At 43.2% G+C, this 54,296-nt stretch carries 71 protein-coding genes and 2 pseudogenes (2 of these 73 running past the window's edge); 28 read left to right on the top strand and 45 right to left on the bottom strand.

Going from position 1 to position 54,296, the window contains the following annotated elements; translation table 11 throughout:
• The 28 genes from AND4_RS02505 to AND4_RS02370 all read right to left on the bottom strand — a co-directional run.
• Positions 1-121, bottom strand: the 5' end (the start) of a protein-coding gene (locus tag AND4_RS02505) for a hypothetical protein (RefSeq protein WP_009841320.1). It extends 443 nt beyond the left edge of the window; only the first 121 of its 564 coding nucleotides appear in the window; its start codon is at positions 119-121; its stop codon lies off the left edge, out of view.
• A gap of 60 nt (positions 122-181) precedes the next feature.
• Complete coding sequence (locus AND4_RS02500) at positions 182-670, bottom strand: phage major tail tube protein (protein ID WP_009841319.1); 489 nt, start codon at positions 668-670, stop codon at positions 182-184.
• Positions 663-1,832 (bottom strand): tail protein, encoded by a 1,170-nt coding sequence (locus AND4_RS02495; RefSeq protein ID WP_009841318.1) that lies wholly within the window; start codon positions 1,830-1,832, stop codon positions 663-665. The genes AND4_RS02500 and AND4_RS02495 overlap by 8 nt, the downstream gene beginning before the upstream one ends.
• Positions 1,832-2,035, bottom strand: coding sequence for a hypothetical protein (locus AND4_RS02490; protein WP_009841317.1), 204 nt, complete (start codon positions 2,033-2,035; stop codon positions 1,832-1,834). Before AND4_RS02490 ends, AND4_RS02495 begins: the two co-directional genes overlap by 1 nt.
• A gap of 55 nt (positions 2,036-2,090) precedes the next feature.
• A complete protein-coding gene (locus tag AND4_RS02485; RefSeq protein WP_009841316.1) occupies positions 2,091-2,417 on the bottom strand; it encodes a phage tail assembly chaperone in 327 nt (108 codons plus the stop codon).
• Positions 2,418-2,424: 7 nt separating this feature from the next.
• Positions 2,425-3,222, bottom strand: coding sequence for a hypothetical protein (locus AND4_RS02480; protein ID WP_009841315.1), 798 nt, complete (start codon positions 3,220-3,222; stop codon positions 2,425-2,427).
• Positions 3,222-3,758, bottom strand: coding sequence for a phage tail protein (locus AND4_RS02475; protein ID WP_009841314.1), 537 nt, complete (start codon positions 3,756-3,758; stop codon positions 3,222-3,224). The genes AND4_RS02480 and AND4_RS02475 overlap by 1 nt, the downstream gene beginning before the upstream one ends.
• Complete coding sequence (locus tag AND4_RS02470) at positions 3,755-4,405, bottom strand: phage tail protein I (RefSeq protein ID WP_009841313.1); 651 nt, start codon at positions 4,403-4,405, stop codon at positions 3,755-3,757. The genes AND4_RS02475 and AND4_RS02470 overlap by 4 nt, the downstream gene beginning before the upstream one ends.
• Entirely contained in the window at positions 4,389-5,369 is a 981-nt protein-coding gene (locus AND4_RS02465) for a baseplate J/gp47 family protein (protein ID WP_009841312.1), read from the bottom strand. The genes AND4_RS02470 and AND4_RS02465 overlap by 17 nt, the downstream gene beginning before the upstream one ends.
• Before the next feature lie 10 nt (positions 5,370-5,379).
• On the bottom strand, positions 5,380-5,712 hold the full coding sequence (locus AND4_RS02460; RefSeq protein ID WP_009841311.1) for a hypothetical protein: 333 nt from the start codon (positions 5,710-5,712) through the stop codon (positions 5,380-5,382).
• Entirely contained in the window at positions 5,709-6,269 is a 561-nt protein-coding gene (locus AND4_RS02455) for a phage baseplate assembly protein V (protein ID WP_043991429.1), read from the bottom strand. The genes AND4_RS02460 and AND4_RS02455 overlap by 4 nt, the downstream gene beginning before the upstream one ends.
• A gap of 4 nt (positions 6,270-6,273) precedes the next feature.
• On the bottom strand, positions 6,274-6,726 hold the full coding sequence (locus tag AND4_RS02450; RefSeq protein ID WP_043991428.1) for a hypothetical protein: 453 nt from the start codon (positions 6,724-6,726) through the stop codon (positions 6,274-6,276).
• A 10-nt stretch (positions 6,727-6,736) separates the two neighbouring features.
• Complete coding sequence (locus AND4_RS02445; RefSeq protein ID WP_009841308.1) at positions 6,737-7,261, bottom strand: hypothetical protein; 525 nt, start codon at positions 7,259-7,261, stop codon at positions 6,737-6,739.
• Positions 7,233-7,568: a hypothetical protein gene (locus tag AND4_RS02440; RefSeq protein WP_009841307.1), complete on the bottom strand. Its 336-nt coding sequence runs from the start codon at positions 7,566-7,568 to the stop codon at positions 7,233-7,235. Before AND4_RS02440 ends, AND4_RS02445 begins: the two co-directional genes overlap by 29 nt.
• Positions 7,561-7,896, bottom strand: coding sequence for a DUF2190 family protein (locus AND4_RS02435; protein WP_009841306.1), 336 nt, complete (start codon positions 7,894-7,896; stop codon positions 7,561-7,563). The genes AND4_RS02440 and AND4_RS02435 overlap by 8 nt, the downstream gene beginning before the upstream one ends.
• Positions 7,897-7,956: 60 nt before the next feature.
• Complete coding sequence (locus AND4_RS02430; protein ID WP_009841305.1) at positions 7,957-9,969, bottom strand: ClpP-like prohead protease/major capsid protein fusion protein; 2,013 nt, start codon at positions 9,967-9,969, stop codon at positions 7,957-7,959.
• Positions 9,953-11,443, bottom strand: coding sequence for a phage portal protein (locus AND4_RS02425; protein ID WP_009841304.1), 1,491 nt, complete (start codon positions 11,441-11,443; stop codon positions 9,953-9,955). The genes AND4_RS02430 and AND4_RS02425 overlap by 17 nt, the downstream gene beginning before the upstream one ends.
• Positions 11,436-11,657, bottom strand: coding sequence for a hypothetical protein (locus tag AND4_RS02420; RefSeq protein WP_009841303.1), 222 nt, complete (start codon positions 11,655-11,657; stop codon positions 11,436-11,438). Before AND4_RS02420 ends, AND4_RS02425 begins: the two co-directional genes overlap by 8 nt.
• On the bottom strand, positions 11,654-13,750 hold the full coding sequence (locus AND4_RS02415) for a terminase gpA endonuclease subunit (protein WP_009841302.1): 2,097 nt from the start codon (positions 13,748-13,750) through the stop codon (positions 11,654-11,656). The genes AND4_RS02420 and AND4_RS02415 overlap by 4 nt, the downstream gene beginning before the upstream one ends.
• Positions 13,731-14,201 (bottom strand): hypothetical protein, encoded by a 471-nt coding sequence (locus AND4_RS02410; protein WP_009841301.1) that lies wholly within the window; start codon positions 14,199-14,201, stop codon positions 13,731-13,733. Before AND4_RS02410 ends, AND4_RS02415 begins: the two co-directional genes overlap by 20 nt.
• Positions 14,202-14,471: 270 nt before the next feature.
• Positions 14,472-14,681, bottom strand: coding sequence for a hypothetical protein (locus AND4_RS02405; protein ID WP_241210229.1), 210 nt, complete (start codon positions 14,679-14,681; stop codon positions 14,472-14,474).
• 4 nt (positions 14,682-14,685) lie between these two features.
• Positions 14,686-15,042 carry a hypothetical protein gene (locus tag AND4_RS02400; RefSeq protein WP_009841299.1) on the bottom strand — a complete coding sequence of 119 codons (357 nt, stop codon included), beginning with the start codon at positions 15,040-15,042 and terminating at the stop codon, positions 14,686-14,688.
• Positions 15,043-15,052: 10 nt separating this feature from the next.
• Positions 15,053-15,580 carry a lysozyme gene (locus AND4_RS02395; RefSeq protein WP_009841298.1) on the bottom strand — a complete coding sequence of 176 codons (528 nt, stop codon included), beginning with the start codon at positions 15,578-15,580 and terminating at the stop codon, positions 15,053-15,055.
• Entirely contained in the window at positions 15,561-15,773 is a 213-nt protein-coding gene (locus tag AND4_RS02390) for an HP1 family phage holin (RefSeq protein WP_009841297.1), read from the bottom strand. The genes AND4_RS02395 and AND4_RS02390 overlap by 20 nt, the downstream gene beginning before the upstream one ends.
• A gap of 339 nt (positions 15,774-16,112) precedes the next feature.
• On the bottom strand, positions 16,113-16,613 hold the full coding sequence (locus AND4_RS02385) for a hypothetical protein (RefSeq protein WP_009841296.1): 501 nt from the start codon (positions 16,611-16,613) through the stop codon (positions 16,113-16,115).
• Between the two features lies 1 nt (position 16,614).
• Positions 16,615-17,121 (bottom strand): YfbU family protein, encoded by a 507-nt coding sequence (locus AND4_RS02380; RefSeq protein WP_043991427.1) that lies wholly within the window; start codon positions 17,119-17,121, stop codon positions 16,615-16,617.
• Positions 17,122-17,167: 46 nt separating this feature from the next.
• Positions 17,168-19,081, bottom strand: a complete 1,914-nt coding sequence (locus AND4_RS02375; RefSeq protein ID WP_009841294.1) for a UvrD-helicase domain-containing protein — start codon at positions 19,079-19,081, stop codon at positions 17,168-17,170.
• The gene (locus tag AND4_RS02370) at positions 19,063-21,207 is read right to left on the bottom strand and encodes an ATP-dependent endonuclease (protein ID WP_009841293.1); all 2,145 of its coding nucleotides are present in this window, start codon (positions 21,205-21,207) and stop codon (positions 19,063-19,065) included. Before AND4_RS02370 ends, AND4_RS02375 begins: the two co-directional genes overlap by 19 nt.
• Positions 21,208-21,738: 531 nt before the next feature.
• Here AND4_RS02370 and AND4_RS20210 point away from each other — a divergent pair.
• Complete coding sequence (locus AND4_RS20210; RefSeq protein ID WP_009841292.1) at positions 21,739-21,912, top strand: hypothetical protein; 174 nt, start codon at positions 21,739-21,741, stop codon at positions 21,910-21,912.
• An 87-nt stretch (positions 21,913-21,999) separates the two neighbouring features.
• Here the strand turns inward: AND4_RS20210 and AND4_RS02365 are convergent, their stop codons facing one another.
• The 11 genes from AND4_RS02365 to AND4_RS02315 all read right to left on the bottom strand — a co-directional run bounded on the left by AND4_RS02365 (position 22,000) and on the right by AND4_RS02315 (position 29,888).
• Positions 22,000-22,863, bottom strand: a complete 864-nt coding sequence (locus AND4_RS02365) for a hypothetical protein (protein ID WP_009841291.1) — start codon at positions 22,861-22,863, stop codon at positions 22,000-22,002.
• Positions 22,864-23,682 carry a HipA family kinase gene (locus AND4_RS02360; RefSeq protein ID WP_009841290.1) on the bottom strand — a complete coding sequence of 273 codons (819 nt, stop codon included), beginning with the start codon at positions 23,680-23,682 and terminating at the stop codon, positions 22,864-22,866.
• A 222-nt stretch (positions 23,683-23,904) separates the two neighbouring features.
• Positions 23,905-24,567, bottom strand: a complete 663-nt coding sequence (locus tag AND4_RS02355; RefSeq protein ID WP_009841289.1) for an HNH endonuclease — start codon at positions 24,565-24,567, stop codon at positions 23,905-23,907.
• A complete protein-coding gene (locus AND4_RS19290; protein WP_009841288.1) occupies positions 24,560-25,924 on the bottom strand; it encodes an ATP-binding protein in 1,365 nt (454 codons plus the stop codon). Before AND4_RS19290 ends, AND4_RS02355 begins: the two co-directional genes overlap by 8 nt.
• A gap of 163 nt (positions 25,925-26,087) precedes the next feature.
• Positions 26,088-26,510 carry a hypothetical protein gene (locus tag AND4_RS02345; protein WP_009841287.1) on the bottom strand — a complete coding sequence of 141 codons (423 nt, stop codon included), beginning with the start codon at positions 26,508-26,510 and terminating at the stop codon, positions 26,088-26,090.
• Positions 26,511-26,881: 371 nt separating this feature from the next.
• Positions 26,882-27,481, bottom strand: a complete 600-nt coding sequence (locus AND4_RS02340; protein ID WP_009841286.1) for a hypothetical protein — start codon at positions 27,479-27,481, stop codon at positions 26,882-26,884.
• Positions 27,481-27,900 carry a hypothetical protein gene (locus tag AND4_RS02335; protein WP_009841285.1) on the bottom strand — a complete coding sequence of 140 codons (420 nt, stop codon included), beginning with the start codon at positions 27,898-27,900 and terminating at the stop codon, positions 27,481-27,483. Before AND4_RS02335 ends, AND4_RS02340 begins: the two co-directional genes overlap by 1 nt.
• Positions 27,887-28,780 carry a helix-turn-helix domain-containing protein gene (locus tag AND4_RS02330; RefSeq protein WP_009841284.1) on the bottom strand — a complete coding sequence of 298 codons (894 nt, stop codon included), beginning with the start codon at positions 28,778-28,780 and terminating at the stop codon, positions 27,887-27,889. Before AND4_RS02330 ends, AND4_RS02335 begins: the two co-directional genes overlap by 14 nt.
• 103 nt (positions 28,781-28,883) lie before the next feature.
• Complete coding sequence (locus tag AND4_RS02325) at positions 28,884-29,063, bottom strand: hypothetical protein (protein ID WP_009841282.1); 180 nt, start codon at positions 29,061-29,063, stop codon at positions 28,884-28,886.
• An 8-nt stretch (positions 29,064-29,071) separates the two neighbouring features.
• A complete protein-coding gene (locus AND4_RS02320) occupies positions 29,072-29,620 on the bottom strand; it encodes a toxin YdaT family protein (protein WP_009841281.1) in 549 nt (182 codons plus the stop codon).
• Between the two features lie 73 nt (positions 29,621-29,693).
• On the bottom strand, positions 29,694-29,888 hold the full coding sequence (locus tag AND4_RS02315) for a hypothetical protein (RefSeq protein ID WP_009841280.1): 195 nt from the start codon (positions 29,886-29,888) through the stop codon (positions 29,694-29,696).
• Positions 29,889-30,004: 116 nt separating this feature from the next.
• On the opposite strand from AND4_RS02315, the gene AND4_RS02310 reads away from it, so the two are divergent.
• From AND4_RS02310 to AND4_RS02275, 8 genes are all read left to right on the top strand, one after another.
• A complete protein-coding gene (locus AND4_RS02310) occupies positions 30,005-30,667 on the top strand; it encodes a S24 family peptidase (protein WP_009841279.1) in 663 nt (220 codons plus the stop codon).
• 146 nt (positions 30,668-30,813) lie between these two features.
• Positions 30,814-31,077 carry a hypothetical protein gene (locus tag AND4_RS02305; protein WP_009841278.1) on the top strand — a complete coding sequence of 88 codons (264 nt, stop codon included), beginning with the start codon at positions 30,814-30,816 and terminating at the stop codon, positions 31,075-31,077.
• 109 nt (positions 31,078-31,186) lie between these two features.
• On the top strand, positions 31,187-31,963 hold the full coding sequence (locus AND4_RS02300; RefSeq protein ID WP_009841277.1) for a hypothetical protein: 777 nt from the start codon (positions 31,187-31,189) through the stop codon (positions 31,961-31,963).
• Positions 31,964-32,129: 166 nt separating this feature from the next.
• Positions 32,130-32,384: a hypothetical protein gene (locus tag AND4_RS02295; protein ID WP_009841276.1), complete on the top strand. Its 255-nt coding sequence runs from the start codon at positions 32,130-32,132 to the stop codon at positions 32,382-32,384.
• A complete protein-coding gene (locus tag AND4_RS02290; RefSeq protein WP_009841275.1) occupies positions 32,381-32,761 on the top strand; it encodes a hypothetical protein in 381 nt (126 codons plus the stop codon). Before AND4_RS02295 ends, AND4_RS02290 begins: the two co-directional genes overlap by 4 nt.
• 75 nt (positions 32,762-32,836) lie before the next feature.
• The gene (locus AND4_RS02285) at positions 32,837-33,022 is read left to right on the top strand and encodes a hypothetical protein (protein WP_009841273.1); all 186 of its coding nucleotides are present in this window, start codon (positions 32,837-32,839) and stop codon (positions 33,020-33,022) included.
• A 59-nt stretch (positions 33,023-33,081) separates the two neighbouring features.
• Positions 33,082-33,285 (top strand): hypothetical protein, encoded by a 204-nt coding sequence (locus AND4_RS02280; protein ID WP_009841272.1) that lies wholly within the window; start codon positions 33,082-33,084, stop codon positions 33,283-33,285.
• Positions 33,264-34,487, top strand: coding sequence for a site-specific integrase (locus AND4_RS02275; RefSeq protein WP_009841271.1), 1,224 nt, complete (start codon positions 33,264-33,266; stop codon positions 34,485-34,487). Before AND4_RS02280 ends, AND4_RS02275 begins: the two co-directional genes overlap by 22 nt.
• A gap of 106 nt (positions 34,488-34,593) precedes the next feature.
• Here the strand turns inward: AND4_RS02275 and AND4_RS19285 are convergent, their stop codons facing one another.
• Complete coding sequence (locus AND4_RS19285; protein ID WP_009841270.1) at positions 34,594-35,022, bottom strand: META domain-containing protein; 429 nt, start codon at positions 35,020-35,022, stop codon at positions 34,594-34,596.
• A 462-nt stretch (positions 35,023-35,484) separates the two neighbouring features.
• On the opposite strand from AND4_RS19285, the pseudogene AND4_RS02265 reads away from it, so the two are divergent.
• The 17 genes and pseudogenes from AND4_RS02265 to AND4_RS02175 all read left to right on the top strand — a co-directional run.
• Positions 35,485-35,766 (top strand): annotated as a pseudogene (locus AND4_RS02265) (alkylphosphonate utilization protein); the annotation flags it as partial.
• Positions 35,767-36,320: 554 nt separating this feature from the next.
• Positions 36,321-36,674 (top strand): annotated as a pseudogene (locus AND4_RS02260) (DUF6404 family protein).
• 145 nt (positions 36,675-36,819) lie between these two features.
• Entirely contained in the window at positions 36,820-37,329 is a 510-nt protein-coding gene (locus AND4_RS02255; RefSeq protein WP_144017025.1) for a hypothetical protein, read from the top strand.
• A gap of 319 nt (positions 37,330-37,648) precedes the next feature.
• Complete coding sequence (locus AND4_RS02250; protein ID WP_009841264.1) at positions 37,649-38,185, top strand: cytochrome c oxidase assembly factor Coa1 family protein; 537 nt, start codon at positions 37,649-37,651, stop codon at positions 38,183-38,185.
• Positions 38,186-38,361: 176 nt separating this feature from the next.
• On the top strand, positions 38,362-38,727 hold the full coding sequence (locus AND4_RS20570; protein ID WP_339367414.1) for a zinc ribbon domain-containing protein: 366 nt from the start codon (positions 38,362-38,364) through the stop codon (positions 38,725-38,727).
• 109 nt (positions 38,728-38,836) lie between these two features.
• Complete coding sequence (locus AND4_RS02240; RefSeq protein ID WP_009841262.1) at positions 38,837-39,745, top strand: Imm49 family immunity protein; 909 nt, start codon at positions 38,837-38,839, stop codon at positions 39,743-39,745.
• Between the two features lie 415 nt (positions 39,746-40,160).
• Positions 40,161-40,967 carry an Imm49 family immunity protein gene (locus tag AND4_RS02235; protein ID WP_241210228.1) on the top strand — a complete coding sequence of 269 codons (807 nt, stop codon included), beginning with the start codon at positions 40,161-40,163 and terminating at the stop codon, positions 40,965-40,967.
• Between the two features lie 226 nt (positions 40,968-41,193).
• Positions 41,194-41,559, top strand: coding sequence for a hypothetical protein (locus tag AND4_RS02230; protein ID WP_009841260.1), 366 nt, complete (start codon positions 41,194-41,196; stop codon positions 41,557-41,559).
• Between the two features lie 1,049 nt (positions 41,560-42,608).
• Positions 42,609-42,836 carry a hypothetical protein gene (locus tag AND4_RS02225; RefSeq protein ID WP_009841259.1) on the top strand — a complete coding sequence of 76 codons (228 nt, stop codon included), beginning with the start codon at positions 42,609-42,611 and terminating at the stop codon, positions 42,834-42,836.
• Between the two features lie 67 nt (positions 42,837-42,903).
• A complete protein-coding gene (locus tag AND4_RS02220; protein ID WP_009841258.1) occupies positions 42,904-43,224 on the top strand; it encodes a hypothetical protein in 321 nt (106 codons plus the stop codon).
• 933 nt (positions 43,225-44,157) lie between these two features.
• The gene (locus AND4_RS02210; RefSeq protein WP_241210227.1) at positions 44,158-44,838 is read left to right on the top strand and encodes an Imm49 family immunity protein; all 681 of its coding nucleotides are present in this window, start codon (positions 44,158-44,160) and stop codon (positions 44,836-44,838) included.
• A 66-nt stretch (positions 44,839-44,904) separates the two neighbouring features.
• A complete protein-coding gene (locus AND4_RS02205) occupies positions 44,905-45,240 on the top strand; it encodes a hypothetical protein (protein WP_009841255.1) in 336 nt (111 codons plus the stop codon).
• Between the two features lie 347 nt (positions 45,241-45,587).
• Entirely contained in the window at positions 45,588-46,277 is a 690-nt protein-coding gene (locus tag AND4_RS02200) for a hypothetical protein (protein WP_144017021.1), read from the top strand.
• Between the two features lie 19 nt (positions 46,278-46,296).
• Positions 46,297-46,641: a hypothetical protein gene (locus tag AND4_RS02190; RefSeq protein WP_009841253.1), complete on the top strand. Its 345-nt coding sequence runs from the start codon at positions 46,297-46,299 to the stop codon at positions 46,639-46,641.
• 14 nt (positions 46,642-46,655) lie between these two features.
• A complete protein-coding gene (locus AND4_RS20395) occupies positions 46,656-47,378 on the top strand; it encodes a YcxB family protein (RefSeq protein WP_241210226.1) in 723 nt (240 codons plus the stop codon).
• 36 nt (positions 47,379-47,414) lie between these two features.
• On the top strand, positions 47,415-47,816 hold the full coding sequence (locus AND4_RS02180) for a GFA family protein (protein ID WP_009841251.1): 402 nt from the start codon (positions 47,415-47,417) through the stop codon (positions 47,814-47,816).
• 29 nt (positions 47,817-47,845) lie between these two features.
• Positions 47,846-48,331 carry a rod shape-determining protein gene (locus AND4_RS02175; RefSeq protein WP_009841250.1) on the top strand — a complete coding sequence of 162 codons (486 nt, stop codon included), beginning with the start codon at positions 47,846-47,848 and terminating at the stop codon, positions 48,329-48,331.
• A gap of 133 nt (positions 48,332-48,464) precedes the next feature.
• On the opposite strand, the gene AND4_RS02170 is transcribed toward AND4_RS02175, so the two are convergent.
• The 3 genes from AND4_RS02170 to AND4_RS02160 form a co-directional block, all read right to left on the bottom strand.
• On the bottom strand, positions 48,465-48,836 hold the full coding sequence (locus tag AND4_RS02170; protein WP_009841249.1) for a hypothetical protein: 372 nt from the start codon (positions 48,834-48,836) through the stop codon (positions 48,465-48,467).
• 206 nt (positions 48,837-49,042) lie between these two features.
• Positions 49,043-50,104 carry an acyltransferase family protein gene (locus AND4_RS02165; RefSeq protein ID WP_009841248.1) on the bottom strand — a complete coding sequence of 354 codons (1,062 nt, stop codon included), beginning with the start codon at positions 50,102-50,104 and terminating at the stop codon, positions 49,043-49,045.
• A gap of 179 nt (positions 50,105-50,283) precedes the next feature.
• Positions 50,284-51,270, bottom strand: coding sequence for a hypothetical protein (locus AND4_RS02160; protein WP_186004041.1), 987 nt, complete (start codon positions 51,268-51,270; stop codon positions 50,284-50,286).
• Positions 51,271-51,589: 319 nt separating this feature from the next.
• Between AND4_RS02160 and AND4_RS02155 the strand changes: the two genes are divergently transcribed.
• Positions 51,590-52,501, top strand: coding sequence for a class I SAM-dependent methyltransferase (locus AND4_RS02155; protein ID WP_009841246.1), 912 nt, complete (start codon positions 51,590-51,592; stop codon positions 52,499-52,501).
• Between the two features lie 82 nt (positions 52,502-52,583).
• Positions 52,584-53,504: a homocysteine S-methyltransferase family protein gene (locus AND4_RS02150; RefSeq protein ID WP_043991418.1), complete on the top strand. Its 921-nt coding sequence runs from the start codon at positions 52,584-52,586 to the stop codon at positions 53,502-53,504.
• 100 nt (positions 53,505-53,604) lie between these two features.
• Here the strand turns inward: AND4_RS02150 and AND4_RS02145 are convergent, their stop codons facing one another.
• Together AND4_RS02145 and AND4_RS02140 are read right to left on the bottom strand one after the other, a co-directional pair.
• Entirely contained in the window at positions 53,605-53,796 is a 192-nt protein-coding gene (locus AND4_RS02145) for a hypothetical protein (protein WP_009841244.1), read from the bottom strand.
• Positions 53,797-54,073: 277 nt separating this feature from the next.
• A protein-coding gene (locus AND4_RS02140; protein ID WP_009841242.1) for a TerC/Alx family metal homeostasis membrane protein crosses the window boundary here: on the bottom strand, positions 54,074-54,296 show its final stretch. 797 nt of this gene lie beyond the right edge of the window; 223 of the gene's 1,020 nt are visible here — the last part of the coding sequence; the start codon falls outside the window, past its right edge; it ends in the stop codon at positions 54,074-54,076.

Below are 54,296 nucleotides of genomic sequence, written 5' to 3'. Positions count from 1 at the left end.
GCTTAGGTGTCAGCTCTTGCTCGGCTTCGATGTGCGGAAGTTTTCGAAACTCGGTGACGGTGATGGTATTAAGAGCCACGCTTTCACGGGCGAAGAACGTCAGTTTACTTAGGTTTTTCATGAATTTTTTCCAAAAAAATGCCCCCATGATTGGAGGCAAAATACGGATTGAGTTAATGGGTTAACGTATGCCCGCCATTCCCATAAGGTCGGTACCACCAATAATGGTTTTCCCTGTATCGACATTGATGTCGTGCACGACCGCGCCAGTGTCGGTCAGCTTATACGCTTTGCAGGTGCCCTCGATGGTAACGGTCGGTTTCTCGCCCATTTTCACTGCGTCTTTCTTGATATTGGTGATCGGCCCATACATGGAATACACCTCCACGTACTGAACCTGATCTGTGTCTTTTCCCTTCTCCGTGACGTTCACCTGAGCGTTATCCATAAAGAAACGGCCCAGCGAGTTTTGGATTTTTTTATGGTCGCCACGCACTTTCAGCGTCCACTTAAGCGGCTCGAGCCCCACGACATCCTCAGACTGAACAAAAGCGCCCTCGTTCGATACCGTCTTGGTCTTAATATCCACCGGAGTGAACTCGACGATTTCGTTCATCATTGGCACAGATTCAACCTGCGCCGCGATCCGCATGCGAATACGATCAGCCATTAATCACCTCTTCTAACCAGGTTTCGATAAGGCCGTTATCCACGCTCATTTCATACACCATGTGTTCATTCGGTGCATAGCGGCCATAATTGACACACAAGTACCAACGCCCAGAGGTATAGTTCTCTAGATTGTTTTTACTTGGGTGTAGGAATGCTTTAAAGACGGGTATCACGCCTTGGGCGACGAGGTTTTGGCCCCAGTTCGTCAGGCGATCGACAACTTGGCCCATAAACTCCTCGGTAAGCTGTTTGCCCATCAGTGGTTGGCTGGTTTCCTCTAACTTACGCGCCATCAAATCTTCCAACCCAACATGAGAAAGAAAGCGGCCCGTGTTTGAGCGGTTACCAATGATAGATACGCCCCCCATTCGAGTACGCGCTATCGTCACCACGCCATGCTTATTGAGGAAATTGGCTTGCGTGGTCTTGTCATTGATTTTGTATGACACATTGCGAGCGGTTTCATCGCAAAGCACGCCGCGATTTTGCGGGCTTTCCCACCCTTCAACTGAGGCCATGGCAGCCACCAAAGCAATGGAAGCAGGCATGAGCGATTGCACGCCGTCGTAGGTTTTCAAAAACCAAGGGTCGATGATCGCAAGCTTATCTTGCCCAGTTCCCTCTGAGCCAAATTCAGCTGCAAACTCTGCCGCCGCCATATCATTGGTATTCGGTCCATCGAGCACCGGACGGCAACGAACGTCGCGCCCGATGAGCGCAAGTTTTTGACCCACCGCTTTCGAGTTAAAGCCAGGAGCTGCAATAATGGTCGGCGTCTCTGCGCACGCTTTCACGGTTTCAAGGCCTGTGATGGCGCCCGTTGCGCTGTTCACTGTGCCAATAATGTTGGCTTCTGTTTGAGCTGCGTTGGCCGTGGCTTCCACAACCGTGACGTACACAATGCACTTTACGTACTCGAGCAAGTAGCGAACCACATTGGGTAAGGTGCCTTGTCTGGTTCCATTGCTATCAAGCGATAACATCGCATGGCTGTAATTCCATAAACGTGTCGGCTCGTTATAACTCAAGCTGGCGTTCTTGTTTGGGGCGGTACCGGTTAAATGCACCACCTGCAGCGCAAGTGGGCCCATGCTTGGTTGCGGCTCAATGGTGTTTACTTCTACCCCGTTGAGCTCAAAATCTTGGATTGGCGTGAGCATTATTTACCCTCTCGCTGCGTGGGTTTAGACGACACCTTAGCTTCAATGGTTGGTCCTATTTTCCTGTTTTGGATCAGGAAAGCGGTTTGCTGAGGAAAAAGGTGAATGGTTTTTTCACTTGGGTACACCCAACGACCATTGAGTCGAAACGCCTCGATGATCGGGTACTCCAGTGTTTTCGGTTTGGGTTTAGCGTTGTTCACCGTACTTAGCTCCAATAAATTTGAATGTAAAAAAACCGCCAGATTAAGTGGCGGTTTAGGAGGTTGGCTTTTCTGGCCAGACGACGTCATTGGGGTTAGAAAAGTTTTGAGGTAAGTCCCGCAGTGCTTGGCGGTAACTTGCGAACGCCACCTTCTTTTCTGGTGTGATCGGCGCATCGCCTACTTGGGTAAAGTCCGTTTGCGCGAGCCTTGCGTTACGAGCGGATAGGATCTGCTCCCAAAGCTCTGCGTGTTCAGCCTCAAGGCAAATTTCAGCAGCACGTTCTTGACTAAAGCCCATCTCAATCAAAGTCCCAAGCTCTGCAGGAACATTGAAAAGCGTCTCGCCATTAAAATAAGGTAACTCTTTGATATATTTCATGCCGCCCTCAGTCTTTTTTTGTATAACGTGTATCGTTATAGAGCGTGTAAGCGTGGCGAGTCTCTTCGTAGTCAGACCCAAGAAACGGGTCGTCAATATGATACGCTTTCACGTGCCAGTCAATTTCAAAGGCTTCATTCGAATATGGCCCAGTCGAAATTTCATTCTTCTCTCGGCTATACCTCAAACCGCCATCAAAACTTTTTGTGACATGGTAAGTCAGCCCACCTCTTAGGTAACAACCACCATTACGAGAATGATTCACAACCTGTCCGTCTGTATACCCTGCATACAGTGGCTTAGCGCCAGTAATTGGCCTTGCAATACATTTCATCCCAAACTGGATTGCTCGCACCGTTTTTCGATAAGTTTGTGAAAGCCGTTTGATTTCTAGGTAATTCGCATCCCCATTCCATGGGTTTCCAACGCCTTCGATTTGTAGGTTTAGTCCTGCTATGTGAACAACTCCCTCTCCGAACGGCGATCGATGGCTGTCTTCCGGATATCCTCTACAAATAGTAATTTGCGTGTTTCCTTCTTGATTACCTGGTATGGCCCACCAAACCGGAAAGAAATAGTCTGTACTTAATCCCGTTAAATCAATCACCGATTTATATGTGCCCTGCCCGTTAATGTCTTTTGCCTGAACCTCGCCACGCCAGCGTTCAAAGTCATCTTTGGCTTCAATCACTTTTTGGTCAATCTCGCCCATCTTCCCTGCCACCTCCTGCGACAAGGCTTGTGAGGCGGCGGTCTGCTCTGCCGAGGTTCTTTGTAACTCCGTGATTTTCTGTTCAATACTCATTAACCCAACTCCGTTCTTAATCGCTCACTGAGCAACAGTTGCTGATGCGCAATTTTGATTTGTGTCGTGCCTAAAGAAATCGTGGCGATGGCCGCATTCAGAACCTCTTCAGACATCAATAAATTCACGTTCTCGGTACCAACCTCGATGGTCACGCTGCCACTTGGCAGTGGCGACACGTCCAACGTGAACTTTTGTAACCAGCTCGAGTTCGCCGACTTGTAAGTCAGCAAGGTGTTTGGGGCGGAATACACCGCCAGTAAAGTGCCGGATTCTAAAAAGAACCCCACTTCACGAACCTCATACTCCTTGTCGCCTCGAAATACTGCCCCCATTCGCAATTGCGTCGGGCTGAGATCTTCCCAATCAGCGATAACCTCTCGCTGCAGTTCATTTGCAAGCGCGGTTTGGTTTGCGGTTGGCGTGTAGCTGCGATCGCCCACGGCAATGTATTTGATTGCCCCTTTGAGCCCTTGGTTACGAGCGCTGATAAGCTCGGCAAGGCCCGCGTCAGTGTATTGCACGATATAACTCATGCGATTGCTCCAAATTCAACATCAGTGGAAAAAATTAAGCGTGTTCCTGCGCCCCAATATAAGGGAGCAAAGCCAGGTGAAACATCGCGTATCGTGCCTGTCATTGACTCATCCACACATAGCACTTGATAACCGGCGCCAGAAAACGCCAACCCAGAATCAGTGCCAATTGCCATGATCAAATCAATGGTATCGCGCTCCGATTTGGTATTTTCAATCCGGCTTAAGACTCGATGTGCGGCTGATTTATCTATCGGCGTCTGTCGCTGCCGCGCGATGCACTCAATATGATACGGTGCTTGGCGTGGTTGCATTTGATGCCAGGGCGTGACTTCGACATCGCAATCAATCGCGTCCAGGGCAACCGACAAACCAAACCGCGTGCCCGCTTTCCGGTGAATTTCAAAGGCTCTGTCGACGGTTTTACGCTGGCTGTCTAACGTGTCCTTGGGCTGCCAATCTCTTACGCCGCGCTCACCAGCGAGCAAAGCCACAAAAGCTTGGTCGGTGAGTAAGGGCTGTTTGAGATTCGGATACGGACAAGAAGTCGATTGAATCAATTCAGTCCAGCCATACTCCAAGGCCTCTTCAATCAAAGACGCATTATTCGGTTGGACCGAGATAAACGCCTCACTCGGATCGGACATTCACTACCACCTCCGTGCAATAAGGTGCCTCATCCCAAGCGCACACCACATCAGCCACCGGCGCTTGCACCTTGGCCCGTTTCGCGCCGAGCTCATAAAAGATATGGGCCACCTCTTCTCGGTCAACGATACTGCCAAGCCTTTGCGCTTTCTCGGCAAACTGCCAAGCCACTGCAACTGCGGATTCATTGTCGACTTCATTGTTTGGGTCTGCCCCTGTAAAGAGCGTCACTTCAATGCGATAAGGTCGAGGCGTGACCGCTTTAACGGTGACCTCGTCTGACTCCTGCGCGATATCATCACGGTTTAAATACTGCCTTGCTCTTTCCAGCAAAGCCGGGCTAGGTACACCGTCTGCTGATATGCGGCTAAGCAGCGCGACACACACCTTGCCAGAATGTGGCTCGAGCATTCGCGCCTGCGCATCTTTAATTGGGTTGGGCAAAGCCGTTTCAGGAAACTCATAACGCATCATTAAGCCGTCTTTTTCTGAGCTGACTGTAATGGTTGGCCGTTCTTCTAACGTCATGGCATGAAAGCGGTATCCAAGCCGAGTGCCGGTGGTATGAAACTGAAAAGGCGCTAAATCAAACCGCTGCAGCAAGCTTTCATTCGACTCCATCACAGGCTGCTTGGCGGGGAATACGGAATCATCCCCCGCTTCGATAACTTGGCGCTTTAGGCTGTATTGCAGCGCGAGTAAATCCACCATTTCGGTATCGGTCACGTATTTACGAAACATCTGCATCGCTTGGTGATTTTGCTCTCGAATTTCAGCGGTGCGCTTTAAAACAAACGCCTGTGTCACCTGAGCAAGAAGCTCACCCTGATTATTAAACGCCTCGCGTAACTGTTTGGCTTTGTCTTCATCTCGCTGGGCGCAGTACTCCACCGCGTATTCAATGTATTCACTGAGCAGGGTCTCAAAGTTAGGCTCAGTGAAAGCCTGTGGTCTATCGCTCATAGCACTCCGCTCACAACACGCCGCTCAACTGCAAAGGTTCGCCGCGCCAGGTTCCCGAGACTTTGACTCTAAAGCCATTCAAATGTGGGATAGCTCGGCACTGAATACCCTGATAATCCGTTAACCCATTTAATGGATTCGATAAGGCCTCGAGCGTCAGGTTTTGAACGATCATGGCCTCGGTTGGGGTCTGCTGCTTGCCAAGGCGTGAGACGGCTCGATTGCCGACACCTCGTCGTTTGACTCGGGAGTGGATCGCCGTTGTCAGCACCTTTGCAAAGCGGCAGTTTATCGCGCTCGCACCGGACACGGCTTTGCCTGTTTGGGGATCGATACCTATCATTGCTGCTCCTCCGTTGGTTTGGTTTTCGCTGGGCCAGGTACCACGCCAGGGTGTTCGTGCTCGTTATAAATTTCTCGGTCCGCTTGCATCGAGCGGGTATGGTCGGTGATGTCACCCGTTGCTTGATAACTGCCGTCTTGCCATGTGTCACCGTAAATCTTTACGCCCCCTGGATAACGACAAACCATCGAGCCATCATCGAGGTTATAAAGCTCCGACATGCCGTTGCCATAGTCCGTCATCACCTCGTTCTCTTTGGTGGTTGGGCATGGGAAGTTAGTCGACGGTAACCCCATTAACGCGACGGCGTTGTTTAAGCTGTCACCGCTCCCAAGGTTGATAAGTAAACACTGCTCATTGACGGACGGACGTCGATACTGGCTGACTCGCCCAGAAGCCAGCACAAAAAAAGGGATACGCTTTACCAGATTATCCCCTGTCTGAATATCCACGGTGGTTTGCTCTGCGTTGGCCACAACCCCCAAGCGGATCAGGTTTGCAGAAGCGCGATTGTTCTCTTCTAGCTCTTCGTGCAGCTCAAGAACCTTCTTTTCCAACGCACTAACGTGTTTCATCAGTTTGACTAGCATGGTGACGACTCCCCTCTATGCAATGCCAGCTCTGCTCGACTGGGCCTAATCGAATTCGCTGTTTCATGGTGACGGTGCGAGCAAACACGCCGTTTTGTGGATCAAATTTACTGGGCAAATTCGACACCACCAACGCCCCTTCCAAATCACTCGATACGCCAAAGCGCTCATTCAGTAATTCACGTTCTAAACGGGTTGAAGCGTCCAGTGCTTCTAAGTCAAAACCATCCATGGATAAAGGCACCTCCACCAAGAAGCGCAATTCAATCTCATGAAGATGTCGCCCATCGTTGGCATACTCGTTGACCGGCTCTGCCTCCCCGATGTGATAACTAATGGTGGTGTTGGCCAACTCTATTGCTTGTCGCCGATACACGGTTTCTATCTTGATTGAAAGCCGTTTCTCTAAGTGGCTAACCACCAGTAACACCCACTCACGTGGCGAGTGAAAGAACCTGTTTGAATTCACGATGAAAAAACGCCTCAAATTTACGATTAATGTCTGGCAAGTAGTTCTCAATGATCGCATCTACGTCATCGGCAATATTGAGTTCTACCTTTTCAATCGACGATCTCGATTTACCGCGCCGTCGCCATACCAAAAGCTCATCGCTGTTCATCGGAGAGATAAACGCGCCGGCAAAAAAATGCTCACCGACTTGGACACCTAAGCGTTTTTGCACCGGCTTACCCATTCGGTGAACCCCAATGTCGCGCACACCAATCCACAGCTTTGAAGACTTTCCGTTTTTGTAGACGCGAAACCGTGAGCGCAGCGCTTTATTGTCGATACTTAACTCGTAGCCAAGCTCGGTCATCGATACGCCGCGTAACCAACGAGACGTCAGCGCCGCGGCTCTCAGCATCACTTTGGGGAGCTCTTTTTCAAACGCCTCATAGCGACGAATAAACTTGGTATCTAACAGCGTATTAGATCGGCTGAAACTCTGACCACCCATGCTGCGCCCCTTGAGTATCTAACACCATCACATACTCTCTCATGAGCTGGCTTGTCGAGCGGCGGCTTTTCACGGCCGCATCAAAGACCAACCGATAGCGTTTATCGCAATAAAGCAGCGTGCAGCACTCAGGCAGCTCAGAATCCGTTACCAGCAAACGCACTTGATTAACGCCCTTCTCATGGCTTCGAATGTAACCGATCACTTCAATCTGCTGCCCTTGTGGCGTCAACACCACCATGGCACGGCCAAAGCAGCGTTGGATAGATTGTCGAATAAGATCTCGAGCCGATTCAAAATTACTCATTAACGAACTCGGTGATGAGGCCGCCCGTCAGCAGCACGCCATCTTCGATGAACACGCCAACAGGTTGAGACACATCCCCAGGTTCGGTGGGTTGTGTCTTGGTAAATTCGCCGTCTTTGAAATACGCTGGCTCAGAGGTAAAGCTCACGCTATCACCCGCTTTGATTGGTCCATCAAAATGACCTTGTGTGTAACATACCGCCGTGTCGCCAGCTTTGGCGGTAAAGTTGGGTACCACTAATAAAGACCCAAGTAAACACGGCACATCCTTAATAAAACCACCCGCTGGCACGGGCGCTACAATCTTCTTTCCATCGCTTAAACGCATATTGTCACCATTAAAAAAGGGCAAGCCATGCTCACCCTGTTAGTAAAATCACACAGCCTTTTAGGCAAAGCTCGCCAGAGCAATACCACGGCGATCGAGTACCTTAGACATCAAGTCATAAGTGATGCGGAACTTAGCACCATCACTGCTCCAGCCGTCGCCCGTTTCTAGCCACGGATCTTGCTGGCCGTCTAAAAAGCCCATCACGACGGTATCGAAGTCTTTCCCCGTTAACGCCAAGGCGCCATCTATATCGCCTACACGTGCGGTTTCAATCACCTTGCCAAACTTCTTATAAGCAGGGTTAAAGACGTCGGGTTTGCTTGCCGTGTTCAACACCGCTTCAAACATCGAGGCGTGGTCTGGGCTGGCAATCAAAATCTCGCCGCGCAAGTCTAATGCATCGCCCTTGCCCGCTTTACCATCGAGCGGAATGGTGGTGGCGGTTGCAAACACCTTATGCAGCGCCATGATCATTGCCGCGTAATCGCCTTTTGGAATGCTTCTGATGAGGTTACCCCAGTCTTTGTCCTTGCCCGCTTTAAACACGTCGTCCCCATCGGCCATCTTTCCGGCGAGGATAGCGTTAAACATTAACTTATCGGACAGGCGATAACCCGACTGCATGAACTTACGTGGCACCTTGGCCACCAAGCCAATCTCATCATTAATGATAGCGTGACGAGTGAACTGGATCTCTCGGCCAAAAGTCGCAAGCTGAATACGCTCACCGCTGCCTTTTAAGACCGCCGCTTTGTATTCGCCATCTTCCGAAACTTTCATCAAGTCCGGCGCATCGTTCACCATCACCAGCTCAGTCTCACGAAAATCCGTTAGATTCTCCACGTTCGCCAGCTCTCGCCACATTGGTGCGCGTGCCTGTGCCTCATCGCGCATTACAGTGCGAATGCCCTCGGTGATGATGTCGCCAAAATCCCCCGAGTTAAACGCTCGGTTAACCAGCTCATTTTTGGTGATGGCGCTTCGGGCGTTTACATCGAGACAAGCCCGCGCCATGTTGAGCAATGACTCATGGCCAAACGAATTATCTTTTTCTAAATCGGCCACGCCACAACGTGCATTCAGGGCATTTTGCAGCTCATCTTTCACATGGTTGCCGTTGCCAACGCGCATGTGCGTGGCGGTTAAGTTTGCTTCGGGCTCTTGCTGTCCTGCTGCCGCTTGGCGACCAATGCTTTCTAAAATCTTAGTGGACGCTTGCCCCACCGAGCACGATAAGTCGGCAAGCATTTCATTGGTGAGCGTCTCACTGACTTTATGCTGAGCGCACAGCGCACGAATATCCGCTTGGCGTTGGTTCTCTGCTTTTACAGCATTTTGTATATCTTCATTTGGATTCGGCATGTCGCTTACCTGCTTGGTGTTATTGATTTGAGGATCGTTTGGCGGAGCAGAAGCTGCCAAAGGTGTTGGTTCTTCTGGTTGGCGCTTTAGTGAGTTGATAAGCTCACTTGGCGCGTGTTTAAAGTTCTTGAAATCGGACTCATCGAAGCTTTGTAACGAGTTACTCAAGTCGACCGCCTCCACCACTTCATCGACAAGTCCCCAATCTTTCGCGGCTTGCGCGGTAAACCAGGTTTCGCTTTCCATTGCGGTGAGGACATCTTCAAGCGGTTGGCCAGATTTCTCCACGTAGGCTTCAGAAATGGTTTTGGTGGCCGCTTGCAACTGCTGCAGCGCTGAGTTGATTTCCTTCTCGCCGCCCCATGCCCCAATAGATGGGTTGTGGATCATCAACATGGCGTTTTCAGGCATGCGAATGGAATCACAGGCCAGCAAGACATACGTCGCAATGCTCGCGGCCATGCCATCAACAATGCCCACCACTTTGCCTTTGTGGGCCTTTAAGGCGTTGTACATGGCTAAGCCTTGGTAGACACTGCCACCGCCACTTAACATGCGTAATTCGACTTCTTTACCATCGGCAACTTGCAGCGCGGCGATGATTTCCGTTGCATCAATGTCGTAAGCGCTGATGTCGCCATGCACCCAGACCTTGATCACGTCGGCTTCATTTTTGAGCGTGTACCAGCTCTTATTTGGCTTTGGCATGGTTGGCCTCTTCTCTTTGATTGTTGAGCTTTATCGCATGAGCAGGATCGGACGTGCTCACGATGTGCATATCGTTCATTTGTTCTCGCTCCGATTGAATTTCACGCCGAGTCGATAAAGGGTTTATGTTGCGTTCACGCTGCGCATGGCTTAACGAATACAGCCCCAAACGGGTGCCTTTTTCCACGCCAACCATCTCTTTGCCTGGATCAATCCATGGCATCACGGGCGCTTGATAAATCGCATTTAAGATGGTCGCTCGGTCAACGTCTTTCGGGATCTTGACCTCGCCGGCAAGCATCGCCATTTGTAACGCATGCCGATACTGTGGACGGGTCCAACCCAAAACGAACTTGCGCTGCAGTACCCGATAACGACTGAATGAATCGATTAATTCTTGCCGCTGCGCAGAGTAACTGCCGTTGCTGTAGTCTCGAGTGACGCTGGAGTTATTCACCCCTGCGCCCCCGCTGGCCAATCGAAGCTGTGCATTACGAAAAGGACTGCTCATGGTGTCTTTTCGGTTGTTCTCCACCACACCGGCATCTTCACCGGGTGCCAACTCAAACGAATTCCCCATACCTAGGAACAAATCACCGCCACGATCAAATGCGTCTGTTGCGTTGGAATTTAAGGTCGGGTCTCGTTTGATGTAATAGGCAAAGCGGCTCGCTATCTGGGCGCTGATGCGTTCAGACTGATCGTAATCTTCAATGTCATCGACCAAATCCAACACCGAATGCAAAAGTGAAATGCCACGGTTTTGGTGAAAGCGGCGGGTAAACTTCAAATGGCAAACAAACTGCGCATCGACATCCACAAACTCAAAGCCTCGCGCATCTCTCTGAATTAGATAACTGATGGCCTGACCCAGTTGATTGCGCTTGATCCCTTCGAACAGTCCCCCGTCGGCCTCGGTGATATGGGCTGGAATAAAATCAGGCTCAAACGGCTGCACCGCAAAAGGCGTGTCGGTTGGGTAACTCAAATCCTTGTGCCTACCCATGAACATGCGGCAAAACACCTCGCCATCACGAAACCAGGTTCGACCCGCAAGCCACTCAGTTTCTGCTCGAGAATGCTCTGCATCGATGTTCTGCTTTAACGAGAAGTTCTCCCACCACGTCATGATCGCCTGAGCGCATTCCACATGGACCTCGCCTTTATTATTTAAAGGTTGAGGCTCGACCATGATGCCGTTCGGGCCAATCACATTTGCGCAGAGTTCATCCAAAATGGCCGTCACAAACGGGTTGTTCTCATCCATGTGCCTGGCTCGCTGATACACGGCTTTCGCGCCCTTGTTCAACGCGTTGGCATCGCCTTTGGATTGCTTGTTGGTCTTCTTGGTGTGTGGGTTTCGTGGCAGTGCGGCGTTGTATTTGTTTAAAAGCCGTCGGTCGTAGGCGCGCTCTAGCCCTTTGCGGGGATTGAATACGGCGATGAGCTTGTCTAACAAGTTTGGGCTACTCAAGATAATTTCTCCGTATCATGGAACGCCGCCCACCTTGTGCCTGTGATGCGATAAGCCGCTGCAAACGCTCTATCTCTCTGCGCACCGTCGCTAAACTGGCCAAGGTCAACTCTTCCCCTTGCGCCGTTCTCACCGTTTGTTGCTGTAAGATCTTCTGCTCGGCTTGTAGGTACCACTGCAAACGGTCTTGATTGGTGGGTATGACTAAACTCATCCGAAAATACCTCTTGAGTGGTTGTAACGTTTCTTAGGCTTGCGCTCGAAGGCGGGCTGCAAATCAGCATCAACCACATTCGGGTTTATCTGCCATTCCGACGCCCAAGGTGGCGGGCTTTCCCAGTGGATATCGTCACCACCAAGAAAGTGCATGCCCGCTTCGGCATAGGCGCATAAATCAAAGCTCTCGTTGCGGGTCTTCTCAGGGCAGATCCATTGGCCTTTTTCATCAATGAATTCTGCCGTCAGTTCATCAAACCATTCTCTTTGCGCCCACGAAGGTAAATGAAAATACCGAGAACCAAACTCTTCACGGGAATAGCTGGCCACCACTCGGTTTTTAAGTCGGTTGGTGTGCAGCAGCAGTAAGGGAATTTCACCATGCGCCAGTTTGCTGCGCTTATCGGGGTACGATTCTTTGATAAGGGAATCCATGTCTTTGTTGCTGGCCCCTTTTACCAAGCGAAACAAATGGGACAGGCCTTTCGATTTAAGCCGGTTATAAAACTGGTAGGCAAAATCGGTCACTGAGGTTTTCTTACCATCTTTTTCCGCCGCCGAGCCGCCCGAGTCACACAGCGTGAGTACCGGCTTCATCACTCGTCCACTGCCATCGGCAACCGGATACGTTTTTTTGATCACCTGCTCGATAAGCAGATCCCAATCTTCGGCGTAAATCGCTGGGTTAATACGGTCGCCGTTGCGGTGCGGCGTAGTGAGGATTTCAAAGCGGTCGATGACCCAACGTTGCAGCCCTTCACCAAACACCTGAGCTTGCACCACAAAGCGAGCGTTGGACTTACCACCTTGAACGTCGATGTTCATGATCAAGAAGCGGCCACCGACAGGCACCACACTGCGCAAATATGGATTGCCTTTGGCCTTTTCCATCAGCTCATGAGCGCCAATATCTTGCCCTTGGGATTGCAGAATATAAGAGCGGCCCATTCGGGTATTGATAAAGGAGATCAACGCGTCTTCATCACCGCTGTCTTGATAAATGGCCTCCGCATTGAGATAGCGATACACCAAGTTTTGCCAACTGCTGTACGCCGCTATCACGCCCTCAAACCAAAACGTGGCCCATTTGGTGGTGCGTATCTCGGCCTCGTCTTCGACTAACTCGCCGTATTGGTCCACCGCCCCTTCACGAAACCATTGCCCGCTTAAGTTCTTGGCGTGTTTATCCACTTCATCAATGCGGTGGCCACACCTTGGGCAAGCCACATACGCCGTTTGGGAAGTCAGTAAAGGATCGTCTTTTTCCTCCCACTTTAGCGTTTCGAATTCCGGTCTAAAGTAGGCATGGCAATCGTCGCACGACCAATAAAAACGGCGTCTGTCACCTTGGTTATACAGCGAGGCAATGCCCCCACAAGGTTGCGCCTCATGAGGGAGTAGCTCTTCTTCTGGCTTAGGGTGGCGAACAATACGACCAGGCGAGCTCTCGGCCATCACCATGCCCGAAGACTTAGCGTTTTGAACCCGCATTAACATCAGTTCAAACTTGGAGCCCTCTTGCCCCACGCCATCATCGGCCCTGTCGTAATCTGTCGCGCCAGCATAACGATACGTTGAGGCCGACAAGCTGGTTTCTGTGGCCGAATCTAACTTGAGGTTCATGCCGTTCTTAAACTTCTTAGAGGTGATGTTATCGTCGGACTTTCGCCCCGTTCTGAGACGCGCAATGCCTGGCGTTGATGAAAAGCAGCGGTCGAGATCCGCCTTAGACATATCCGTTGCTTTGGTCTTAGTGCTGTAAATCAGCAGCATATCGCCTGGCGCTTGCGTGACAGTGTAATTAATCCATCCTTCGACTAACGCCTTGGTCTTTCCTGAACGAGCCGGACCAACCACAATCACGGCTTCATAAATGCGCCTTGCCAAACAGTTCATTGGCTCTTTCATATAAGGCACTAACGAAGACAAAAACTTGGTGACGTCCGTGCCATCTGATATCCACAAATCCTCATCGGCGGCTTCAATTGGCGTCTTATCGGTTGGCGCGCACAGGTAAGCCAGCTCTCGCCGTATCTTGGCCGCATCCGCGTACTGAACCCCAAGGCGCGTGTCAAAGTTGTTCAAGCCCATCCGACACCGCCTTTAAATCATAATTAAGTAAACTTTCTAGTGCTTCGAGTTGCTGCGTTGTCGCCGTCGGGATGGCCGATTCAATCCGCGTGATCACTTTGTCTTTAAAGCCCTTCACACCAGAAATACAAATGGCAATTTCATTCTCGTAATCCTCTTTAGAAATGCACTCGCTTGAGTCTTTCTGCAGCGCAAGCTTTTCCCGCTCTGATTGCACGTAGGCTCTGAGCTCTGCAGCGGTTTTAAACCCCATCAAATCAGGGGCGTCGCTCTCTTTTAATGGCGCTTTGCATAAGTACGGCGTGACCTGAACCACGTCATAAAGCGGGGTTTGCCCTTTAAATGCGACAGGCTCAATGCCGGCGGATTTAAGCTTTTTGCGGATCGTGGAACGGTGATAGTCGAACGCTTCCAACTCGGTTAAATTCCAAAGTCGTTTTTCATTGTTCATTGAAAGCCCTCATCAATAAGTCTCGTCTCTCCGAGCGTCACGCCCTTTTTCGCATTAAGCTGACGTTGCTGGTTAATGGAGTTCTCTCAAACTCTGCTTGTTCCTTTTTGACTCTGAACTTGCGCTAGCATAAAAGGAGTATCAGCAGCGAGCTGAATATGATCATGGCTAACAAGTCAGACAGCGAGGAACCGACGCTTGCACCCCCTACTTAGGAAAGGGTTACGGGCAACAACGGATAACGGTGGACGACCACCCAAGGAGTAAGTGTTATTTGCCCGTGTTGGGGAGCGCACTGTCGTAACCATAAAAGTCACGTAAGTGCTCAATTTGATCGGCGCAGTTGCGCCAAGCTTCTAACCATATTGGATCGCGCTCAACGGCTTCACCGTAGGTGTGCGGCGGCGCTGTAAAAGGTGGTTGGCAAGAAGTGAGATAAACAGCCGGAGGCAGCACCAAGCGATCGTGATACTCGGTCACCACCTCAGTGGTAGTACAGCCACTGAGTAGCATTAGGGATAGGCACATCTGCGCATTTTTCATGGTTCAGTACCTCTTTGATTTGGGTCACGGTCCGAATCGTTACCCTTTTGCGCTCTGCCTTGGCTTGCAGCAATGCATCAGCGGCCCGCTGCGCCTGCTTAACTTCATCCGTTAGGGTTTTCACCGCAATAGACAGGGATTTGTTTTTGCTCAGTGAGTCTTTGAACTGGCCTTGTAGCTCGCCGTACCGCTTGGCTTGAAGCTTAGTGAGCTCAAACAAGTAAGCTGACGCCGCTAAGCTGCCAAGCAGCAAGACAACCAACCCCACCAAAAAAGCCGTTTTGAAAGAGACGTTCATAAGCTCCCCTTTACCAGCCGTTTAAACAAACTTGCCGCTCAATTTTACGGCGTTTCACCACCCCTGAACATTGGCTATCAGGGTCATTGCAGTTTTTACCGTTAACATAGACCCAACGTGAAAGCTCGCGGCAGGCTTTCAACGGTTTGTTTTGGTTGAACAGCTTAAGCATGGTGGAGCGTTTTAAGTTGCCCGCGCCAAGGTTAAACACAAAGCTCACCAGGACATCAAACTGAGCTTGCGTCACCTCTGCGGTGAGGTAACGGTTAACGGCCTGTTCTGCGGTTTGGACATCGGCGATAAAGTTGTGGGCTATCTGCACTTCATCAACTACATCGCCCTGCTTTACGCCCGTTGTGTGGCCAAGGCCATTGGTCCAAACATTTGCGCTGCATTGATAGGCTTTCGTTCGGCATCCTTCTAGGTTGGCGATATGCGCAAGGCCTTGTTGGCTAGTTTGCATGTTGGGGGAAAGACTAAAGACAACGGACAGCACAACCGCAACAGAGCAGACGGTTTTATTGATTAATTTTTTCACAGAGCTCTTCCGAAATTCGTTGCTTGCGAACTTCTTCAAGCAATTTGAGTTTAATGCTGCGGTTGGTGAAGTAAGTGACAAACACCATCACCACACCAATCACCGCCGCCCAATCTTGGATGCTGAATGCCCCTGTCAGGGCCAGTAAGGCACTAGTGAGATATGATAAGAATGAACTGAGTTTATCTTGCATATGAGTCCCACAAAAAAGCACCCGACTTTCACAATGGAAATGGGTGCTCGTAAGTTATAAACGCTAAAAACGAAAAAACCCCGCCGAGTTGGCGAGGTTTTCTAATGTGGTAATTATGCACACTTGGGCGGAGAGTTCAACAATGTTAAGTTTCTCTTTCTAACTTTTGGAGATAAACATCTTAAGACAACCACTTAAATTAGAAAACTGCGGGTAACTTTTAGTGTCGAAAATTTTTTTCGATCTGTCCAGTTTAATAGGTGCAGAATAATTTTAAGAGATGGCGGAATGTGAGATGAGAACACAGTTAAAATTAGCTCTCGACGCCGTATTCGTTTGTTAGCAGACCACCTCCTTTTCTTTAAGTAAGTCTAAATTACCCTTAAGGATTGACGAGAAGTCTGTCAGTCGGTGATAAATAACTGTACCGTGACTTTTCATCGATTTAGAATCAGATGGATTGCAAGCAACTAACTTTTCCAATAAATCGGATAATTCATTACAAAATTTATCTATTTCCGAGTAGTATCCATCAAAAAGTATTTTATTCTTCCTCAAAGAGGTGATGAAATGTTGGACTTCTTCAGCATCTTTATCAGGAGAAACTCCAGATAAGCTAGAAATTGAAGCGGAAGGACCATATTTGGAAATCAAGATGATTGTACGATTCAGCACAGCTTCTATACCCGAAAAATCAACAGCCTTTCGAACGTTTATGATTTCGTCACGGTAAGTCTTTGCCTTACTAGCTTCGGTAGTAGCTTTGTATGCTTGCCAAATAGCTATAATACCACTAACGATTGAAAGGAACGTTGCCGAATAGTTTATGTAATTTGGCATACTACCTAGCCTCTAGAATTGCTAGTATTTCGTCCGCTCCAAGTGTGTGTGGCTTACCAAATCCTTCCCATACCGATAACATTGCATCGTATTTGCTCAGTGTAGGCATGTGTGAATTGAGGTCTGGAATCTCTTGATTATATCTTAGTTCATCGTAGCGCTCTAAATCGACGATAAAATATCGACAATATGCCATATACGAGCTCTCTTCATTTCCATCAAAGCCTTGAAATTTAAGCCAGTAATGATCATTTACAGTAGTGTTTGCGCATTTTTTTGCTGAAAAATGGATTGTTCGATACATATCTAAAATATTAAGAACTCGGCGACATTCTTCTTTCGATAGACCTTCCCATAGTTCTCGATAAATCCAGTCATAGTGTAGTTCATAACCCTCAGATATTGCCTGACGGTGCTCAGCATAGTAATTCGCTTCTTCCGGATACAGTTTTTCTAATATCAAGAACTGATTGACTAAAGCTAAGCGTTCTTTTTTATCTAATTTCATTTCAACTCCAATGTTAAATTCTACAGAGGTCATCTGATAATCTTTGCTAATCAAAAAAGCATTCATCCAAGTTCACAACATTATCTTCACCAAACCATTCAAGAGCAGTTTTGACTGTTTTCTGGGTAGGATTTGGAAAAAACACAGCAAGCTTTTCTTTCGCACGGGTACAGCATACATAAAATATTTTTTCAGTCCTTTGCCTAACACTATCGGTTCCATCATGTTCAAACAAATACTTAAAATTATATTGATTCCACTTACCATTATCTAATAAAATCAACACGTTAGGGAACTCTGAACCTTTCGTTTTATGCTGAGTAGAGAATGGGAGAAAGCCCTCAAGATAGTTAAATACGTTACGAAACTCTTGATACTTAATGTCGCAAACTTGTTTGTACACGTAGTATCTATCTGCAGCAAACTTTTCCACCTTATCATCTTTAACAACCAGTCCCAATTCATGAGCAAGATCAATAACTTTACCGATTGAAATACCTTCATCAATCTGGAAAGCTTGAATAGCCTTGTGTAGATTTACTTTATCATTCACTGATAATATTGAGTAATCTGTAGCCTTAATGAACCGATTATGATTTTTGGACTCGTAAAGACGAATACAGTTTTCAATCTTAAACAAATGGTTTATAAGGTCATCTCGATTAGAGTTTGGCTTGCTATCGTCACCCACATAGTTTTTTTTGTCGTCAAGTAACTGATCTTTATTTACATACAACTTGCTAAGTTGATCAAAAGGAAGAGATTTAGCAAGCTCGAAACACTCATAGTGATTATCAATATAAGTGTTTTGCGCTGGCGTGGGGTTCGGGTTACCGACATGCTCTAATACTTGAGCAAGTGTTTTTCCTGTAGAATCGTACTCGGGCTCGTTTTCTGCTAAGGGCTTCCTTACTTTATCTCGTATATATTCAAGAATTTTATCTTTGTCATAAATACGCATCAACTCAGGGAAGTTGGCTTGAACTGCTATTAAGTTATGAGTTAGGTTCAATTCTTTTACTGTCGTGGAACAATTAAAGTCCCAACCTAGATGTTGCCGGACAGTTTTCAAATTATCACTAGTAGAATACAAGAACTTAATCTCACCTTGTTTTACCTTTCCATTGTTATCCATATTAGGGGCAGATTGGTCATCAGAAGGTTCTTGCACAAGCTCATCTGTTCTGATTAGATTTGCCAAGTTAATTACCTGTAAAGGGTTTCGACGATTTTGCTTTTTGATTACTTCATATACCGTCGGTGGCTCTGACTTAGTATATATATCAAGATTGCCGACACTTCCATCATATATTGACTGCATTGCATCACCAAAGAAACCAACTACATTAGGCTTATTTGACCTTTCCATATATTCAAGGAGAACCTTAACTACCATTGGGTTTGTATCCTGATATTCATCGACAAAAATATATGGGTACTTGTCCTTTACAATTGAGCATAGCCTTTCATATTTCTCGAACATTTTGGTAGCGAGAACAACTACTTCATCATGTGATATTATTCCATTCACTATTTTTACATATTCTTTATATTTTATAATATCACAATCATCAAAAAAGCTCTGATCAACCATTTTTTTGTCTGAACTGTTAATCACCGTTTGTTCTGGGTCATTAATCAGTTCAATTAATGTTTGCTTGATCTCAAATTGAAAGTTTTTTATGTTATTCCATAGAAAATCATGAATAGTTGACACATGAAGATTATCATGTGAAAGTCTATCTTCAATTTCAGAAACAGCAGCATTAGTATAAGTAATACATGCAATATTAACTGAAGGAGTATCGTTAATTACAGCTCTCAATATTTCTACTAATGAGTATGTTTTTCCACTACCAGCACCACCACTGAGTAAGAAATGTTTTTTATCTTTAATTAATTTAAATACTTCTTTAGCTTCTTTTGAGAGTTTATCTAAATCTAATTCTGTTGTAGCCATAATAGCCCTTCCCTGATATATAATGGCACATCCCAGTTTGAAAACTCAATTTCTATTGAATCAACTTCTGAACCACCTTTTTTACAACTTACAGTTTTACTATTTAATAAAATTTCAATAGCTAGAGACGGTTTGCTATTTACGGCTTTTTCAGCAAATTCATAAACTTCTATATCGCCAGATTGATACTTGTCATAATACTTCTTTGTCAATGATGGGAATGCATTATGGCCAATCTTTAGAAGTTCGTTATTAATATGGAAAAATGCGTCCTCAAAACTTCTGGCAAGGTAACCATTTTCTTCAACTTGATAGATAATTTTAACTAGACCTTCTGGATCTTGTTTCCACACTTTTTGCTCTGGACATTTGCTTAAGCTCTTTTTAGATAATTCCAAATTCTTATAGAAGGCTAATTCTTTTGTGCCAAAGAAAAAATCTAACGAAGCATTTGAAGTCTGAGATGCTCCTGCTGCGTTCGGAGGACACTTTAATCTCTCTGTTTGAGTTGGATTACCATCCTTGGGCACTTCTTTGTTGCTATCGATATCTGTAATGATCAGCGACTTAAGTCCAATAAAGTCTATAAATTTTTCAAATGTTTGAGAGTGAGCTCCAACCTCGACCATTGAAATATTTTGAGATAACAGTGGCTGCACATCACTATCTTCACAGGCTTGATCAATTTTTTTCATCATTGCAGGCAAAATAATTCGTTCAGTATCACCTTCGATAAAAATCGCTTTGTCTGCAAAAAACAGCTCAGCTCGATTTAGGGTTAAATATTGCTTCAAAAAACGATATGACTGTTTAAGCTCTGCATCTTTTATAGGATCTTTTTTAGAAGCGTACTCCAACTCTAAATCTTTCAGGTTTTTAGCATGAACCTGATTAGATTGCGGAATTTTTCTTAAATACTTGATATCATTAAAACTACTTTCTGACACTATATGAGAGGAGTGTGTGGTAATAATTGATTGTAAATGTATTTCCTTACCATCTTGTCTCAGGCGATTTTCCTTCAATAGCGTTTTAATATTTTTAATGAATACATACTGCATCTGTGGGTGGGTATGTGCTTCAGGTTCTTCAATAAAGAGTAAATTTATCGAGGCTGGTTGCTCTTTGAGTGATTTCCTTAACCTACTCATCAGCATCTCAATTTCAAAAATCATACTGATTAAGTTCATGTACCCTAGGCCATTGTAATGTTCAGGAAGATCATGACTTTGGTGCTGATACATGACTGTGGTGTTCCCATCTAACAACTCACGATGTTGTAAAGTCGATGCAACTCTGATAGTGGTATCTGTTGGGCTAATACCACCAAACCTGTTAACTTTTTCAATGACACCTTCAAACATATTCTCATAGATACCGCTTAGCTTGGTATCCGTTTTACGTAATTCTTTTTTAAACTCGTTCGATGCTTCTACTTGCTCGTCAGATTCATCTACTTGTTTATACAAAGTTGATGTTTGATTCGATAGAGTCTTATCATTTTTCTTATTAGTTACACTTCTTTTTGCATTGATGAACTGAATAGATAAAATGTCTTTGAGGTTAATTCTCTCTTTATTTAAATCAATAAACTGGCTCTCATCACCCATCAGCAAGCTTTTCTTCACAACTGTGCCAAAGTAATCAGAGAGGTTTTCTTTTAAAAATAAGCGAGGACTATGTTCGAATTTTTCTGCCTCTTTATTGTAAGCAGATTTCATTTCAACCATTCTATCAAAAGCTATTTTATACTCGAAAGAAAGGAGCACGTTATCATCAGTAGGGTCTAAACTCATTATTAAAGAGCTAATTTTGGAGAGGTCATCCGATTCGGTATATTTAATAAATAGTTTTAGTTGAATGCCAAAAGGTGAGTATTCCTCTTCACTTTTTAACGCTTTTTCACCAAGCAACACAGCCTCAATAGAAGACATTAAATCAACATTAAAGTCCTCATAGGTAATCGCTTTTTTGTCAGATTGAACTGCAAGTTTATCTAAACAAGCTAATATTGAAGTCTTACCCGTATTGTTTTTCCCTATAACTAAAGATAACTCGTCTTCCAAGTCTAAGGCAAAACTTTTTAGTAATCTGAAATTTGAAATTTCAATTCGTGCAACCTTCATGCTTTAATCTCTTTTCATTATATTCTGGACAATTTTTGAACGCTATAAAAGCTATAGACTTTCAACCAAAGCCACACTCTAGGCCCATAATAAGCATACTATTGCATTGGGGTTAACTAAGCAGTGATATGGATCCCTGTTTAGCGATCAATGGCATTTTTCATTGCTTTGCATAAACTCCAGTTATCGGATCTCGAGTGAGCCAATACTTTAAAGTATGAAAGGGGCATAAACGCTACCGCCCTTTACTTACTGGCTAAAGTAACACACCATCAAATCGATTGTTGTCAACAATCAGTATGATGCACTGTAAATAAATTCACAAAATTAACTATTTATCGTTCCGATAATCAATTTCTATGGTGACATTCTTTAAGGCTTGAGCGATGCAGGCCTCTTCACTTCATGTACAACTTAATCAACATTTCCTTTCAAAGGAACAGTGTTGTGCCACGCAAACCTCTTTCTTTGAGTGGCCAGATTGATTTTCTACATGGTAGTTTTTCTTCAGTTAACAGAGGGATTAGGAACATGGAAAAAATACACGATGAGCTGACTCAACTTGAACAGGAAATTACTGATACACTTCAAACTGTGCATGCAATCATTGAGCAAGCCAAAGCCAATAATACGGATATTGTACAAATTGAAGCTGATGTCTTAGAGATGCTTCTTACAAATTATGGTGTTGGGGCGCGATATTGAAACTGCCGCATACCGCATTAATCATTTAAACCAACGCATGGTGAAAATGCCACGCGTTGTGAATCACTCTTAAACGGATTATTATGTTTATGCTACATTAGCCCAAGAACATATTTCGTCTGCCAACCCACTAACAGAGGTGTGCCCACCAACGGAAACACCTTGCTTATTCATATGCCAATCAAATTTATCAAGTGTATTTTCAATTGACATGATTTGTTCTCTGTTTAACTTTTCGATTTCATCGCCAGGCATTAATATAAAGACGGATGCTTTATTTCCCTTACCTAACTTAACCGCAGATTCAACATCTCTAGCCGCTTTCAGTAGATTAAGTTCAATTCTTTGAACGTTAGAATAGACTGTCGACGCGAGCCCTCCAACAAGGTTTTTGTTGTCTCGAAACGGTACAAAAAGTTCGTGTGAACCCAAGTTATCCTTGATAAAAATGGAACTATCAGCAGGAACAAACTCTTCAAATTGTAATGCAGCTTTAATTTTTAACTCGTCAACTAAGCAGGTATATAGTTTATCTGTGTTAACGGAGTTAAATCGCTTTGCATTACCGGGCACACGGATTTTTTTTTGTAAAGGAACAGTCTGTTCAAACAGACTAGTTAAAACCTCATCAACAGAAAAACCTTGAGCATAACCAGAGTTATCGTATGCAATTTGTGGGATCGGTGATGACTTTTTATTCTGACGTAAACTTTCACCAACTATTGAAGTCACCAACTCTGCATGATAAATGCCACGTTCACCATACAGGCACTTTACTCTTTCGAAATAGCTCAACAATCTGCTGTGAACACGTCCATTTTCGACAAAACCCACGCCAATGTTAAGTTTCTCACCAGTAGCTAAATCAGGCGTCCACCTGATATTAAACCACTCACCTTTTACTAGGCTTTTCTCAGTATTTTGTCCTAATAGCTTTTCAAGATTGTTCATTTAAGCCACCAGTAGCCGCGTTTTATCCTTAATTCTCGATACACTAAGATGTGCACGAGCTTCAAGGAAATGCTGAAGGTGTGATGAGCTTTCTTCATCGAGTAGCGCGTTACACCATTTAATTAATTCTCGGTGAGCTTTTCTAAAAGCCTCCGGGTGCTCTTTACTTGACTCAATTAAGGATGCAGATAAAGGCAGTGGGTAGTTGTTACCTTGGTACAACCCGTCAAGTAGCTTATTTTCATACACACTTTCCACCACTAAATGCTCTTTAGCCCACTTCTCCGAAACAGGTACATTACCATGATCAATGACGTAAAAGTCATTGTATCCTTTGATTGTTATATTTCCTGTGTTCCTATCTTGATTTGCAACCCAATCATCGAAAGCAAGCATATTTGGGAATGACTTCCACTTTTTTAACAGCTCTATGCATTGATTAAATGCTACCATATTTTCCATTTTCAGGTATGTATTGGGAGTTGTCCCAGACTCTTCGCTAGCCCATCCCCAATAGTAGTCCCCAGAACATTCAAAGTCACCTTCGAAATTATTTTCTATCGCTTCTTTAGGGATTTGTATGACGGCGACTTTTTTAGGTTGCGGTATACCAGAGGCGTGCGCCACAAGGTAACCAGTAATTTCGTTGATTAAGCCACGAGGATGACATTTGGGATAAACTTTTACATAGAAACGACCAGCTTTGTTATCTATCCACTTAACACTAGCTAGGTGTGTTGCTGCCATTCGACCATCAGACGTATGCTCCAGAGGAGCTATATATTTATCAAACGATAAAATCTGTACGATATCGCTCATTTTATATTTTCCTTTTTATACTTATTCTACTGTCTGAGCCATACAAGCTAGTCGGATTCTAACACTGTTCTATTATTTTGCACATTGTTGCATATTGGATGATTGAGGTAGATCTGACAATAAACATAACGTCCAGTCAAGGGGTGAGCGACGCAATACCTAAATCACCGCAAACCACCTTAATAAAGAGTAACGCTTAGCGAATCCCTCTTGAACAGTTTGTTATCTTACCTTGACTAGTGCACGCTTGATGCTTTGCAACTTTTCATTTTTAATGATGGCGTCATCAGCCCCAAGAAAGTCTGTCATAAGACAATTTAGTTCAGGTTCACTAATCAGCGTTTCTTCCCAACCAAAAGCTCGTAATCGGCGATTGAGCTTACATGCTCCAATAGTGAAATGCCCTTTAGCGGTTTTATCGACATAGTGACCATTGAATATTTCAATATGCTCGTCATAATCATCAAAGTGAGGATGCACGATATAGAACGATGATGCGGCCCTAGGATACCGAGCCCGATCGTTTCCATTACATATTGGGTCAGGCTCCTCCCCCATTGTTTCTTGCTCTTTTTTTATTTCATTACAATCAGCGCATGCCACACAAAGATTTTTGGGCTCAAACATAAACTCAGGATATTTCGATTTAGGAGCAATATGTTCAACATGGCAGTTAGCTGCTGATTGTAACGATACAGGTTGACGGCAGTACGCGCAGACTCCTTGTTGCTGAAGTCTATAATGATTTCGAATATGAACTCTAAGTACTTGAAGGTCAGCAGTGCTCCAACTAGTATGGCTAAAACCTTCGCTGTTTTTTATAGAAGCCATTAAGTTCTCTAAATCTTCACAATAAATGACGGGGTTTCTAATAATATTAGCCATATCTATTGTACATCTCTTTTAGCGCAATAATTAAGTTATATAGTGGATCGTTAGCTCGGATATTATCTATGCTGTCATTTAGAAGTTGAAATGTATCTATATCCTCACGATCGAAAAATTTATTTTTTCCAACTTTAACAAACGTATTCAAGGCTATCCTATTCAAGTATTCGTTTCGATGCCCTGGAGCTTTGAAAATTGCAGCTAGTTGATAGTCTGCTGACCTATGTTGATATTCTGTCGATCTTTCAAAATTCCCAGTTTCCATACTCATTATGTTGCAATTACGCTCTGGTAGATTTGATACAATTTGTGGCGAATGTGTAGCAATAATAAACTGACAACCAATGTAGTTACTGAAAGCCGTGACTAAAAGATCGATATATTTTTCTTGCCATTCAGGATGTAAACATACCTCTGGTTCATCGATACAAATCAAAGTTTGATCTTCTATTTGGCTTGCAATGCCCAGCATTGCCATGACTACAGACTGCTCGCCTGAACTTGCATCACTAATCTTTACTCTCTGGCGAAACTCTCTTTTTTCAAGCGTAACATCTCGTAACTTGGCGATTCCAGATTGAATAAGAAACAGAAAGTCTTCATTGATTTCATACATCCCACCAAGCAAATGAACGCCCCCCTTATTTATAACCAAATCGAAGCGTGGCTTGGACGTATATGCCATTATCTTGTCGAAGATTCTGAAAGTTTCATGTACTTTATTTTCATCGATTTGACCATAATCATCAAAGTAAAAACTTCTATCTACATTTCGGATAGAAGGGGATGATAGAAATTTCGTAAACTGACCTACCGGATCGTCACTGCGAAGGAATGTTTCAATTCGACCAATAGTCGGTGACAATTGAAATCGAGCCCAAACTTCGTCGCTGTAGCCTAGATACTGTAATACATGCCCTACTACCGCAGCTCTACTCGGGTCATGCAAAATAGTAGTAATTAGAGAGTTAATAATTTTAGACATATAGGCTAGTCCAAGATTATTACTTAGCAAGTCCCTTAATCCAAGATAGGAGTAATTCCCGATAGGTTCATGTCGCTTAGGTAGTGGAAACTTATCAAAGGGGCTTGTCGATACAGCTATGATCTTTCTTGGTATACCTCTACACTCTAACCTTCCACTGAAGCTTTTATTTCTTGAAAAAGGTAGTTCTCTATCAAAACTTGACGGGTAACCACGCAGATTGAGTAAATCCTGAATTACGCTATTCAACAGTCTACTTTTTCCAGAACCATTTTTACCGATAATTGCGGTATATACATTACCCTCTGCGAATTCATTTTCATCCATGAACCGATAGACTTTGTCTTGCGTAACACGTTCAATAATCATATTTAACCTTCAGATTTATAAAAATAATTGGTAAGTGCGTGTAAGCCAACGCCCTGTTAAGGGCGTGAGCAACGCAATACCGATACTGCCGCATAACACCTTAATCGCTCAAACCAGCACATAGTGAAAATGCCACACGTTGCGAATCACTCTTAAACAGTTCTTATCTACGTTGTTCAATCAGTGTAGAAATATATCTCCACACCGCTTTCTTGCGCTCCAATTCGACTAAATTAAAGTGCTTGAAAGCTTGTCTGGCTTCTGTTTTAGAATCTTGAAAAAATTTACCCTCAAGAGGATGACAATCTGCCCCATAGATAGGTTCGCGTATGTTACTAAACTGGTCGGCTGTAATGTCTATTACCCGACCATCTACTTCAACCCAGTAATGATGTTCATCGGATGAATGTTTGTAACCATGAACTACGAAGAACTCTTTACCTGAAAATTTTTGAGCGAGCAGTGCAGCCAAGAAATATGAAGCGCTTTCACAGCTATTTTTGGGAAAGCTATAGAAAAAAGGCAGATCAATATTTTCCTTATTCTCTAGAAAGATTTCTCTCACAATTTTAGAAAATTCGTACACTTTTCCTCCTGGTACATAATGCTTATTAGGCAGCTTCTCGCCTGAATATATCCGTACATTGTGCTGTTATGGTGCTCAATCTTCAATAGATATACACTATCTTTTCAACAACATAAATCTATTGAATAAGTGTTTAGATGCTTAAGGGGCTTTGGTCACATTTTAAATAGAAATGTTTTGGCTGTTTTATTAACACAGCTAAGGAGCTAAGCGAGGATACTTTGAAGGGTAATGACTTGGGCGAGCCTAACATCAGCCCCCTAGACGGGGGCATCAGTTAATCAACAAGCGAAGTTGAAAACTCAATGAAGGAGTACATATAAAACCATGTTCTTACTTTGTCCGCCATAGGCTAAGAAATTAACTTCGAGTCATATCTCAGCTTCTAACGCCTCGGCGACAGTCTTTTCATGCTCATACCTGCCCTGCACCGCAAGAGCCGCTGCGCTGCGTTTATCCACCAAGTATTTTACCAACTTACCTAGAATGGATTCGTACTTCTTAAAACGTGAAAAGGTCACAGGTAAGGTTTGGCAGAAGAAGGCAAAACGGGTTTCTTTGGTCCAACCTATGCGGCCACCATCGCAGCATGGGCAAGTTCTTCTGGCTCGGTTCTTGGCAATGTATTTACCACTGCCGTTACATTCTGGGCAGACTTGGCCAAACTGTTGCGTCGCCTCTGCAATGGCACTAGACACCAGTGCTTGGAGTGCTTTTTCTGGGCATGGGCCGCGCCATGTTTCCATCAGGGTGTTCGCTTCAATCAAGGTGGCTTGGTATAACTTCTTGAGTGCGGGCTTGTCCTGCAGGCATTCAACAAACAGCACTAAAAAACCGACAGGCGATTCCTTCCACGCTAGGCCGACGATCGCCAGCTGCTCTTCTTGTGAAATGAGCCCTTTGCCACCGAGCGATGGTTCGTAGTTAATCCCCTTTACGTTGAATTTTGCCAGTAGTTTTTCAAATTGCATTATGCCCTTGCTCCCATTGCTGCGACCCTTGCAAACACCGAGTTCTTATCAAAACGGTTTGGATCTGGCCTTGTTATCTCGTTGATTGGCTTAACGTTCGTTTTATCGGCTAAGCGTAGATTGTTCCTTGCTGGTAACGATCCTGCTTTGGCTTTTTTGGCGTACTTCTTCAGCACTTTGCGGTGCTTGGCTCTGGCCTCTCGCTCACTCAGCTTTCCACGGCACATAAAACCGACCTCTTGCGACGCCCAATATTCGATGTCCCCCCTTGGCTCCCCGCGTAGCATTCGGGTGAACGCTTCATCGGTATCAATCAACTCTTCCCGCCCCATCTCGATGAACTCGGGTAAGCTTGGCGGCCATGCGTCCCCTTCTAGCAAGGCTTGGCTCACAGCTCTGCGAACTTCAGCCACTGACATTGTAGAAATCGCCTGCGTCCAGGTCGATGGTAGCGCCTTGTAAACCCACTTCGCTCCGTAGCCCTCCACAAACTTCGCTTGGATCCAGTCCTCCACACTCAGGTGCAAGGTTTGGTTGCCCACTTGGTGCGGCAGTGTGTCCGTAGCGTGCGAGCAGCTCTGCGTTGTGCTGATCCACTCGGTTTGCTTGTGAGCCTGTGGCTGCATGGCTTGATTGAGCAATACTGGATTGATTGATTTCATGATCGTCGTTCCATCGTTCTTGATTCAAGTAGGTCGTTAGGTGAAGCCTGTCGAAACCAAACTGGCGGCTTGCCACTCGGGCTTCGATGTCCTGACAAAGCATGTCGGTGAATAACTCGGGAGGTTCACTTTGCGCTTTCACGATGCTTTTGAATTTTGCTAGCGAGTTCTTCTTGGATTTTTTGGTTGGGAACATCGCCCAAAGCCGGCTAAAACAAGATTCAATTTCACCCGAATCTTTTTGTTTATTTTTTATAGGTTCTAATTGACTGGTTCTATGACTGATTCCGGGTGACATAGGATCACTAGGTAGGTGATCCTCTGACACTACCCCCCGTGATCCTGTGTCACTAGGGGGTGACAAAATGTCACCCCTCAAATTCAGCTGATAGATGTTGGTCGAATTGCCCTTTTCACCCTTTCTGGTACGAACAGAAACAAACCCCATTTCCTCCAGTGTTTTGATGTGGCGCATCACGGTTCGACGGTCTATCTCGCACATGTCGGCGATGTATTCATAAGATGGCCAACACACGCCATTGTCGTTGGCGTTGTCGGCTAACTTGAGCAACACAAGCTTACGAGTCGCATTGCCGACTTTTAGCTGCATAGCTTGGGCGGTGAGGATCATACTCATCTGGTTTTCCTCTCTTCATTCAATTTATCGCCCGTGATGTCCTCATCAGAAAGGCGCTCAATTTGAGCAAAGAGGTGGTTATTAAGATCGGCTAACTTGTTTTTCATAACTGCACCCTCGCCTTCATGATTTGTAGGATTTGTTTCGCTTGGTTGCGTGATACCACATAACGACAACTGCCGTTGTTTGCGACCCACAGCATTTGGCCGTGGTAGTTTTGATAAGAAAGACTCATTGCACAAAGTTCTCTTGTTTTGCTGATTAGCGTGGTTAGTAATTGCATTCAGGTGGTCAGCCTTTCTGCGCCATTAGTGTTTCTAGGTATTTGAGTAATGGTTCGTGGGAACCGGCACTCTCTTGTAACTCTCGGTAAGCATCACGAAGTTGGTCAGACGTGGCGTGCTCACTAAGCAACAGTATCGAGCGAAGTGCTTCTGAAGATTCTTTGCTGAAATCCGCAAGCAGTTGATCGCGGTTGGCCATGGTTTGGTTCGAGCCAATCGCCGCGACTGAATACCCAAGCGGGTTAAGAAATTGATTGAGCGCTGCAGTGGCCCGCACTTTCGGCATGGCTGCGATAATGGCGGGCAGCAAATCCATGATGTTGGCTTTGGCCTCTGTGCTTGTTCTACTCACATAGCGAAATAGGTTTTGCGTATTGTTTGGGTTGTTCAACGCTGACGGCACTTTGAGCAGGTGTTCCCTTTGGCAATCTTCCTCTTCGTAGATCCTCATCTTGTGATAAAGGCGTGAGATGTATTCTGCGATCTGTTCTTTGGTCGCATCACTGCGCCAAGCGACGACAGCGTTATGCATAACGCTTTTTAAACTCGGTTGCATGGTTATTCCTTACTGGATGTTTATCCAGAATGTTGGTGATCATACTTTGTGACCTATATTTATTAGAATGTATCTAAAAAATGTCTGGCCTTAGCTTGTGTTTATCGACTTCACCGTGTGTTAAGTCGTGCAGATTTTTAGCTAGTGCTGCTCCTGGGACTTTATGCCCCGTGATCACTAAACGTAGGTATTCAGTGCTCGTTTTTAGCTTGACGGCCATCTCTGCCTTTTTCACATCAGGTAACTGACGCCAATATTTCTTGTACATTTGCGTACCTCCGAGATACAAGATACATAAAACAAAACGTACTTTCAACATCATGTACTTTTTTTATACATGATTTAAAGTTGTAAGATTAACTACAGACTGTTGATTCAAGGATTATGAAGACCTCAGAAAGCATCAGAAGAGAAAATGCTCGAGCCCTAGCTAAAGCCATTGGTGGTAATGCTGCCTTTTCAGATAAAATCGATCGTTCTACTACCCAAGTAAGCCGCTTTATGGGTAAACGACCGACAACTGAGATTGGTCCAAAGATGGCAAGACACATTGAACAGTGCTTTGAAAAACCAGAGGGCTGGTTGGATGTAGACCGAGAGAAAACACCTAGTTCAGACATCAGTTCTGTAAGCTACACAACTAGAACGAAACAGGTTCCAATTCTTAGTGAAGTCCAAGCAGGTACTTGGGGAAGCGTTGATACTAGAGCGGCTCTGGATGATGATATTGAGTGGCAAATTACCTCAAGTAACATCAGTGATGACGCGTTTGCTATGAGAGTTACTGGTAACTCGATGACTAACCCTCACGGTTCACCTTCTATCCCTGCAGGCTCAATTGTTGTAGTCGAACCTTGCAACTGCCCAGACAATGGTAAGATTGTGGTCGCAACATTAAACGACGCACCACAAGCGACGATAAAGAAGTTAGAGATCGACGGCCCTCAGAAATTCTTAGTACCGTTGAACCCCAAATACGACCCTATTCCAATCAATGGTAACTGCCGAATAGTCGGATATGTTAAGCAAATCATTATGGATTTGTAATCCTAAAACGCACCTCTACAAGCCGCTAATCAGCGGCTTTTTTTATATCTAAAATTCATTCCAATTAAAAAAATACCAAAAACGTACTTTACACATACATTTTTATTTTGTACCTTAAATGTACTTCGCAACTACGGTAAAAATGTATGGAACACTTAAACATCGAAAATCTCAGCAAAACTCTGGAAGGCTCGAAAGCCATTCAATTGCATAGAACGAGCTTTCAACACTTGTTAGCCAATATGCCGAAAAATGACCCGCTTTATGACGAGCTAACGCAGCTCATCAATCTAAGCGATAAGTGTAAAAACTTGGAAGTAAGCGTAGGAACAGAAGACGCTCAAACCATCCGCCAGTTCAACGCTCTTTCTGACCAATTGAGCAGTAAGTTGAATGAAATGAGATTTTGAAAGGCTCAGAAAAGAGAAAACCCCTATCGGTGACCAAACCAATAAGGGCTTACTTGTGCAATGAGACGTTACCTAGGGCTAACCACCCTTTCACCTATAAGGAATGACCATGTTAAACATCGAACAAATCGCAACGAATGCAGTTAAAAACACCCTCGCTTCATCTGAGCTACAGGAAGCCATTGAGAAAAAAATTGAATCGACTATCACGAGTCAGCTTACCGACTTTTTCCGCTGCTATTCGGACTTTGGAAAGGCATTTGAAGGCGCGTTGAAAGAGCAACTGAAACTCGACATGAACAACTTAGGCATCACGGAATATAACCACTATATCACCACAACTATTCGTGAACGCTTTAATAAACACATGGAAGGTCCGGCAATAAACCAAATCGATTCTCTGATTAATGAGATATGCCCTACTGCAGGTGAAACGGTTCAATTTGATGACTTGATAACCAAGTTGAAAGATGGGATTACCGACTATCAGTCTGACCATTCAGGAAGGTTTGCTATTTGCTTCAAACGTAAAGATTACAGTTGGGACTCTGACCACATACATATTGGGTTCGATGAAGAGGCTGAGAGTTCTGCCGTCTTTTGCTCTGGAGACAAGTTGTTCGACGACTGCAAAAGCTCGATAAAAATTGAGAGGAAAACTCGAAAAGTGGTTGGCTTTGATATTGGATACCAAGGTAACGACAGTAAAGCGAAAGTATCAACCTATAGACATGACTTTGAGTCTTTCTTATTTCGAATGTATGCCACAGGAAGTGTGATTGATTTTGGTGATATCAACGAACAAGTGATGGATCTTGGTGCAGGCGAAGAAATATCCGCTTACTACATGGATATTGATACTAGCTACTATTGGGCGTGCGACTAAAAAGAGAAAACCCTTATCGGTGACCAAACCAATAAGGGCTTACTTTGTGCAATGAGACTTAAGTAATAACCAAGCCTCGCAATCAGTATATATCTGGCTGACCACCAATTTCAAGTACTTAGACTGATTGCCAGGTTTCACCCAGAAACCAAAGGAACTTTGTGTAATGAAGACTTCCCTACATCGGAACTCTCAAGAAGAGTTTATCCATAAGAACATTCATCAAATATTACGTGGTGAAGGCTACGAACAGAGCGAAGCAGATCGCGCATGTGACTTCGCTATTGAATCCTACCGAACCACCGCCTCTTTCGGTGGCCGCGATGGAAAGAGTTTCGACTTCTGTTTGGCCAAAGCTCGCCAGTTACTTGCTCCCATGAAAAAGACCGCTGCGTCTCGCAAACGTAAGGTGAAGAAATGAGTGATATACGCAAGCGCAAACTAGCGGCAATTCGAGCCAAACGGCTAAGGGACAAACGTAAGGCCAATGGTCATAACGACATTCGAGTGACGTTGTCACCCAATGAGGCAACAAAGCTTGATGATATTTGCCAGTTTTTCGCTTACCCAAGCGAGCCCTACACCCAAATTGAATCTTTGCAGTCACTTATTCATCGTGTTCATGCCGAGATTCCAAAGATTGAACGTGATTTGGGTTGCTGCGGTAAGTGTGGTGCACAGCTACCACAAGGATGCGCCAAGTTTCGCGAAGGTGGTTTGTTCTATGGTGATGCCATGTGTTGGCACACCACAAACCGAGTGCGAATTATGCCGGCTGAAAAAGGAGTTCAATCATGATAGCTGCTGCGGTTTATGCACTTGTCTGTGTGATTTTTTATGGAATTTACACTTTGTCCAACAAGGGGAGTGACAATGAGTGAGGCACAAATTGTCGCAGCTGAGGCTCCCGATTACATAGAGCAGTTGTTAGTTGAAATGTTTGAAGGTAACCATCCCGATAATGAGGTGCTATTGGGCACACTGCTATCGGGGAAAGACCGAATTCAAGTACAGCTTAAAATCACTCGTCAACCCGAAAACTTTTTGGATGAGTGCTAGTTCTTCCTCTGTAATTCAGGGGATTACATTCAATCACCTTCTTAAAGCGAGGTTCAAGTATGATTCGCCCACAAAACCCTAAACTTGCAAAAATATCCATCGTGACTCTAAAACAAGCATCCGATCTTATCGGGCTAAGCACCAAAACACTGCGCGAGAAAGCCAACGAGGGGATCTACCCTTCAACTGTGATGAGTAAGATCAACGGCACATGGATGGTAGACACTGAGGAATGGAACCGATGGCACCGAGCCAAAATGTAAAACTTCCTGCTGGTGTGGAGATCCATGGTAAGTCTTTACGGCTCGACTTTGTTTATAAAGGCAAAAGACGTCGTGAAACTCTTGGCCTTTCTCCCACCAAGCAGAACGTCAGGTTTGCCGCACAAAAACGCGAAACCATCATGTATGAAATCAAGATTGGTATTTTTCGTTATGCGGCTCACTTCCCTGATTCACCTTACGCAACAGAGCAATCGCAATCTAGAACGTTTGGGGAAATGGTCGATAAATACCTACAACTGAAACAGGCTGACTTACGCTCATCAACATACAAGAAGTACGTCTCTTTGTTTAAGATTACTAAGAACGCGTATGGAGCTAACCGGAGCTGCAGCACACTCAGCCCTGAATCGGTTTCTGAGCTTCGCGCTCTACTGATAAAAGGCCGTGGCGCGAGAACATTGAACACATATTTTCGTGCCATCAATACGTTCTTTGGCTGGCTGCATAAAATGGGTTATGTCGATCGCAACTTTTCGGAGTTTATGCCAAGTGTTAAAACACCCGAACGTAACATTAATCCATTCACGATTGATGAGATAAACAAAGCCCTTGATGCCTGTATGCAAGAGCAACACAAAAACATGATCACCCTACTCGCTTACACGGGTCTGAGAACGGGTGAGATTTGTGGGTTAGCCTGGGAAGATGTCGATTTTGAGAACAAGGTACTGACGATTCGCAGAGCAACGTTTGAATCTCGCGGGTTGAAAACACCAAAAACGGATCGTGAACGAACTGTCGATTTGATGCCTCCTGCACTGGAGGCTTTGCAAGCGCAGAAGAAGTTGAGCTCACACTATCCTCAAAAAGAGCATGAGGTTGAGCTAGCCGATAAAACGATTCGCTTAGATAACATCCGCTTTGTGTTCAACCCAAAGGCGACTGAAAACCTTAATGCTAAAACGCCTTATGATTATTTTAGTAAGACGGCACCTAATAAGATGTGGAGGAATATTTGTATTCGTGCCGGCATTCCTTACCGCAATGTTTACCAGCTGCGCCACACGTACGCTTCGTGGATGTTGAGCTACGCGAACGTGAACATTGCGTACCTAGCGCAGCAAATGGGACACAGTAATTTTTTGATGATCGCTAGTGTCTATGGCAAGTGGATGAAGAACAAAAATGCGTCTGAAAGCGAAAAGGCTTGGGAGGCGTTGAAGGGAGTATGTTCTAAGTAGAGAAAAGCCTCGCGAATACGAGGCTTTTCTATGAGCTCTACCATCGTTGTTGCTATTTACACTGCTCAATAGCCCCCCATAGGGGCTCACCTTTCTTTAAGTGATACTAGGACTCTTTTTGATAAGTCAGCGAATGATCATCAACCTCTAACGTCAATCGATCTGAAGCTTCATCAAATTCAATTCCTGCTCCTGTCACCAAAGTCTTTAAGACATTTCTCTCATGCATTTGCAGGTCAGGATTCTTGCAGCCTTTTCTCGTAGTGAGCACTGGAGTAATTTCCCAAACACCTTGGTCTAACCAAACAATAGACGCAAAGAAATTATTACAACCTGTATTACCTGAGATATTATCTTGAGTGATACGAAGGTTAGGTTGATACAGTGACGGCTGATTATTGATCTGTACTAATTTCCAAGTTCCTAAGAGCTGTTGATGCAAAAGAGGCAGCTCTGAATCTTCGAACGCCTGTGCTCCTGGTAATACAAGGAATGATAAAACTAGTATTTTTAGCGATAAAAATAATCTTTTCATTTCGGTTCTCTTAATTAGTGTTTAACAACGTGTGAATTTTATTGAGATAGTTTCACCAAACCCCACCCCAACGTAAGATCAAAGACTTCACCTTTATTTCGATCCCATACTTTAACTTCATGGTAAAAAAGACCGCTAAGATATTCGGCTTGGTCACCTGATTCTGACAGCTCATTTTTTATAAAGATGTTTTCACACAAGGCTGATTTGATGAAAACAAACGCACAATATTTGCTTTACATTTATTTAACAAGGCAAAGGTTGTCGAATTTGTTTGTTTTTGATCAGACGCATATTTTCTCTTATTCACATTTATTTATTCATCATTAATAAAATAAGATTTAATAACGTTATGGTCATTAATTTTGGCGGTCATATTCTCCATTCCCCCCAAAATAGCCCCAAAACCATCACAAGCACCCTTAAGGTACTGTTTTAAAATGGAAAAACCGCCGTCTAACTAACCCTCTTGACATGATGTACATGGAAGAAGAGACAATGACTTGGGCGATGAAAGGCATGTCTGCTGACGATAAAACGGTTGACTGTAACGGCACTGAATTGAAGAAAGGTGACGACGTAACGGTAATCAAAGACCTACCAGTTAGAGGTACAAACCAAGTGATTAAACAAGGCACGGTGATACGTGGCATAAGCCTTGGCGACGATCCGAAGATTGTTTCTGGTAAGGCAAATGGTGGTCAGTCAATGTACGTGATCGCTGAATACTGCCGTAAAAAATAGTTACTCAATAGTTACTGTTTGCAGTGAAAATTTAAGATAGGCGCTCACATTTTTAGAGCGCCTTTTTTGTATCGGTGGAATATATTGCCCCATTCTACCCACCAAATTGTCCCAAAGGCCGAAGTTGGTCTTGCCGATTGTCCCAAAGAATCGTGATCCCTTTTTTGTCGTGAAAATTCATCACTAACTCATTGATTGTATTTAACTGTTCAGGGTAAAAAGCTATAACAAGACGCCGCTTAGACATACATATATTTGTCTTGAATGCCAGTTCTGTGCCTCAGTAGAGTTGTTGAATTCAACTCAAATTGCCCCAATCTGCCCCAGAGAACCACCCTGTCTTACCTCTCACAATCCTTCGACCTATCATGCGGACGTATCAAGGTTATGAGCAGTAAAGCAATCTCATACCCCTTATATATCATTAAGTCATTGATTTATTGTTAAAATGGATGGCAAAAGGCGTCATTATTCGCCCTCGAAATGCGGATAATCGCCGTATAAAAAGCGTTAGGTTTCTCCGCGGGAAACATCGAATTCGAGGATTTTAGATCATGGATTATGAAGCGAAGCTACGACTTGCTCACAAAGAGTTAATTGATAAAGGCGTTTGGGCGTCGAACTACAATCCACCAACTGTAATGTTGCTACGTAAACTTGGAATGTGTTTTCCACCACCTTATTACCTAAGTTATTTTGCAAACGTTATGCTTAGTGCGATTTTCTATGTTCCTGCATGGGGGATCTTTAAATAGTTTTTCGTTTGGAACGAGCTAGGTAAACCAGTTTTAGAAGCCGTTTTCATCTCACTACTGTATGGCACTTTGTCTGGCTTTATTATGGCAACCTTCTACTACATTAGACGTAAGCAATTAAATCTAACAGATTGGGGGTCATTGGGAGAATAAGCCCAAAACCTGACAAACTTTCTAAGAGGGATTCGCAACGCGTGGCATTTTACCATGCGTTAGTTTTAGTGTTTCAGATGGTATACAAGGCTTAGGTATTGCGTTACTCACCCCCTAAAAGGGCGTTATGTTTTTCGAGGATGAAATGTACATATTAGAACTATTTTCGGCTAAGGAAGACCAAGTTAAGCTGATTACTTTCGTTTTCTCTGCATTATTAGCCGTTGGCGTTTTGCTTACAAATCAGTATTTTTCCAAACGCAGAGCGCGTCAAGAGTATTTACTTAAAAAGATTGAAGGGTTGGCTCAATTATCAATCGAGTACACCGATATATGTACTGAAATCCTAGATGATATACAAAGTCAAAGAGTTGACTACCCGACAGTAAGTCGAGAACACAGGCGGCGCTTGATTGCTAATATCCGTCAAATGCAGTTAATAATAGGGCTATATTTCCAAGACTCAGGTTTTGACCCAAATGATTACTATCTTTGGAACATGCGAGTCCTAGACGTTTTAGAGAAAGGTAAGGCTTGTGAAGAAGGTGAAGTGTATCTTTTATTTGAAGATGCTCGTCAACATGTTGTAGACAGTGACGCTAAGTTAGCCGTTATTTGTTCTGGTTTGGTTAAGAGGTTCGGGCACAAAACATAATAAACTGTTAAAGGGGGTCAAAACGCGTGGCATTTTTACCACGCGTTTTTTAAGCTCACAAGTTGGTTGCCCTATTCCCCCCTCAAATTGTCCATGAGCCTTAGAGGTTCACCCAGCCCTTACCCTTTCAAAATCCTTCGACCTATCATGCGGACGCATCAAGGTTGTGTGCTACAAAGCAATTTCATATCACCTATATATCATTAACCTATTGATTTATTGTTGAAATGGATGAAGAAAGGCGGCATTATTCGCCCTCAAAATACAGATAAGCACCGTATAAAAAGCGTTATGTGCCCGAATAGAATTAGTGGAATATATGAATAATAAAGAAGTCCCTGAACAGATTAAAGGTTTGAATTGGGGCGCGTTTACGTTCAATTGGATATGGGGTATTCGCTTTCGTACCTATCGAGCTTTGTTGGTTTTTGTGCCGTTCGTCAACATTGCGATGCCATTTATTCTTGGTTTCAAAGGCAATGAGTGGGCTTGGAAGCATAACCAATGGAGTAGTATTGAAGAGTTCAAAAACTCTCAAAGGAAGTGGTCTGTTGCAGCCGCAATAATTCTGGCCTTTGGTGTTATCTCGGCATTCATCTTCACTATAAGCATGAATAGCTCATTTGAAGAGTCTGGCTCAACTAAGCTAGTACTTAGCACTCTAGAGAGCTCAGACAAGTTTCACGCATATATTGGTGCGCCTTACGACATTGACTTAATTCAAGGAATCATTCGAGGGTATGAAGTTTCTGGTTCTGCTGATATGCAGTACGAGATCGAAGGTCCGAAAGGTGATGGTCGATTTGAGTTCAAAGCTGAGTTAAGTGAAAGTACATGGCGGTTAACTTGCTTGTAAATTAGATATTTACCTAGCCAAGAACTCGAAATTCTAGCGCCTTGTGAAAATGGCGCATAACAAACTTTTTAAGATTGATTTGCAACGCGCGGCACTTTTACTTGACCACTACATAAAGTGGTCAACGGCGGCATTATTCGCCCTCAAAATACGAATAAGTGCCGTTTAAAAATGTTATGCCTATAAGAGGAAATATGGATAGCAAGTGGGAGTGTTTTGGGTGCGGGCATAGCAATGAGCACTCATCATCGAAGTGTGAAAAGTGCGGGGCTTTAGGCAAAGAGCTTGCGAATAAGCAGATGGCAAACCACCTATTAGGGAAGGAAAACATGAAATCGGAGTTTGAATACTGCTGTGATAAATGTGGTTCAGAGTCATATGAGGTTGGTGAATTAAGAGCCAGTGGTGGATTTTGGAGTACATTTTTCAAATACAACAAACACCGTTTTTATTTCTTATCATGCAGTAGTTGTGGCCACACCGAGTTTTACAAACGAGGTCTAGGTACAGGACAAAAAATAATTGATTTTCTGAGCGGTTAGCGTGGGCATACAACTGTTTAAGCGGGATTCATAACGCGTGGCATTTTCACTATGCGCTGCTTTGGAAAGGCAGAGTGCTAGATACAATAACATACAAATTGAGTAATAAATGACGACACAACAATACCCGCCAATCAACTACGATGGCGCTCGGAAAGTATTCAAAGATCAACCAGTAAACATTTCAGCTTTAACTGATATCATTACAACTGAGTTGGCAGAGAGTGAAGGTTGGAATTATGTTAACCCCGGTGACTTGGGGTTTTCTATCTATACCAAAACGTTATATCTGAACTTAGCTGACATTGACAATGCATTGCACTCTCTTGTCGCTTGGCAATATTTTGAATCAAAAAGTATTGAATATGCCTTACTGGAGGATGGCGAAAAGATTACGATTTCGTTACCAAATAAAGAGGTGTCATTTGGTTTTCACTCTGACAGGGATCGCCGTGGGATTGAAGGCGCTCACCTAGAAATATCCACATGGAGATCCTTGTTGTGCGAAGATTTTGACAGCGCAAGACGCTTCGTTAAAATCGTGGATAACCCGCAAGTTAAATGGCGGAACGAATCTGGTGATACCTTCATTAGGTTGCTCGGGTGTGTTTTCAGCTTGAGTGATGGCGAGCCTATGGATTTGATTCAGGAGTACGTCAACCTTAGTGCTTCTGAGCCGGCTAGTCACGGTAAGCCTGATAGTGTCACCTACCTTGATTTACCAGTGATCGATGTGATGATGAAAGTATTTGGTGACGCTGATGAAAAAACCTACCAAAAGGCAATGTATTCGGCGGTTCAAAATCACCATGAATACTGGAGCCAGCCACGTTTGAATGATTCAGAACACGGTTATTTCTCTATGCAACTAACCACCCTGGCCAAAGTCGCCTTTGCAAGGCATGGTTACCGCATTGGTTTTGAGACTGACTATGTACCAGAGCCGTTCTACACCCAACCGCTGCCCATGCTGAACTATGATTTTTTGAACAAATATAAAACACAAGAACATGAATGAACGGAATTAAATCTTCTAGCTTACTTATAACAATCTGTTCATGAGTGATTCATAACGCGTGGCATTTTCACTATGCGTCGTTTTTAGTTTTTAAGGTGGTTCGGCAGCTTCGGTATTGCGTCGCCCCCTCCCCCTTAACAAGGCGTTAACTCACTCCCTCAATACAATTTAAATCAGAGAGAAACATTTTATGTCCTCAAAAGAACACTTCAAACCAATACCATGCCATGCTGACTTCATAAAGGAATTATCTCGTCCGTGCAGAATGACATCTATAAGATTGCTCGATGACTTTGAATTTTATTATACGAGTGGGAAAGTCGATTTATATGACGTAAGCCTTGCAGGGTTATATCTTACAAGTAGCCTATATCATGGTGAAGATGACATAGAATCCAGCCTTAGAGCGTTAGATATGCATCAGTACTTTGATATTAAATTAGTACAGTCAGAGCTATTGAGTGATGGAGAGACGACTTCGGTGGTGCTCCCCAAAGCAGAGGTAACTTTAGTAAAGAGAGATCAGCACAATAGTCTTAAAGGTTCGCACCTCATCGATTTAGCCTGGACATCTTTATTCTGTGAGCAAGTGAGTGACATCGAGTACCTTGCTAACTTAGCCGACCACCCAATCACTGAGTGGTGTAGTGTTCGGTGTCGTACCTTCTTTGAGCTTCAAATGGTCATGCTTGGAATAAAATCTGGTGACGTTAGGTCGTTAATTCAGAAGTTTATTGATGTTAGTACACCTGAGCATCTTGAGGGCTTAGCCTTTGAGCACGCTAACCTTGTCGATTTGCCAACCATTAATGTGATGACAAAAGTCCTAAATCAATCAGGTTGTGGTGAAGTGGAATATCAACAAGCGATGTATGAAGCGGTCAAAAAGCACCACAAATATTGGAGCCAAAAAAAGTTAAAGGAAGAGGTAACTGGCTATTTTGCTATGCCGCTACTGACACTAGCAAAGCTCGCTTACCAAAAATACGGCTTTCGCTTGGGGTTTGAAACGGACTATGTTCCAGAAGCCTTCTATACCCGTAATATGCCAGAGCCGAGCTATAGCTTTTTAGAGAAATACAAAGACTTGAAGATCCCCCCTGCTCTTACCCTTTCACAACCCTTCGACCTGTCATACGGAGGCATCAAGGTTATGCGCCACAAAGCAACCTTATACCTCTTTCATATCATTAAATCATTGATTTATCGTTTAAATAGATAAAATATGGCGGCATCATTCGCCCTCAAAATGCGGAGAACCACCTTAAAAGAAGCGTTAGGCATATAGATAGAAGTGGTATGAATCAATCAGATTGGATGAGGGCTAAGTTATTAATGCTTCCATTTGAAGGCGGGGCAACTCAAGTCTATTTGCTTTCTTTATCTAAAGATGAGCTTGCCCATGTTCTAAAGTAATAGCGAAAGAAGTTTCTGAACCCTGGGTTAAAGTGATTTCAAGTGACCCGCTTGATACAAGTATTGGACTCTCAGAGATTCTTCAAAACAAGCCGGTGATGCCTGACTTGTTAAAAGGTCAATCAACTATTACAACAAAGATGTTCAATGTTGCAGATGTTACATTTGATATATGGCCTGAGGAAAGAACAACAACCTTTGATTTGGAAGTTTGGTTTTGGGCTGAGCAGTTTTTTCTAGGTGAAGATGCTACAGACCTAAAACGGTTTAATCAGTTATTGTCGATACTGAGCAATATCGTTATAGATAAACCGTACAAATGCGTACTTATTCCTAACGAAGCCAGTGACCCTTTAGAAGATTTAAGAAAAGGCTACGGAATTGAGATCGAACTATAAGGCGCCTAACAACTGTTAAAAAGTGATTCGCAACGCGTGGCATCTTTTCCGCGCGTTTTTAATCAAACAAATTGGTTATACCTCAGCGTTACGCATCACCACACCAATCACCGCCGCCCAATCTTGGATACTGAATGCACCAGTAAGGCGCTAGTGAGATATAATAAGAATGAACTGAGTTTATCTTGCATACGAGTCCCACAAAAAAGCACCCGACTTTCACAATGGAAATGGGTGCTCGTCAGTTATAAACGCTAGAAACGAAAAAAACCGCCGAGTTGGCGAGGTTTTCTAATGTTGTAACTTGAGCGGAGAGATCAATAAAGATGAGGTTTTTCTGTCGTAATCTCACACAATTATTAGCTTCGGAAGATCGAAAATTAACAAAAAGATTGGTTTATCTTGGTAAGGGCTAAAGAATTCAAGTTAAATCACATTGAAAAGTTTACCGAGCAAAACAAAAAACACCGATCCAGCTCAACATACCCAACGCATTAACCCACATAAATACTGTAAATTTCTTTGATTCAGTCGTTACTCTCTTACGAATGAATGGAAATTTGACCCAATAATCAAAACAACGACTACCTATCTCCCAAGATAGTTGATACTTAGGTCGCATATGCCCTTTATCGTCACAGTACTTACTAAGATCTTCTGCTGTTAGTATTTTTTCAGTGACAGTTTAAGAGAGGCGCTCGCATTTTTAGAGCGTCTTTTTTTGGAGCGGTGGAATATATTGCCCTAGTTTACCGTTAAAATTGCCCTAATAACCATAGAACTCCCCCCTATTCTTTCTCTTTCATAACCCTCTTTCCCTTTCATAAACCATCTACCTATCACGGGAAAGTTTAAAGACGACACTCAATAAAGAAATCGCATAGCTTTCATGCATCATTAACTCATTGATTTATTGTTGATCTAAATTAAAAAAGACGGCATTATTCGCCCCCGAAATTAGGATAAACGCCGTGTAAGAAGCGTTATATGCTTAGAGTAAGTAGTTGAGCAATGTTTAAATTTTACTAATGATGTTATGAGGAAGTGTTATGAAGTATTTAGGAATGTTAATTATAGCTTTTGGTCTTATTGACTTAATAGGAAGCTATACAGGTTTTGATTTGTGGGGTGGATTCATTGGAATCGAGTTACCAGATTTATTGTGGAAATACTCATCATTTATTGAAATGGGCCTTGGCGGTTTCATTATAAACCTAGCTTCTAAAATGGAAAATAAAGAGACCAAAGATAGCAAAGTTTCGACTGAAGAATCGTAAATAATCATATAAAAATATGATGTGAAGTCAGCTCAGTTTTGAGCAACAAAAGTAAAGGACAGAACGAATGAGTAAGTGTGGTCATTGCGAAACAAGCTTTAAGTTTATAGATGTTCTTAAAGGTTTTAATCCAGCAAGTATAAAATGCAGTGGCTGTAATGAACGCATTAAGTCTAGCTATATCACGTTAGCTATAACCTCAGTTATCTATCTAGCTCTACTTGCGGCGCTCTTGTCGTTGCCGTTTCCTTATTCAGAGGCAGGCAACACAAATTCAGGCTCTTTTATACTCGTCGTAATGCTTGCTTTAGGGCTGCTCTTTGAGGTTGTGTATTTTAAGCTACTGGCGACTGGAATTATTACGTCAAACTTAAATCACGAAGGCTAAGCCAATCCATTATCACTGCATGGCACACAGAACAAACTGCTCAAGAGAGATTCACAACACGTGGTATTTCTTAAGCGTTGGGTTTTGTTGTTTAGGGTGTTGTGCGGTGATTTTTTATTGCGTGGCTCACCTCTTAATCGAACGTTAAAAGTTTTAGGTATAAATATGGGCCGCAGGAGAGAGCTCGTTAGTATCGCAAGCGGTATTATTGGTTCGTTTCGAAGTAGAAATAATGATGTCGATGGCTATTGGGGAATCGGTAAACTGTACCTGTTCGTCGATCACCTTCAAAGCAAGTGCGTTTCTATAGACCTTTGCTCCCAACAGATTGAACCATATTATCCGGACTTTGGCCTCATGACAAAGCGCTATTCCAAAATGTTCGAAAGGTTACTTACAATCCATTCTATACCGTTTGAATGGGTTAACTCTGCCTACATTTACGTTGAATTTGAAGCCGATTATGAGGAACGTCATCATCATTGGCGAAGCGCATTGGGAAATCCGTGCAATTTAGTTTGCGAGGTCATAGATGACAAAGGCAAAAGTCATGTTGCTCGTGCGTATACAAACTGTTTTCCGCATGATGCGAAAAGGGAAAGTCAGAGCTCTAAATAAGCGAACTTCTAACAAATTATTTAAGTATGACTAGCGACGCAAGGCATTAACTACCCCCTTCAATCCAATTCAAATCAGAGAAAAAATTTTATGTCCTCAAAAGAACAATTCAAACCAATACCATGCCATGGAGACTACCTAAAGAGACTTTCTAATCCGTATGGAATGAAATGTAAGCGCTTGCTTGATGATTTTGATTTTTATTATAAAAGTGGGAAAGTCGATTTATATGACGTGAGCCTTTCAGGGCTTTATCTCATAAGTAGCCTGTACCATAATGCTGGTGACATTGAATCCAGTCTAAGAGCGATGGATATGCATCAGTACTTTGATATTAAATTAGTACAGTCACAGCTATTGAGTGATGGGGAGACGATTTCGGTGGTGCTTCCCAAAGCAGAGGTGACCTTAGAAACAAAGAAAGAAGAATACAACGGTCTTGAAGGCGCGCTATATCTGACCTATTTAAGTTGGCTATCGTTATTCTGTGAGCAAGTGAGTGACATCGAATATCTTGCCAACTTAGCCGACCACCCAAACACTGAGTGGTACAATGTTCGGTCTCGTACCTTCTTTGAGATCCAGATGGTTATGCTAGGAATAAAATCTGGTGACGTTAAGTCGTTAATTCAGAAGTTTATTGATGTGAGTACGCCTGAATATCTTGAGGGCTTAGCCTTTGAACACGCTAACCTTGTCGATTTGCCAACCATAAATGTGATGACTAAAGTCCTAAATCAATCAGGTTGTGGTGAAGTGGAATATCAACAAGCGATGTATGAAGCGATAAAAGGACACCACAAGTATTGGAGCCAAAAAAAGTTAAAGGAAGAGCGTGTTGGATATTTTTCTATGCCCCTTCTGGCATTGGCAAAGCTCGCTTACCAGAAATACAGCTTTCGCTTGAGATTTGAAACAGACTATGTTCCAGAAGCCTTCTATACCCGTAATATGCCAGAGCCGAGCTATAGCTTTTTGGATAAGTACAAAGACTAGTTAGTTTGTATACTCACACTGTAACATGATGACTCATAATGCAAAACGTAAAATAGAGTGGAATAGATGGAACGAAGAAAACAAGTTCAATGGCTAAAAATTCAAAAAGCAGGCTTTCTTAAGCACTTTGTTACTCATGGCTTACCCTCAAGTGTAACATTTGTCTTTGTTAATACATTTATTCAAAATGACTTTTACTTGAACTTGTCGCCTTTTATTTCGTTCCGGCTTTACGTATTTGCGTTCGTTGGAGCTTTATTGCTTGCCGGAAGCGATTGGATATTACAAAGCAACCAGTATAAAAAACACAAAAAAACATCTAGTGCGAAAGAATATCTCATAGACAATTTTTCAAGAGAAATTCGCTACGCTTGGTATTTTAACGACATGTTTGTTGATTGATAATCCCCCCTTTGACATGATGTATATGTAAGAAGAGTAAATAAATGGCGGTCAGTCAATGTAAGTTAACACTGAAAACTATCGTAAAACGTAATAAATGCTTGCAGTAAAAAATTGAGAGAGACACTCACATTTTTCGAGCGCTTTTTTGTATTAGAAAGTACATTGCCCTATTCTACCCTTCAAACCACCCCAAAATACGTAGTTTTGATTGATTCACACTTTTAAATAAACTTGAGTTATCAACTCAAAAATAGTGAGTAAGCAAAAAACACAAAAAAAGGGCTTTGCGGCCATCGCAAACTGTCATCACGGCATATGCTGTGCAAGAGTGTTCAGAATCAGGCATGAGATCACAACACATGCTGACCATACATTGCTCTAAGCAATTACGATGGAATGTAGATTTGGTCCTGCCACCTAAACAAGATGGTAGTAAGCTTTTAGAGAAAAAAGTAAAAATGAAGTTTTTAATAATCATCCTATCGTTTTTTCTAATGTCCTGCGAAAGAGGTGCTGACTTAGAAAATACTAAAGAATATTCGAATAATAAAGTCACTTTTAAATACCCAGGTAATTGGGAGGTAACTGAGGATTCTGAAACGGAAGATTTTAGGTTTATCTTTGTCGAGTCGCCTGGAAGCGGAATAATGAGAATCGAGATTTACAATCATGAAGATTCTTTTAAATTAAAGGAGTTCGTTAAGTTAGACATAGAATATCTTTTAGGAACAGTACCAAAATTTTTTGATGTTGAATATCCTGAGTTAATAAGAGGCTCGAAAAAAAACATAGGAAACTCGATTTTATCTGGTTTAACCTACGAACTTGACTATAGGACATTTGGAATCGACATTACTTCAATTATTGAAACCTATAAGATATCGAATGAAATTAAGACTGCCTACCTTTCCGGTCAAGTACCTAAAGAAGATAGACACTTAGTTTCAAGCGGTTTTGATTTAATACTTTCCAGTTTTCGTATACTCCCAACTGAAAAACACATTGAGCAGACGGTATGTACTCATCAAGGTTAACGACAACAAGCAAAGAGATGTGACTGATATTTTTGTAATCTACTTCTCCCCAAAAGGGATCTTTGAAAACGAATCGATACAAGCATTGTCAAAATGGAAATATGAACCATTAAAAGATGTTGAATTTGTCGATAAAAACAGAAATACTTACAGGAAATTTACGTCGGTTGGATCTCGGGAGAAAACACTCCTACCCTCTGATTACAGAGTTTCAGATAAAGGAAGGTTTAAGTTTGTGATACCTGAACTAGAAATTGTGTATTTTGAGCGTTACGACTTCACTCATGACTTGTATTTCTCGGATGAAAATATTTTAAAAACTATAGCCAAGTACGCACAGGAATCAGGTGTATATTTAATATAGAACAATTTACAAAAATGATTTGTAAAGCATTAATCTCACCGCGTAAATTGTTGATTGAATCCACCAACAGCCTAAATTGTACAGCTCAGAACACCCTACTCCCTTTTTCACGCCAAGCTATTGATTTGCAGTTTAATAAAAAAGAAAAGCGGCATTATTCACCTCAAAATTACGGAACATCACCGTATCAGAAGCGTTATAAACATATGGAATCTAACATGAGAAAATCAATTAAAATATCTAAAAATAACTATTTAGATTACATCAAATTTGCACAAAATCGACTGAGTAAAAAAAGTACAAATGGAAATTTTACAAAAGGGGTTGTCGCCTCGCTTTTTACTACTGTTGCTTTAATGTCAGCTTTTCAAACTATTGGAAGAACCGGCTTTTCTGATTTTCATTGGCAAACATCTTTAGCAACTGCTATTCCATTTATCATCTTTTCGGGATTGTTAGTTTTAAACTCAATACGAATCAAAAAATCATTCGTTCCAAACGAAAATGGTATTATTATAGGTGAAAAAAGCATCGAATTTACAGAAAAAGGGATTCATGAAGTAAATGCATTTGGAAGTTGTTTTATTAAGTGGGAAGCTGTTGAAGCAATAGAAGAGAACAAAGGGGATATTTATATTTTTGTAGATAAAAATGCTGCAATCATAATTCCCTCTGATACCTTCGATTCTCTTAGTGAAAAAGAAGAATTTAAAATGTTAATTGGGAAATATGCTTAATAACAAGCTTAAAGTGTACCACTAGAGGAAGTCAATATGAGACAGTTAAGCGGTTCATGCCTTTGTCGCAGAGTACAAATCGAAGTTCCAGACGAGTTTGATTATCTTGGGAACTGCCATTGTTCTGAATGCAGGAAGTTTACCGGTTCTGATTACTCTTCTGTTGGCGGGCTAAGCTCCGAAAAGTTTACTTTTACGTCAGGTGAAGAGTTCGTAAGTATCTATGAGAAAAGTGAAGAAACAGAATTGGCTTTCTGTAGAATTTGTGGTTCTAGTCTGTTTTCTCGAAAATTGAAAACGGGCAAACATAATATCCGGTTAGGAATTTTGGATGATACACCCACTCATAAACCGAGCTTTCATATTTTTACAGACTCAAAAGCACCGTGGAATGATATATCAGATGACCTCAAACAGTTCGAAAATGGTCCAGTTTAGTCACTCAGAAAAGAGTAAGGAAAATAGACATGTTAAATAAGTGGCGATCTTCTCATGATTTATTGGTGGAGCTGAGTGAAAGTAAGATAAGCATCAAAACGTTAGGGAATGGACCAACGTTTGAGTGTGAGCCTTATTTAGAAGTGGAAAGCTCTGGTAAAAACACTGTGGTTAAAAGTATTGGCTCAGAGGCTAAGTTGAAATTAGGAACGGTTAACCAAGTTATTAATCCGTTTTCTCACCCTCGTTCTTTTGTTGCTGACTTTTATGTTGCTGAGAAATTGCTCCAACACGGTTTATATGAAAGACAAAAATCAAAATTATTCAAACTCTCTCCTCGCATCATCATGCACCAATTAGAAAAAACTGAGGGTGGCTTAACAAACGTTGAAGAGAGAGTGTTAAGGGAGCTTGCTTTGGGGTGCGGTGCTCGAGAAGTGCTTGTTTATGTCGGAGAAAAGCTGGACGCAGATAGAGTCACATTTGATGCCGTTAAGAGTAACATGACCACTTAGAAGTGTTCATCAGTGATCCGATAGTAAAAATCAGCTAAGAGCTTATGCCCAAGCTCTTAGCTAAAATGTTTGTTGCGTTTTATTCGTCACTGTTGCAGTTGCTATATCTACATTATCAAATGATATTGATAACTTAATAAGGTGGGATCGGTAGTTCGCTGGTTTCTGCTGAACAGTAGGTGGCAAATGAAGAAGAATCTGCCGGTGGGTTCGGGATGTATACTTTACCTACGGTAACACTGCCCAACTTCACTGTGTTGCCAAGACCGTAAATTCGGTAAATATTGTATGTATAGCTGTAAGAACTTTGGCCATCTTCAACGCCCACTTTTTCAATACTGCCGACCCAAGATTCGCGGGTTGAAATGGTTGCGAGCTCGCTTGCACATTCTGACAGCAGTCTGACTTCTTTAGATGCTTGAACAAGATTAACGGTATCCGCATTTGCGTGAACTGTGGCGGAGGTAAAAAGTGCCGCGAGTATGGTGACCTTTGCTATTTGCATTTGTATTACACTCTGTGAATATGATGTAACCAAGATGTTATTAAACAGAATGCATATTAGCAAGTGGTTCATTGCATTTTTTGCTGTATCTTTCAAAAATTACTACGCGATGACTAGATTTCACTTCGTTTAAGTTACAGGTTTCATTATATCCACTGTTGCCAATAACCATTCCAGCAAAATACCTCGGCAAAATAACCCTGCACTTATTTTTTACCTTGCCTCAACCACTCTAAGCAGGGGTTTGTTTTAAACGGCAAAAAATACAGTGCCAGCAGGTTGTTACGCTCTGCCCCCCACTTAATGACTAACGGCAACGCTAAACTGGCCATAAAAGTGATGCATGATAAAACCAACAAGTTATTGTAAAACCGCCCTTTTCCCAAGTCATACAGGGCGTGGTCAATCCAGTAATGAAACAATAAAATATACAAACTGGCACTACCAAGCGTTCTTAGAACACCAACGCCGAGTTTAAAATGGACTATCCACCATGAAAACGCGAGCACTAAGTAGATCCCGGCAGTAGCGGCAAGAAGCGCTGCTGAAGGAGCAACAAATTTGCGGTAATTAAAATCAATGTGAGCGTCAGTAAAGTAAATCACGAAGCTAAACACCAATACGCATGCTATTGCGAGAGGTAGGCTGGGTTTAAAGGCGCAAACCACGGTTTTTAATTGATAGCCTGCAATAAAAAACGCTGAAGTGACCAGCAAGAGATCAAGGGAATACGGTAACCCCTGAAGATAGAACGCTCTCTCAAAGGTAACGAACTCAATTTGCCAAAACAGTTGTAAGATAAAAAGCCCAACGACAAACATCCCACCAACACACAACCACTGCAAAAAGTGAGGCAAAACACCAAATTTGCCAAACCGAAATAAAAAATAAACAAAACAGTGCACTGCGAATAGATGCGGCAAAAACCAAAGCGGTGTCCATTCGATCGTGTGGCCATTGGCATAGAAAATCCCTTTGAGCTGCCATAGTAGCAGATCTTGATTGAACCACGAACTGACTAACCACGCGGTAAGTAGCACCAAAAAATAAGGTTTGAGTAGTGCTTCGCCTTTTTTTAAAACAAAGGAAGTAGCAGGCTGTGAGTAAGAGAAAAAAACACCAGAAAGAAAGAAAAACAGCGGCATTCTAAACAGCGACATCGGCATTAACGCTTCTTCAAAATGGTGGGAGAGCCGACTATGAAGTAGAACCACTAAAGTAATCGAGATCCCCTTAGCGACATCGATGTGACCGATGCGGTTGACCATATCGAACGCCCTCCCAAGCTAAAACGACTCTCTTAATAACACTAACCACCAAAATGGCATTTGTCACATATTTAACAAAACCACGCTAAGAACATGCGCTTGTCGCGACTCAAGCTGTGGAGACTTTAAACCAAACATCAATCCTCTAGCACCGCACTCGCGACACAATTAACCTCGAATCAGTTGAAGTAAACGTAGAAATACACGCCCGCGTCTCCATAGATAATGTCACAGTAAAGAGCAAAGGCTTCTTTGTTTTCGAACGTAACCACATCCATCGTGCTTCGTTGGAAACGCTCACGTTGGCTATTAAAAAAACCAAACGAGTTTGCATCGGTTTGAGACACGCTGCCATCTAAGTTGAGCTTCCCATAGTGAAAGACGCCCGTCGATTCAACGAGAAAAGCAATCCCTTGCGCCTTGGGCGGAGCTGCACTGGTAATAAATTGCTCTCTGGTTAATGCAAACGTCCGTTCGAACATATGCGGTGTCACATAGTTGAGTGGAGACACACTGTTATCTAAACCCGTTGTTCCTACTCGGTAATCGCCACCACTGATCCCAGACGCGTACTGTCCACAATCGGCAAGCCCCCTTCCCATTGGCAATGTCGGTAGGTTACTGCTGTCTAATGAAAAGCTTGAGGCATGATTTGTAAAAGTTGGAAATAAGTTTTCTCGATAAGCCGTCATGTCGTCCTCACTAAAGGTAAACTCATTACCCTCTTCATCGGAAGTCAATGCTGTGGTCAGCTCATCTGCAATATTCGACAATGCTTCCATATCGGCATCGCTAAACATAAACTCATTATCTGATGGCGGTGGGTACCCCGCCGTATGACTTTCACCAGCGGTCATATCATCAGCAAGATGGTCTAAGAAGTCTAACTCATCCTCAGTAAAACTGGCGCTCGGTGCCTGGGTGAAACTTTGCGGGAAAGTGATAGGGTCACTTTGTAATTGAGGCGTATGTAAGCCCTGAGAGGTTTGCCCGAACCCCATCTCTTGTCTTTGCCGCTGCACCCTTTCTCGATTGTCGGCATATCTTCTGTAATCATTTTCTGAATAGGTTAATTCATCCCTACGTTCTTGACGTTGACGTGCAGCTCGCTCTCTTGAGGTTTCTACTCTTTCTTTTGGCATTGATTTGCCGGATTGATATCTCATGTAAATCCATTCAACCTTCAAATGATAGTGAAGAAATGGCATTTTCAATGGATTATCATTCCTGACAAGCCACCCTGACAAATAACTACACAAAAAGTTATTTTGACCACACTTACGCTCGCAATAACAATCAAAAATGCGTTAATTAGTGTTCTATCAGGTGACTATTGGTAGGAAAAATACCTCCTAACAAGATCGTCTTTTTTGATCTCAATCCACAACAGAACATCCAGGTTGACTTACCCTAACAAAAGTAACCTAAGCACTTACGTTATTCTAAGTATTTAATGACGAAGATGATCTCTCGAAGGCGGTATTTATGAGGAATTTATTCTTGAGCAAGGATGCGACGGCACAAGGCGTGGCCAAGCAACGTATGATTGAAACTCTTGCTGAGCCAGAGCAACGCATCATTAACGACCCATACGCTGAGAGATTTGTTCTTGGAGCGAGTCTAATTAAGTTAATGGGGCATAAATTAAGTGTATGGATAACCAACAAATTTTCGCCAGGCTTCCATCAACATTTGATTTCACGGACTCGTTATATTGATGATTTAGTCCAAAAAATGGCCGCAAATGGAGTTGAGCAATATGTGATTCTTGGCGCTGGGTATGATTTGCGCGCCCATAGACTGAATTTACCCTCCTCATTGACAGTATTTGAAGTTGATCAAGCAGAGGTTCAAACAAGAAAACGAGAGAAACTGCCACCAAAATTAAAACAAAATGGCTGTGTTACCTACGTGGATGTGGATTTCTCTTGTCAGTCATTAACCGAGCAATTATCAGTTGCAGGGTTCGATAAGAACAAGTCGACGCTATTTACGCTTGAGGGTGTCTCACAATATATTTCTAAGGATGCTTTGGCGAGCACAATCAAAGAAATAAAAACGCTCACTCATCATACAAACACGACGTTTTGTTTTTCTTATGTCGATCAGGATCTAACGGAAGAACCAGAGAGGTGTTTCGGTAAAGGCTACTTTAAGCCAAGGGAGCGAGCCGAAACCATAATGCGCTTATCTTCTAAGGTGGGAGAGCCTTGGGTGTCACTCTACACAAAGGCAGAGATCGAACAACTTCTGTCTAACAACGATTTTGTGTTAAAAGAAACTAAGACGCTAAATGATCTAAACAGTGTTTATTTTACGCCTTTGGGTAGAACCGTCCCTGAAGACCATATATTTAAACTGGAACATTTTGTTATTGCGGAGACCGTCGAAGCCTAACCGACATATCTGAAGCACTCAAGTGCCGATGCGGACACAAGTTGCAGACTTCTAACGAGGAGACCATAAGATGGATTTGAGCATGAAAAAGTTAACCATTCTTGATGGCGGTATGGGGCGAGAGCTAAAACGCATAGGCGCCCCATTCTCTCAACCGCTTTGGAGCGCACAAGCTCTGATTGAATCGCCGCAATTTGTCTACCAAGCGCACAATAACTTTATCCAAGCTGGAGCAGAGATCATCACCGCCAACAGTTACGCTTGTGTGCCATTCCATCTCGGGCAAGACGGTTACGAACAAAAAGGTCGTGATTTGGCATGTTTTGCTGCCAAAATTGCACGTGAATGCGCCGATAATGCTCTGGCTTCAGTGCAAGTCGCGGGGTGCCTTCCTCCTGCATTTGGTAGTTACCGCCCTGACCTTTTCGACCCCAATCAGGGCGAAGCTATATTCCGAACCTTGTTTGAAGCTCAAGACGAATATGTAGACCTTTGGATTGCCGAAACCATCTGCAGTTTAAAGGAACTCGATGGTTTGCAAAGCGTATTCAAAAGCTGCAACAAACCTACTGCTTATGCGTTCTCGCTAAGTGATGATTCGATGGAACACGCGTTATTGCGTTCAGGCGAAACCGTTAGGCAAGCCATCGAACATCTTGTCGCCAACGAAGATACGGGCAACACCATCAGCGTTTACTTTAATTGCTCAGTGCCTGAAGTCATGACAAAAGCCATCATTGCAACCAAAGCGGTGTTAGAAAGCCATAACGTCGATATTGAAATTGGGGTTTACGCCAACAACTTTACCGCCATCAAATCCAACCATGAAGCAAACCGTTCGTTGCAATCAATGCGAGAACTGTCACCTGAAGAGTATCTGGCTTTTGCAAAAGAATGGCACCATAACGGCGCAACGGTGATTGGTGGATGCTGTGGAATTGGACCAGAACACATCGCCGTGCTTTCAGAGTGGAAATGCGGAGTTTCCCATGGTTGTAAATAACGGAGAAAACTAGCGATCGTTTTGTGTATTGGAACGGTCAAATTCAGAGACAAAAATGCCGGCGATTAAGCCGGCATTTCGTGTTTGCTTGTCATTCAGGTTAACGGTTCATACCGATGTCTCTCTGAATGTGTGCAGATAGATCTTCTGCGTAGTAACTGCGTGGTGCAGAGTTATCTACGAAAAGAATATCCATTAAGTGAGCAATCAATCCTTTGAAGTTAACCGAGTAGGTTTTCTTATCCATAGAGGTTGGTAAAGCGACATTTGTCATTTGTATTGCTTGTGCCATGATTGCCTCTCTAATTAAGCAGTAATTTGTTTCAACGATTAAATGTTAGTCATTTTTCATCTGGGTAAAAAATGACAAAATTTACCTACTCAGATTAGAAATTCTTATGAAACAATTAATTTACAACCCCAAAGAATACAAAACTCAATCAAGTGCATACTCATTCAACAAAGGTCACATTTGGCTGAATAACTTAATTTTATATGTGTAAATTCAAATCATTTTGCAACATTTATTTAACTTGCATCTTTTTTGGGGTATTTAATTCACAAAATACTTAAGATTTCTGATTAGTAATTTTAACCTCAATTCTGTCACTTTGTTTGTTTTTCCTCATCGAAGCGATAACGGCTGTTGTCATTACTGTTACTAGGAAGGTCAAAGACCAAACGGTTGGAATTTCGTACTGTGAACCGACCAACAGCATCTTGATACCAATGAAGATCATGATCACTGATAGTGCTGGTTTTAGGTAGACAAACTTGTCCAACATTGCTTGT

The sequence above is a fragment of the Vibrio sp. AND4 genome (genome assembly GCF_000171815.1).
Classification (GTDB): domain Bacteria; phylum Pseudomonadota; class Gammaproteobacteria; order Enterobacterales; family Vibrionaceae; genus Vibrio.
Note: the sequence above shows the minus strand (reverse complement) of the source record. Positions and strands in the feature narration are given on the sequence as shown.

What these genes read in the sequence shown, in the direction of transcription:
- AND4_RS02500 (WP_009841319.1), bottom strand. Translation starts at nt 670, where the DNA reads ATGGCTGATCGTATTCGCATGCGGATCGCGGCGCAGGTTGAATCTGTG.
- AND4_RS02495 (WP_009841318.1), bottom strand. Translation starts at nt 1,832, where the DNA reads ATGCTCACGCCAATCCAAGATTTTGAGCTCAACGGGGTAGAAGTAAAC.
- AND4_RS02485 (WP_009841316.1), bottom strand. Translation starts at nt 2,417, where the DNA reads ATGAAATATATCAAAGAGTTACCTTATTTTAATGGCGAGACGCTTTTC.
- AND4_RS02480 (WP_009841315.1), bottom strand. Translation starts at nt 3,222, where the DNA reads ATGAGTATTGAACAGAAAATCACGGAGTTACAAAGAACCTCGGCAGAG.
- AND4_RS02475 (WP_009841314.1), bottom strand. Translation starts at nt 3,758, where the DNA reads ATGAGTTATATCGTGCAATACACTGACGCGGGCCTTGCCGAGCTTATC.
- AND4_RS02470 (WP_009841313.1), bottom strand. Translation starts at nt 4,405, where the DNA reads ATGTCCGATCCGAGTGAGGCGTTTATCTCGGTCCAACCGAATAATGCG.
- AND4_RS02465 (WP_009841312.1), bottom strand. Translation starts at nt 5,369, where the DNA reads ATGAGCGATAGACCACAGGCTTTCACTGAGCCTAACTTTGAGACCCTG.
- AND4_RS02460 (WP_009841311.1), bottom strand. Translation starts at nt 5,712, where the DNA reads ATGATAGGTATCGATCCCCAAACAGGCAAAGCCGTGTCCGGTGCGAGC.
- AND4_RS02445 (WP_009841308.1), bottom strand. Translation starts at nt 7,261, where the DNA reads ATGGGTGGTCAGAGTTTCAGCCGATCTAATACGCTGTTAGATACCAAG.
- AND4_RS02440 (WP_009841307.1), bottom strand. Translation starts at nt 7,568, where the DNA reads ATGAGTAATTTTGAATCGGCTCGAGATCTTATTCGACAATCTATCCAA.
- AND4_RS02435 (WP_009841306.1), bottom strand. Translation starts at nt 7,896, where the DNA reads ATGCGTTTAAGCGATGGAAAGAAGATTGTAGCGCCCGTGCCAGCGGGT.
- AND4_RS02430 (WP_009841305.1), bottom strand. Translation starts at nt 9,969, where the DNA reads ATGCCAAAGCCAAATAAGAGCTGGTACACGCTCAAAAATGAAGCCGAC.
- AND4_RS02420 (WP_009841303.1), bottom strand. Translation starts at nt 11,657, where the DNA reads ATGAGTTTAGTCATACCCACCAATCAAGACCGTTTGCAGTGGTACCTA.
- AND4_RS02415 (WP_009841302.1), bottom strand. Translation starts at nt 13,750, where the DNA reads ATGGGCTTGAACAACTTTGACACGCGCCTTGGGGTTCAGTACGCGGAT.
- AND4_RS02410 (WP_009841301.1), bottom strand. Translation starts at nt 14,201, where the DNA reads ATGAACAATGAAAAACGACTTTGGAATTTAACCGAGTTGGAAGCGTTC.
- AND4_RS02400 (WP_009841299.1), bottom strand. Translation starts at nt 15,042, where the DNA reads ATGAACGTCTCTTTCAAAACGGCTTTTTTGGTGGGGTTGGTTGTCTTG.
- AND4_RS02390 (WP_009841297.1), bottom strand. Translation starts at nt 15,773, where the DNA reads ATGCAAGATAAACTCAGTTCATTCTTATCATATCTCACTAGTGCCTTA.
- AND4_RS02385 (WP_009841296.1), bottom strand. Translation starts at nt 16,613, where the DNA reads ATGCCAAATTACATAAACTATTCGGCAACGTTCCTTTCAATCGTTAGT.
- AND4_RS02380 (WP_043991427.1), bottom strand. Translation starts at nt 17,121, where the DNA reads ATGAAATTAGATAAAAAAGAACGCTTAGCTTTAGTCAATCAGTTCTTG.
- AND4_RS02375 (WP_009841294.1), bottom strand. Translation starts at nt 19,081, where the DNA reads ATGGCTACAACAGAATTAGATTTAGATAAACTCTCAAAAGAAGCTAAA.
- AND4_RS02370 (WP_009841293.1), bottom strand. Translation starts at nt 21,207, where the DNA reads ATGAAGGTTGCACGAATTGAAATTTCAAATTTCAGATTACTAAAAAGT.
- AND4_RS20210 (WP_009841292.1), top strand. Translation starts at nt 21,739, where the DNA reads ATGGAAAAAATACACGATGAGCTGACTCAACTTGAACAGGAAATTACT.
- AND4_RS02365 (WP_009841291.1), bottom strand. Translation starts at nt 22,863, where the DNA reads ATGAACAATCTTGAAAAGCTATTAGGACAAAATACTGAGAAAAGCCTA.
- AND4_RS02360 (WP_009841290.1), bottom strand. Translation starts at nt 23,682, where the DNA reads ATGAGCGATATCGTACAGATTTTATCGTTTGATAAATATATAGCTCCT.
- AND4_RS02355 (WP_009841289.1), bottom strand. Translation starts at nt 24,567, where the DNA reads ATGGCTAATATTATTAGAAACCCCGTCATTTATTGTGAAGATTTAGAG.
- AND4_RS19290 (WP_009841288.1), bottom strand. Translation starts at nt 25,924, where the DNA reads ATGATTATTGAACGTGTTACGCAAGACAAAGTCTATCGGTTCATGGAT.
- AND4_RS02340 (WP_009841286.1), bottom strand. Translation starts at nt 27,481, where the DNA reads ATGCAATTTGAAAAACTACTGGCAAAATTCAACGTAAAGGGGATTAAC.
- AND4_RS02335 (WP_009841285.1), bottom strand. Translation starts at nt 27,900, where the DNA reads ATGTCAGTGGCTGAAGTTCGCAGAGCTGTGAGCCAAGCCTTGCTAGAA.
- AND4_RS02330 (WP_009841284.1), bottom strand. Translation starts at nt 28,780, where the DNA reads ATGAGTATGATCCTCACCGCCCAAGCTATGCAGCTAAAAGTCGGCAAT.
- AND4_RS02325 (WP_009841282.1), bottom strand. Translation starts at nt 29,063, where the DNA reads ATGCAATTACTAACCACGCTAATCAGCAAAACAAGAGAACTTTGTGCA.
- AND4_RS02320 (WP_009841281.1), bottom strand. Translation starts at nt 29,620, where the DNA reads ATGCAACCGAGTTTAAAAAGCGTTATGCATAACGCTGTCGTCGCTTGG.
- AND4_RS02315 (WP_009841280.1), bottom strand. Translation starts at nt 29,888, where the DNA reads ATGTACAAGAAATATTGGCGTCAGTTACCTGATGTGAAAAAGGCAGAG.
- AND4_RS02310 (WP_009841279.1), top strand. Translation starts at nt 30,005, where the DNA reads ATGAAGACCTCAGAAAGCATCAGAAGAGAAAATGCTCGAGCCCTAGCT.
- AND4_RS02305 (WP_009841278.1), top strand. Translation starts at nt 30,814, where the DNA reads ATGGAACACTTAAACATCGAAAATCTCAGCAAAACTCTGGAAGGCTCG.
- AND4_RS02300 (WP_009841277.1), top strand. Translation starts at nt 31,187, where the DNA reads ATGTTAAACATCGAACAAATCGCAACGAATGCAGTTAAAAACACCCTC.
- AND4_RS02295 (WP_009841276.1), top strand. Translation starts at nt 32,130, where the DNA reads ATGAAGACTTCCCTACATCGGAACTCTCAAGAAGAGTTTATCCATAAG.
- AND4_RS02290 (WP_009841275.1), top strand. Translation starts at nt 32,381, where the DNA reads ATGAGTGATATACGCAAGCGCAAACTAGCGGCAATTCGAGCCAAACGG.
- AND4_RS02285 (WP_009841273.1), top strand. Translation starts at nt 32,837, where the DNA reads ATGAGTGAGGCACAAATTGTCGCAGCTGAGGCTCCCGATTACATAGAG.
- AND4_RS02280 (WP_009841272.1), top strand. Translation starts at nt 33,082, where the DNA reads ATGATTCGCCCACAAAACCCTAAACTTGCAAAAATATCCATCGTGACT.
- AND4_RS02275 (WP_009841271.1), top strand. Translation starts at nt 33,264, where the DNA reads ATGGCACCGAGCCAAAATGTAAAACTTCCTGCTGGTGTGGAGATCCAT.
- AND4_RS19285 (WP_009841270.1), bottom strand. Translation starts at nt 35,022, where the DNA reads ATGAAAAGATTATTTTTATCGCTAAAAATACTAGTTTTATCATTCCTT.
- AND4_RS02255 (WP_144017025.1), top strand. Translation starts at nt 36,820, where the DNA reads ATGTACATATTAGAACTATTTTCGGCTAAGGAAGACCAAGTTAAGCTG.
- AND4_RS02250 (WP_009841264.1), top strand. Translation starts at nt 37,649, where the DNA reads ATGAATAATAAAGAAGTCCCTGAACAGATTAAAGGTTTGAATTGGGGC.
- AND4_RS20570 (WP_339367414.1), top strand. Translation starts at nt 38,362, where the DNA reads ATGCCTATAAGAGGAAATATGGATAGCAAGTGGGAGTGTTTTGGGTGC.
- AND4_RS02240 (WP_009841262.1), top strand. Translation starts at nt 38,837, where the DNA reads ATGACGACACAACAATACCCGCCAATCAACTACGATGGCGCTCGGAAA.
- AND4_RS02235 (WP_241210228.1), top strand. Translation starts at nt 40,161, where the DNA reads ATGCATCAGTACTTTGATATTAAATTAGTACAGTCAGAGCTATTGAGT.
- AND4_RS02225 (WP_009841259.1), top strand. Translation starts at nt 42,609, where the DNA reads ATGAAGTATTTAGGAATGTTAATTATAGCTTTTGGTCTTATTGACTTA.
- AND4_RS02220 (WP_009841258.1), top strand. Translation starts at nt 42,904, where the DNA reads ATGAGTAAGTGTGGTCATTGCGAAACAAGCTTTAAGTTTATAGATGTT.
- AND4_RS02210 (WP_241210227.1), top strand. Translation starts at nt 44,158, where the DNA reads ATGCATCAGTACTTTGATATTAAATTAGTACAGTCACAGCTATTGAGT.
- AND4_RS02205 (WP_009841255.1), top strand. Translation starts at nt 44,905, where the DNA reads ATGGAACGAAGAAAACAAGTTCAATGGCTAAAAATTCAAAAAGCAGGC.
- AND4_RS02200 (WP_144017021.1), top strand. Translation starts at nt 45,588, where the DNA reads ATGAGATCACAACACATGCTGACCATACATTGCTCTAAGCAATTACGA.
- AND4_RS20395 (WP_241210226.1), top strand. Translation starts at nt 46,656, where the DNA reads ATGATTTGTAAAGCATTAATCTCACCGCGTAAATTGTTGATTGAATCC.
- AND4_RS02180 (WP_009841251.1), top strand. Translation starts at nt 47,415, where the DNA reads ATGAGACAGTTAAGCGGTTCATGCCTTTGTCGCAGAGTACAAATCGAA.
- AND4_RS02175 (WP_009841250.1), top strand. Translation starts at nt 47,846, where the DNA reads ATGTTAAATAAGTGGCGATCTTCTCATGATTTATTGGTGGAGCTGAGT.
- AND4_RS02170 (WP_009841249.1), bottom strand. Translation starts at nt 48,836, where the DNA reads ATGCAAATAGCAAAGGTCACCATACTCGCGGCACTTTTTACCTCCGCC.
- AND4_RS02165 (WP_009841248.1), bottom strand. Translation starts at nt 50,104, where the DNA reads ATGGTCAACCGCATCGGTCACATCGATGTCGCTAAGGGGATCTCGATT.
- AND4_RS02160 (WP_186004041.1), bottom strand. Translation starts at nt 51,270, where the DNA reads ATGAGATATCAATCCGGCAAATCAATGCCAAAAGAAAGAGTAGAAACC.
- AND4_RS02155 (WP_009841246.1), top strand. Translation starts at nt 51,590, where the DNA reads ATGAGGAATTTATTCTTGAGCAAGGATGCGACGGCACAAGGCGTGGCC.
- AND4_RS02150 (WP_043991418.1), top strand. Translation starts at nt 52,584, where the DNA reads ATGAAAAAGTTAACCATTCTTGATGGCGGTATGGGGCGAGAGCTAAAA.
- AND4_RS02145 (WP_009841244.1), bottom strand. Translation starts at nt 53,796, where the DNA reads ATGGCACAAGCAATACAAATGACAAATGTCGCTTTACCAACCTCTATG.